Annotated in this window: 59 protein-coding genes and 1 tRNA gene (2 of these 60 only partly in view); 35 read left to right on the top strand and 25 right to left on the bottom strand. The window is 34.5% G+C overall.

Annotation, left to right across the window (positions count from 1 at the left end):
- Nucleotides 1-35, bottom strand: partial view of an XRE family transcriptional regulator gene (locus OF897_RS11865; protein WP_267265897.1) — the 5' portion only. 730 nt of this gene lie to the left of the window's left edge; only the first 35 of its 765 coding nucleotides appear in the window; its start codon is at nucleotides 33-35; its stop codon lies off the left edge, out of view.
- 61 nt (nucleotides 36-96) lie between these two features.
- Between OF897_RS11865 and dinB the strand changes: the two genes are divergently transcribed.
- From dinB to OF897_RS11845, 4 genes are all read left to right on the top strand, one after another.
- Complete coding sequence (gene dinB / locus OF897_RS11860) at nucleotides 97-1239, top strand: DNA polymerase IV (RefSeq protein WP_267265896.1); 1143 nt, start codon at nucleotides 97-99, stop codon at nucleotides 1237-1239.
- A gap of 10 nt (nucleotides 1240-1249) precedes the next feature.
- Nucleotides 1250-4318 (top strand): DNA polymerase III subunit alpha, encoded by a 3069-nt coding sequence (locus tag OF897_RS11855; RefSeq protein WP_267265895.1) that lies wholly within the window; start codon nucleotides 1250-1252, stop codon nucleotides 4316-4318.
- Between the two features lie 161 nt (nucleotides 4319-4479).
- Complete coding sequence (locus OF897_RS11850) at nucleotides 4480-4626, top strand: hypothetical protein (protein ID WP_267265894.1); 147 nt, start codon at nucleotides 4480-4482, stop codon at nucleotides 4624-4626.
- A gap of 147 nt (nucleotides 4627-4773) precedes the next feature.
- Nucleotides 4774-5268, top strand: a complete 495-nt coding sequence (locus tag OF897_RS11845) for an RNA polymerase sigma factor (RefSeq protein ID WP_267265893.1) — start codon at nucleotides 4774-4776, stop codon at nucleotides 5266-5268.
- 38 nt (nucleotides 5269-5306) lie between these two features.
- Here the strand turns inward: OF897_RS11845 and OF897_RS11840 are convergent, their stop codons facing one another.
- The gene (locus OF897_RS11840; protein ID WP_267265892.1) at nucleotides 5307-5438 is read right to left on the bottom strand and encodes a hypothetical protein; all 132 of its coding nucleotides are present in this window, start codon (nucleotides 5436-5438) and stop codon (nucleotides 5307-5309) included.
- Nucleotides 5439-5725: 287 nt separating this feature from the next.
- Between OF897_RS11840 and OF897_RS11835 the strand changes: the two genes are divergently transcribed.
- From OF897_RS11835 to OF897_RS11805, 7 genes are all read left to right on the top strand, one after another.
- Nucleotides 5726-6535, top strand: a complete 810-nt coding sequence (locus tag OF897_RS11835; RefSeq protein ID WP_267265891.1) for a FecR family protein — start codon at nucleotides 5726-5728, stop codon at nucleotides 6533-6535.
- Nucleotides 6536-6606: 71 nt separating this feature from the next.
- On the top strand, nucleotides 6607-9831 hold the full coding sequence (locus tag OF897_RS11830) for a SusC/RagA family TonB-linked outer membrane protein (RefSeq protein ID WP_267265890.1): 3225 nt from the start codon (nucleotides 6607-6609) through the stop codon (nucleotides 9829-9831).
- A 3-nt stretch (nucleotides 9832-9834) separates the two neighbouring features.
- Nucleotides 9835-11238 (top strand): RagB/SusD family nutrient uptake outer membrane protein, encoded by a 1404-nt coding sequence (locus tag OF897_RS11825; RefSeq protein WP_267265889.1) that lies wholly within the window; start codon nucleotides 9835-9837, stop codon nucleotides 11236-11238.
- Nucleotides 11239-11346: 108 nt separating this feature from the next.
- Nucleotides 11347-12228: a glycerophosphodiester phosphodiesterase family protein gene (locus OF897_RS11820; RefSeq protein ID WP_267265888.1), complete on the top strand. Its 882-nt coding sequence runs from the start codon at nucleotides 11347-11349 to the stop codon at nucleotides 12226-12228.
- Between the two features lie 287 nt (nucleotides 12229-12515).
- On the top strand, nucleotides 12516-13928 hold the full coding sequence (locus OF897_RS11815; RefSeq protein WP_267265887.1) for a DUF3945 domain-containing protein: 1413 nt from the start codon (nucleotides 12516-12518) through the stop codon (nucleotides 13926-13928).
- A gap of 56 nt (nucleotides 13929-13984) precedes the next feature.
- Nucleotides 13985-16063, top strand: coding sequence for a type IA DNA topoisomerase (locus OF897_RS11810; RefSeq protein ID WP_267265886.1), 2079 nt, complete (start codon nucleotides 13985-13987; stop codon nucleotides 16061-16063).
- A 140-nt stretch (nucleotides 16064-16203) separates the two neighbouring features.
- On the top strand, nucleotides 16204-17385 hold the full coding sequence (locus tag OF897_RS11805; RefSeq protein ID WP_267265885.1) for a GAF domain-containing sensor histidine kinase: 1182 nt from the start codon (nucleotides 16204-16206) through the stop codon (nucleotides 17383-17385).
- A gap of 83 nt (nucleotides 17386-17468) precedes the next feature.
- On the opposite strand, the gene mobC is transcribed toward OF897_RS11805, so the two are convergent.
- Together mobC and OF897_RS11795 are read right to left on the bottom strand one after the other, a co-directional pair.
- Nucleotides 17469-19463, bottom strand: a complete 1995-nt coding sequence (mobC, locus tag OF897_RS11800) for a conjugal transfer protein MobC (RefSeq protein WP_267265884.1) — start codon at nucleotides 19461-19463, stop codon at nucleotides 17469-17471.
- Nucleotides 19464-19568: 105 nt separating this feature from the next.
- Nucleotides 19569-20525 (bottom strand): helix-turn-helix transcriptional regulator, encoded by a 957-nt coding sequence (locus OF897_RS11795; protein WP_267265883.1) that lies wholly within the window; start codon nucleotides 20523-20525, stop codon nucleotides 19569-19571.
- Between the two features lie 87 nt (nucleotides 20526-20612).
- Between OF897_RS11795 and OF897_RS11790 the strand changes: the two genes are divergently transcribed.
- Nucleotides 20613-21797, top strand: coding sequence for an FAD-dependent oxidoreductase (locus OF897_RS11790; RefSeq protein ID WP_267265882.1), 1185 nt, complete (start codon nucleotides 20613-20615; stop codon nucleotides 21795-21797).
- Between the two features lie 187 nt (nucleotides 21798-21984).
- Here the strand turns inward: OF897_RS11790 and OF897_RS11785 are convergent, their stop codons facing one another.
- Nucleotides 21985-22344: a VOC family protein gene (locus OF897_RS11785; protein WP_267265881.1), complete on the bottom strand. Its 360-nt coding sequence runs from the start codon at nucleotides 22342-22344 to the stop codon at nucleotides 21985-21987.
- A gap of 80 nt (nucleotides 22345-22424) precedes the next feature.
- Between OF897_RS11785 and OF897_RS11780 the strand changes: the two genes are divergently transcribed.
- A complete protein-coding gene (locus OF897_RS11780; RefSeq protein WP_267265880.1) occupies nucleotides 22425-22781 on the top strand; it encodes a winged helix-turn-helix transcriptional regulator in 357 nt (118 codons plus the stop codon).
- Nucleotides 22782-22848: 67 nt separating this feature from the next.
- On the opposite strand, the gene mobB is transcribed toward OF897_RS11780, so the two are convergent.
- Together mobB and mobA are read right to left on the bottom strand one after the other, a co-directional pair.
- Nucleotides 22849-24120 carry a conjugal transfer protein MobB gene (gene mobB, locus OF897_RS11775; RefSeq protein ID WP_267265879.1) on the bottom strand — a complete coding sequence of 424 codons (1272 nt, stop codon included), beginning with the start codon at nucleotides 24118-24120 and terminating at the stop codon, nucleotides 22849-22851.
- Between the two features lies 1 nt (nucleotide 24121).
- Complete coding sequence (mobA, locus tag OF897_RS11770; protein WP_267265878.1) at nucleotides 24122-24559, bottom strand: conjugal transfer protein MobA; 438 nt, start codon at nucleotides 24557-24559, stop codon at nucleotides 24122-24124.
- A 689-nt stretch (nucleotides 24560-25248) separates the two neighbouring features.
- On the opposite strand from mobA, the gene OF897_RS11765 reads away from it, so the two are divergent.
- The 14 genes from OF897_RS11765 (at nucleotide 25249) to OF897_RS11700 (ending at nucleotide 36373) form a co-directional block, all read left to right on the top strand.
- Entirely contained in the window at nucleotides 25249-26034 is a 786-nt protein-coding gene (locus OF897_RS11765; RefSeq protein ID WP_267265877.1) for a ParA family protein, read from the top strand.
- Nucleotides 26021-26449 carry a DUF3408 domain-containing protein gene (locus OF897_RS11760; RefSeq protein WP_267265876.1) on the top strand — a complete coding sequence of 143 codons (429 nt, stop codon included), beginning with the start codon at nucleotides 26021-26023 and terminating at the stop codon, nucleotides 26447-26449. Before OF897_RS11765 ends, OF897_RS11760 begins: the two co-directional genes overlap by 14 nt.
- Nucleotides 26450-26452: 3 nt before the next feature.
- Nucleotides 26453-27091 (top strand): conjugal transfer protein TraD, encoded by a 639-nt coding sequence (locus OF897_RS11755; RefSeq protein WP_267265875.1) that lies wholly within the window; start codon nucleotides 26453-26455, stop codon nucleotides 27089-27091.
- Nucleotides 27092-27422: 331 nt separating this feature from the next.
- Nucleotides 27423-27728: a DUF4134 domain-containing protein gene (locus OF897_RS11750; protein ID WP_267265874.1), complete on the top strand. Its 306-nt coding sequence runs from the start codon at nucleotides 27423-27425 to the stop codon at nucleotides 27726-27728.
- Between the two features lie 11 nt (nucleotides 27729-27739).
- A complete protein-coding gene (locus OF897_RS11745) occupies nucleotides 27740-28072 on the top strand; it encodes a DUF4133 domain-containing protein (RefSeq protein ID WP_267265873.1) in 333 nt (110 codons plus the stop codon).
- Entirely contained in the window at nucleotides 28069-30576 is a 2508-nt protein-coding gene (locus tag OF897_RS11740; protein WP_267265872.1) for a TraG family conjugative transposon ATPase, read from the top strand. Before OF897_RS11745 ends, OF897_RS11740 begins: the two co-directional genes overlap by 4 nt.
- Before the next feature lie 20 nt (nucleotides 30577-30596).
- Entirely contained in the window at nucleotides 30597-31229 is a 633-nt protein-coding gene (locus OF897_RS11735; RefSeq protein WP_456064444.1) for a DUF4141 domain-containing protein, read from the top strand.
- A gap of 1 nt (nucleotide 31230) precedes the next feature.
- A complete protein-coding gene (gene traJ / locus OF897_RS11730; protein ID WP_267265870.1) occupies nucleotides 31231-32223 on the top strand; it encodes a conjugative transposon protein TraJ in 993 nt (330 codons plus the stop codon).
- A 13-nt stretch (nucleotides 32224-32236) separates the two neighbouring features.
- A complete protein-coding gene (gene traK, locus OF897_RS11725) occupies nucleotides 32237-32860 on the top strand; it encodes a conjugative transposon protein TraK (RefSeq protein ID WP_267265869.1) in 624 nt (207 codons plus the stop codon).
- 10 nt (nucleotides 32861-32870) lie between these two features.
- Nucleotides 32871-33113 carry a hypothetical protein gene (locus OF897_RS11720; protein ID WP_267265868.1) on the top strand — a complete coding sequence of 81 codons (243 nt, stop codon included), beginning with the start codon at nucleotides 32871-32873 and terminating at the stop codon, nucleotides 33111-33113.
- Nucleotides 33106-34437, top strand: a complete 1332-nt coding sequence (gene traM, locus OF897_RS11715; protein WP_267265867.1) for a conjugative transposon protein TraM — start codon at nucleotides 33106-33108, stop codon at nucleotides 34435-34437. Before OF897_RS11720 ends, traM begins: the two co-directional genes overlap by 8 nt.
- A 21-nt stretch (nucleotides 34438-34458) precedes the next feature.
- Nucleotides 34459-35355, top strand: a complete 897-nt coding sequence (gene traN, locus OF897_RS11710) for a conjugative transposon protein TraN (RefSeq protein WP_267265866.1) — start codon at nucleotides 34459-34461, stop codon at nucleotides 35353-35355.
- 1 nt (nucleotide 35356) lies between these two features.
- Nucleotides 35357-35917 (top strand): conjugal transfer protein TraO, encoded by a 561-nt coding sequence (locus tag OF897_RS11705; protein ID WP_267265865.1) that lies wholly within the window; start codon nucleotides 35357-35359, stop codon nucleotides 35915-35917.
- A 9-nt stretch (nucleotides 35918-35926) separates the two neighbouring features.
- The gene (locus OF897_RS11700; RefSeq protein WP_267265864.1) at nucleotides 35927-36373 is read left to right on the top strand and encodes a DUF3872 domain-containing protein; all 447 of its coding nucleotides are present in this window, start codon (nucleotides 35927-35929) and stop codon (nucleotides 36371-36373) included.
- 390 nt (nucleotides 36374-36763) lie between these two features.
- Here the strand turns inward: OF897_RS11700 and OF897_RS11695 are convergent, their stop codons facing one another.
- The 3 genes from OF897_RS11695 to OF897_RS11685 form a co-directional block, all read right to left on the bottom strand.
- Complete coding sequence (locus tag OF897_RS11695; protein WP_267265863.1) at nucleotides 36764-37084, bottom strand: JAB domain-containing protein; 321 nt, start codon at nucleotides 37082-37084, stop codon at nucleotides 36764-36766.
- Nucleotides 37085-37258: 174 nt separating this feature from the next.
- Nucleotides 37259-38332 (bottom strand): DUF932 domain-containing protein, encoded by a 1074-nt coding sequence (locus OF897_RS11690; protein WP_267265862.1) that lies wholly within the window; start codon nucleotides 38330-38332, stop codon nucleotides 37259-37261.
- Between the two features lie 40 nt (nucleotides 38333-38372).
- Nucleotides 38373-38783 (bottom strand): single-stranded DNA-binding protein, encoded by a 411-nt coding sequence (locus OF897_RS11685; RefSeq protein WP_267265861.1) that lies wholly within the window; start codon nucleotides 38781-38783, stop codon nucleotides 38373-38375.
- 417 nt (nucleotides 38784-39200) lie between these two features.
- Here OF897_RS11685 and OF897_RS11680 point away from each other — a divergent pair, with 417 nt between their 5' ends.
- Nucleotides 39201-39470 carry a helix-turn-helix domain-containing protein gene (locus tag OF897_RS11680; protein WP_267265860.1) on the top strand — a complete coding sequence of 90 codons (270 nt, stop codon included), beginning with the start codon at nucleotides 39201-39203 and terminating at the stop codon, nucleotides 39468-39470.
- 315 nt (nucleotides 39471-39785) lie between these two features.
- Here OF897_RS11680 and OF897_RS11675 read toward each other — a convergent pair whose 3' ends face one another.
- The 6 genes from OF897_RS11675 to holA all read right to left on the bottom strand — a co-directional run bounded on the left by OF897_RS11675 (nucleotide 39786) and on the right by holA (nucleotide 44985).
- Nucleotides 39786-41123 (bottom strand): site-specific integrase, encoded by a 1338-nt coding sequence (locus OF897_RS11675; RefSeq protein ID WP_267265859.1) that lies wholly within the window; start codon nucleotides 41121-41123, stop codon nucleotides 39786-39788.
- A 270-nt stretch (nucleotides 41124-41393) separates the two neighbouring features.
- Nucleotides 41394-41478: transfer RNA gene (locus tag OF897_RS11670), tRNA-Ser, on the bottom strand.
- 218 nt (nucleotides 41479-41696) lie between these two features.
- Nucleotides 41697-42638, bottom strand: a complete 942-nt coding sequence (gene trxB / locus OF897_RS11665; RefSeq protein ID WP_267265858.1) for a thioredoxin-disulfide reductase — start codon at nucleotides 42636-42638, stop codon at nucleotides 41697-41699.
- Between the two features lie 119 nt (nucleotides 42639-42757).
- Nucleotides 42758-43246: a hypothetical protein gene (locus OF897_RS11660; protein WP_267265857.1), complete on the bottom strand. Its 489-nt coding sequence runs from the start codon at nucleotides 43244-43246 to the stop codon at nucleotides 42758-42760.
- Nucleotides 43247-43548: 302 nt separating this feature from the next.
- Nucleotides 43549-43857, bottom strand: coding sequence for a hypothetical protein (locus tag OF897_RS11655; RefSeq protein ID WP_267265856.1), 309 nt, complete (start codon nucleotides 43855-43857; stop codon nucleotides 43549-43551).
- Between the two features lie 90 nt (nucleotides 43858-43947).
- Nucleotides 43948-44985: a DNA polymerase III subunit delta gene (gene holA, locus OF897_RS11650; RefSeq protein WP_267265855.1), complete on the bottom strand. Its 1038-nt coding sequence runs from the start codon at nucleotides 44983-44985 to the stop codon at nucleotides 43948-43950.
- A 7-nt stretch (nucleotides 44986-44992) separates the two neighbouring features.
- Between holA and OF897_RS11645 the strand changes: the two genes are divergently transcribed.
- From OF897_RS11645 to OF897_RS11625, 5 genes are all read left to right on the top strand, one after another.
- The gene (locus tag OF897_RS11645) at nucleotides 44993-45421 is read left to right on the top strand and encodes a type I restriction enzyme HsdR N-terminal domain-containing protein (RefSeq protein ID WP_267265854.1); all 429 of its coding nucleotides are present in this window, start codon (nucleotides 44993-44995) and stop codon (nucleotides 45419-45421) included.
- A gap of 116 nt (nucleotides 45422-45537) precedes the next feature.
- Nucleotides 45538-45846, top strand: coding sequence for a hypothetical protein (locus tag OF897_RS11640; RefSeq protein WP_267265853.1), 309 nt, complete (start codon nucleotides 45538-45540; stop codon nucleotides 45844-45846).
- Nucleotides 45847-45876: 30 nt separating this feature from the next.
- Nucleotides 45877-46488 carry an HAD family hydrolase gene (locus OF897_RS11635; RefSeq protein WP_267265852.1) on the top strand — a complete coding sequence of 204 codons (612 nt, stop codon included), beginning with the start codon at nucleotides 45877-45879 and terminating at the stop codon, nucleotides 46486-46488.
- A 126-nt stretch (nucleotides 46489-46614) separates the two neighbouring features.
- Nucleotides 46615-48162, top strand: coding sequence for a T9SS type A sorting domain-containing protein (locus OF897_RS11630; RefSeq protein WP_267265851.1), 1548 nt, complete (start codon nucleotides 46615-46617; stop codon nucleotides 48160-48162).
- Nucleotides 48163-48268: 106 nt separating this feature from the next.
- Complete coding sequence (locus OF897_RS11625; protein WP_267265850.1) at nucleotides 48269-49012, top strand: dienelactone hydrolase family protein; 744 nt, start codon at nucleotides 48269-48271, stop codon at nucleotides 49010-49012.
- A 48-nt stretch (nucleotides 49013-49060) separates the two neighbouring features.
- On the opposite strand, the gene OF897_RS11620 is transcribed toward OF897_RS11625, so the two are convergent.
- The 8 genes from OF897_RS11620 to OF897_RS11585 all read right to left on the bottom strand — a co-directional run bounded on the left by OF897_RS11620 (nucleotide 49061) and on the right by OF897_RS11585 (nucleotide 55483).
- Nucleotides 49061-49291 carry a hypothetical protein gene (locus OF897_RS11620; protein ID WP_267265849.1) on the bottom strand — a complete coding sequence of 77 codons (231 nt, stop codon included), beginning with the start codon at nucleotides 49289-49291 and terminating at the stop codon, nucleotides 49061-49063.
- Nucleotides 49292-49293: 2 nt separating this feature from the next.
- Nucleotides 49294-49662, bottom strand: coding sequence for a cupin domain-containing protein (locus OF897_RS11615; protein WP_267265848.1), 369 nt, complete (start codon nucleotides 49660-49662; stop codon nucleotides 49294-49296).
- 225 nt (nucleotides 49663-49887) lie between these two features.
- Complete coding sequence (locus tag OF897_RS11610) at nucleotides 49888-50424, bottom strand: GNAT family N-acetyltransferase (RefSeq protein WP_267265847.1); 537 nt, start codon at nucleotides 50422-50424, stop codon at nucleotides 49888-49890.
- 12 nt (nucleotides 50425-50436) lie between these two features.
- Nucleotides 50437-51042 (bottom strand): DUF2911 domain-containing protein, encoded by a 606-nt coding sequence (locus tag OF897_RS11605; protein WP_267265846.1) that lies wholly within the window; start codon nucleotides 51040-51042, stop codon nucleotides 50437-50439.
- A gap of 190 nt (nucleotides 51043-51232) precedes the next feature.
- Nucleotides 51233-51793, bottom strand: coding sequence for a DinB family protein (locus OF897_RS11600; protein ID WP_267265845.1), 561 nt, complete (start codon nucleotides 51791-51793; stop codon nucleotides 51233-51235).
- Nucleotides 51794-51847: 54 nt separating this feature from the next.
- Nucleotides 51848-52372 carry a Crp/Fnr family transcriptional regulator gene (locus OF897_RS11595; RefSeq protein WP_267265844.1) on the bottom strand — a complete coding sequence of 175 codons (525 nt, stop codon included), beginning with the start codon at nucleotides 52370-52372 and terminating at the stop codon, nucleotides 51848-51850.
- 69 nt (nucleotides 52373-52441) lie between these two features.
- The gene (locus OF897_RS11590) at nucleotides 52442-54310 is read right to left on the bottom strand and encodes a hypothetical protein (protein WP_267265843.1); all 1869 of its coding nucleotides are present in this window, start codon (nucleotides 54308-54310) and stop codon (nucleotides 52442-52444) included.
- Between the two features lie 21 nt (nucleotides 54311-54331).
- The gene (locus tag OF897_RS11585) at nucleotides 54332-55483 is read right to left on the bottom strand and encodes an ABC transporter ATP-binding protein (RefSeq protein WP_267265842.1); all 1152 of its coding nucleotides are present in this window, start codon (nucleotides 55481-55483) and stop codon (nucleotides 54332-54334) included.
- A 104-nt stretch (nucleotides 55484-55587) separates the two neighbouring features.
- On the opposite strand from OF897_RS11585, the gene OF897_RS11580 reads away from it, so the two are divergent.
- Entirely contained in the window at nucleotides 55588-56436 is an 849-nt protein-coding gene (locus tag OF897_RS11580) for a hypothetical protein (RefSeq protein WP_267265841.1), read from the top strand.
- Here OF897_RS11580 and OF897_RS11575 read toward each other — a convergent pair.
- Entirely contained in the window at nucleotides 56433-56774 is a 342-nt protein-coding gene (locus tag OF897_RS11575) for a hypothetical protein (RefSeq protein WP_267265840.1), read from the bottom strand. The two genes, OF897_RS11580 and OF897_RS11575, sit on opposite strands and share 4 nt — an antisense overlap.
- A gap of 470 nt (nucleotides 56775-57244) precedes the next feature.
- On the opposite strand from OF897_RS11575, the gene fucP reads away from it, so the two are divergent.
- Nucleotides 57245-57671, top strand: partial view of an L-fucose:H+ symporter permease gene (fucP, locus tag OF897_RS11570; protein WP_267265839.1) — the 5' portion only. It continues 854 nt past the right edge of the window; the window shows 427 of its 1281 coding nt (coding positions 1-427); it begins with the start codon at nucleotides 57245-57247; its stop codon lies beyond the right edge, outside the window.

Raw genomic sequence — 57671 nt, 5'->3', positions numbered from 1 at the left:
CTTAGAAATCTGATGTTTTCTGAAAAAATTGACATTGCTATAAATTATAGCAACAAATATACAATATTTTGCAATAAAACGTAATAATTTTACAGCATGGAAAGAGCAATTGCACATATGGATCTGGACACATTCTTTGTCTCCTGTGAACGGCTGAAAAACTCCGAACTGGAGAAACAGCCTGTAATCATAGGAGGTGGAGACCGTGGAGTCGTTGCATCTTGCTCTTATGAAGCTAGGAAATTCGGAGTTCGTTCTGCCATGCCTCTGCGAATGGCTACTCGCTTATGTCCTGAAGCTAAGGTCATCAAAGGAGACATGGAATACTATTCCAATATGTCGCATCTGGTTACTGAAATCATTCAGGAGAAAGTTCCTATAATGGAGAAAGCCAGTGTGGATGAATTTTATCTTGACCTTTCAGGAATGGACAAATTTTTTGGTTGTTATCAGTGGACGTCTGAAATTGCTGAAGCCATAGTTAAAAATACAGGTTTGCCGATAAGTTTTGCACTCTCTTCGAACAAAACTGTTTCAAAAATAGGAACAGGAGAAGCGAAGCCAACAGGAAAATTAGAATTAATAACACAGAATATCCAGCCATTTCTAAATCCTCTTTCTATCAAAAAAATCCCAATGGTGGGTGACGTGACCTTCGAGTTGCTTTCTAGATTAGGGGTTAGAAAAATAGAAACCTTGTCTAAAATGCCTGTTGATGTATTGCAGCAGCTTATTGGAAAAAATGGACTTACCCTTTGGAAAAAAGCGAATGGTATTGATGAAACTCCTGTGGTTACTTATTCGGAACAAAAATCAATATCTACCGAAACTACTTTTCCTGAAGATACTATCGATATGCAGAAACTCGAAAGCACTCTATCAGGAATGGTAGAACAGCTATGCTATCAACTGAGACATGAAAAATGGCTGACCTCAACAGTCTCTGTAAGAATCAGGTATGCTAATTTCTATACAGAAGTGAAACAATGCAAAGTTCCTTACACTTCAGCAGATCACACCCTACTTAGGTATGTATTGGAACTGTTTAAAAAAGTATTCACCAAAAGAATGAGAATCCGTTTGGTTGGAGTCAAGTTTACAGGTCTTGTTCCCGGAAAACATCAGATGAATCTTTTTGAAGATACGGAAGAAATGATCTCATTATATCAGACCATGGACAAAATCAAAGACAGATTCGGTGTCAAGAGTATAGGAAGAGCTTCAGGTTTTTTAAATTAATAAATCGCGTATGTTTCTCAACTGCCATACCTACCACAGCTTGCGTTATGGAACTATATCTCTTGAAGATTTGGTTCAGCTGGCTGTTGGCCATCAATTAAAAGTTCTGGCATTGACTGACATTAACACGGTAACGGGAATCTATCATTTTTACAAGCTTTGTCAGGAAAATAATATTAAACCAATTCTGGGAGTTGATGTGCGGGTTGAAAATGAGCAATATTACATTTGCTTAGCTAAAAATCCCAGAGGTATTGCTGAAGTGAACAGACTGTTGACGCATTATAATTGTGAAGGAATTGAAATTCCAAAAGCGAATCCTCCGCTGGAAAATTGTTTTGTTATCTATCCTTTACAAAACATTCCTGAAAAATTGTTGGAGCACGAATTTATAGGAATCAAACAGGATGAGTTAAATCTTCTAATCAATCCTAAACTGAAATCTTTAATTCATAAAATGGTCATTCTGCATCCGGTAACCTTTAAAACTGAGGAAGAATTTGAGCTTCACAAGATACTAAGAGCAATAGATGGTAATATTTTACTGAGTAGACTTACGGAGAAAGATTACTGTAAGAAAAATGAAAGTTTTATTCCTAAAAAATTACTTTTAAATCAATTTGAACCATATCCGAAGATTATTGAAAACACCAAATATATAGTCAATGAATGCAGTTTTGATTTTGATTTCAAGACGCCAAAAAATAAAAAACACTTTACTGAAAGTAAAGAAAATGATTTTAAATTGTTGGTAAAATTGGCATATGAAGGTTTAACCAAAAGATACCCTGACCATAATCAGCAAGCTAAAGACAGAGTTGAAAAAGAACTTACCGTTATTAATCAGCTTAATTTCTGTGGCTATTTTTTAATTACGTGGGATATTATTCAATATAGCAACCGAATGGGGTTTATGCATGTCGGGAGAGGAAGTGGTGCCAACAGTATTATTGCTTATTGCCTGGGAATTTCTGATATATGCCCTTTAGAACTGGACTTATATTTTGAACGTTTTCTCAATCTTAATCGTAAATCACCACCCGACTTCGACATCGACTGGAGCTGGAAGAACCGTAATACCATTTTGGAATATATTTTTGAAAAGTACGGAAAAGACCATGTAGCCTTTTGTGGAACCAATGTAGAGTTTAAAAGAAAATCGAGATTCCGAGAGCTGGGAAAAGTATTTGGACTTCCAAAAGACGAACTGGATCAGCTTTCGAAAAAATCAAAAGATCTGCATGATCAAAATTCAGTTGTGCAGGAGATTTATAAATATGAACAACTGTTAGTAGGATTTCCTAACCAGAGAAGTATGCATTCCTGTGGAATCCTGATTTCGGAGGAACCCATCACCAATTATTCTGCTTTAGAATTTCCGCCAAAAGAATTTCCTATCGTACAGTTCGATATGTATACCGCAGAAGATATTGGATTGGAAAAATTTGATATTCTTTCACAAAGAGGATTGGGAACTATCAAAGATACCGTTCAGTTGATTGAAGAAAAAAGAGGAATAACGGTAGACATCGAAGACACAAGGATTTCGAAGAATGAAATCTTGTGTAATGAATTTCTAAGTATCGGAAAGACGATAGGATGTTTTTATATTGAATCTCCAGCTATGCGTGGGTTATTAAGAAGGCTCAAATGCGATAATTATAAAGTTTTGGTTGCAGCATCCTCTATCATCCGACCCGGTGTTGCCCAAAGTGGCATGATGAAAGAATACATCTTTCGTCATAACCATCCAGGTCAATTTGAATACTTCCATGAAGTTTTTGAAAAAGAATTAGGTGAAACCTATGGCATTATGGTGTATCAGGAAGACGTTATAAAAATTGCCATGCACTTTGGTGGTGTTTCCGCTACCAATGGTGATGTTCTACGCAGAGCCATGAGTGGAAAGGGACGTTCTCTCTCTGCTTTACAGAAATTAAAAGATGAATTCTTTGAATCCTGTAAAACAAAAGGACATCCCGAACAATTGTCTCATGAAGTCTATCGGCAGATTGAATCTTTTGCAGGTTATTCATTTTGTAAAGCACATTCTGCTTCTTACGCTGTTGAAAGTTATCAGAGTTTGTACCTAAAAGCCTACTACCCTATTGAATTTATGGTCTCAGCAATTAACAATGGCGGAGGGTTTTACAGAACTGAAGTCTATGTTCATGAAACCAAAATGTCAGGTGCAACTATTCACAATCCATGTATCAACCTCAGCGAATTTCATACGACAGTATATGGAACAGATGTTTACTTAGGGTTAATGCATATTGAAAAACTGGAGTCAGCTGTTAAACTTTTTATTCCTGAAGAAAGAAAAGAACATGGTGATTACAAATCCTTGGAAGATTTTGTCAAAAGAGTCAGTATCGGCATTGAGACTTTGCAGATATTGATTTTTGTAGGTGCTTTCAGATTCACAGGAAAACAGAAACATGAATTATTAATAGAAGCAAGATTTCTTTTATCAAAGAATCAATACAAAACAAAAATTATATCGTTGTTTGATGAACCTCAGAAAGATTACCACTTACCAGTTATCGAAAGAAATCCTTTTGAAGATGCTTTTGATGAAATGGAAATATTAGGTTTTCCAGTTTCTTATTCAATTTTTGATTTATTGCAAACAAAATACAGAGGACATATTTTAGTAAAAGATCTTTTGAAATATCACAAGAAGCCAGTTAAGATGCTGGCTTATCTGATTTCAAGGAAACACGTCCCTATTAAAAACAAATATGGAAATAGAGATGATATGTATTTCGGAACCTGGATTGATGCTGAAGGACAGTATTTTGATACCGCCCATTTTCCAGATAGTCTTCGACAGTTTCCCTTTAAAGAGGGAGGTATTTATATTCTGTTGGGAACTGTAGAGGTAGACTATCATTTCCCAACGATTACAATCACAAAAATGTCTAAGATGCCGCTCATTGCCGATCCTAGATATTCTATGGATGAAGATAAAGCAAAGGAAGTGGAAAACACTCTTCGTGAAGATGTAAGTATGACACAGAGAAAACCTTATCCGCAGGAACATGAGATAGGCTTACCGAGACAAAAAATGATTTAGAATAAATACTTACTCAAAACAACAATCTCTAACATGAACTCAAAGCGACCATCGTTGATGAAACAAGTCCCGATCACAATTCTGTCATCGTTACTTTCGAGGGTGACAAAAACAAAAAGCATTTTGAGATCAAATGCTCTTTTAATCCCTATGTTCAAAAAATGAGAAAGTGGGACATCTGGGAGATGGTCATTAAGTGTGACAGTGAAATCTACACAGATGAAAAGACCGAGAAAAAATCTTATTTTACACATCTTCTCTGCGATAATGCAATAGAAATACATTCTCCCTATGGACAGAAGGATTGATAAAATGATTTTCAAGGATATTTATTATTTTACTTCCTACTGTCCATTATGAAACTTAAAAGTTAATGTATTATTAATATGCCTTCACTCTCTTTTGGGTATTTTTGCAATAGTAAGTTTTCAACTCTTGTAAAGAGAAAGATGGCAATGGACAGTTTTAAAAAAATATATTCAGAATATAAACACAGAGTGTATTTTTTTGTAGCTAAATATATATCTGACGAAGAAGATATTGAGGAGCTTGTGCAGGATATTTTTATGCACCTTTGGAAATATAGTTCTGAAAGCGATTCCCTATCTCAGACCGAGGCTATCATCTTTAAATCAGCCAAACAGGAAATCTCCAATTTTTACCGTAAAAAGAAGATGATCTATATTCCTTTGGAAGATTCTCAACAAGTGAGCGATGAAGAAAATTTTGATATTGAAAAAAAACTCCTTGAGGAAGATCAGCTGAAAAAAATTGAAGGTCTTCTTGAGCAAGTGCCTGAAAGAAGCCGTGAATTCTTTATCAAAAATAAAATTCAGAATCTCAGCCTATTTACGATTGCTAAGGAAAATGACATATCCAAAACTGCCGTTGAAAAGCACGTTAACAAGGTTCTTAAATTTTTGAAGACGAATTTGAATTTTTTCTTTTAGTTCTTCTCAATCAACGATTCAAAAAAATCTATTTTATCCTAATCAGTTCGGTTGTAGCCATTTTCATATTGGGTAAGGATGTCATCTTTATATTCAATTGTTGAAAATTCTTCTTCTTGCGTTTCTTTCTTTATTTCAAGCTGATCATAATACCAATTTTCTTTGTGCATTCTCTAAAATTATAAACGTTACAGCTTGAATGCTTTATATTATACCTATAACAATCAATTTTCGTACTAAGCCCTCATTTCAGTAAACATACTAAAAGTTAAAGTTAATGATTGAATCTTTTAATATTTGATTATTATCTTACATTCTTACATGTAAAAAAACATAAAATACTAACGCTCAATTTTAACCCAATATCAATCAATGTGAACAAATCATTAAATGAAAAAAATAAGGGTTGACGATTTTCTTCTTTAGACGTATTTACTATTAAAGAACAAAGAATACTATGGATTTTGAAAATCAGTGGAAATCGTTAGAGGACGATCACCGTAAAATAAAAGATACGTCAGACGAAAGGATTTGGAATGGTCTTGAAAGGAAAATACAATTTAGGAAGAATACCAGAAAGTTCTTATCGGTTGCAGCGGTTCTCGTACCACTATTTACAATATTGAGTTTGTATTTTATAAATAATGGAAAGTCGTCTTCCTCTCAGACAGAATTGGTTTTTAAAACTTCGGAAATAAAAAAAGAATTCGTTTTATCAGACGGGAGTAAAATTATTTTGGAACCACAAAGTGAACTGACACTTGCCACAGATTTCGGATCAAAAACCAGAACGGTATCATTTACAGGAAAAGCTTTTTTCAATATAGCTAAAAAGGAAAGTTTACCATTTATAGTTGATGCCAAAAGTTTCAAAGTTCAAGTTTTGGGAACCCAATTTACTTTAGATCAAAAAGAAAATAATAAAGTTTATCTGAAAGAAGGAAAAGTAAAAGTAGATTACAAAGGTCACACTACTTATCTTTTGCCCAAAGAAACATGGCTCGCAGACAAAAAAGGTATTGAAAAACACTTTTATGATTACGATGTTAAAAGAAAATTTGATTTCAATAATATGAAATTCAATGAAGCTGTTTCAAAACTGGAAGAAACATACAATGTTGCAATTGAATATCCACAGGAATATAAAAACAATATCATTGATGGTGACATCACAGGAAATCTTGAAAAAGTACTTCAGACCATCAGTTTTCCTTTTAATCTGAATATTGAGAAAAAATCACAAGATCAAATTATCCTAAAAAAATAATGCAGCGGTAATGGGGGTTACCGATGCATTGAATATAAATCAGTCAAATAACAACTAATTTCAGCAAAGCTATGAAAAAAACAACAATTAGCATGATGTTGTTAGGGCTTTTGTGTGCACCACAATTTTCCTATGCAACTGCTAACAAGTGTTTTCAACAATCCGTCAGTCAGCGGAAAATTCCTTTAAACAAAGTTTTTGAGAAACTTTCAAAAGCTCATGGAGTCAAATTCTTTTATTCTGTTTCAGATTTAAAAAACATCGAGGTTAATGAATCCCGGATCAACTATCAATCCTTATCAGAATCTTTGGATTATCTGAAAAAGAGTATAGGTCTTGATTTTAATATAGATCAAAAAACAGTCACGGTTCGTCTCAATCCTAAAACGATTGCCAAATTGCAAAAAGCCAATGAAGCTCAGACTGCGGATGATGTTAATCCTGTAAAAGACACTGCAAGATCAAGGGAAAGAGCAATCGACGAAGTTGTTTTGGTAGGTTACGGAAAGCAGAGCAAGAAAAATAATTCGGGTTCTATTTCTTCAATTGATGAGAAACAGATGAAAGGGATTGCTTCCAGCAATTTTGGAGATATAATTGCAGGAAAAGCAACAGGAGTTCAGATTACCCAAGCCAATGCAAGCCCCGGAGGATCACCATCCATCAGAGTAAGAGGAATCGGAACTTTAACGGCAGGCTCCAATCCTTTGATCGTAGTAGACGGGCTTCCTTTGACAGAAGGTTCAAATTTAAATGCAATCGATCCTAATTCTATTGCAAAAATAGATATTCTTAAAGACGCTGCTTCAGCCGCAATCTACGGTTCCAGAGGTGCCAACGGAGTCATCATTATCGAAACTAAGCAAGGAAAAAAGGGAAAAATGAATGTCTCTTTTGATAGCTATTATGGAATGCAGATGCGGAGTGATAACGTAAAGCTGGTGAACGCTTACGATATGGCCACTTTCCTGAAAGAAGCAAGAGACAACAATTATCTTTCTAAAGGCAGTAACAGAAGTATTTTCGATGACAACGCAACGAGAGTAAGCAAGGGAGCTTCTTTAAGGGAATTAATTCCTGATTATCTTAAACCTTATTTGGCTAAACAGCCTGGATTAACCGATACAGATTGGTTAAATACCGTTATGAAGTCTGCACCCATCAGCCAGACTTCATTGAATATTACAGGCGGAAGTGAGAAAAGCAGATACGCTTTTACCACAAGTTATTTTAATCAGAAAGGTTTGGTCATCGGAACTGACTATGAAAAATTTTCTACGAGTATCAATCTGTCAACTGATCTGACCGACCGATGGAAAGTAGGTGTTACGATGACTCCGTCATATGCAACAGGTACCATAAATGCATCACAAAACTCCAGAAGCTATAATCCGCTGCAAATGGCAACAGCAATGTATCCGTTCTTCAAAGTGTATAATGATGACGGAAGTTTAGCCATTTCTCAGCAGATCTTAGGAAATACTTCAACAGACGGAGCTTTGGTAGAAAACCCGGTTGCGGTGCAGGAAATGACGAACAGAAAATACACTTTATTCAAAACTTTCGGAAACATTTTTACTGAACTTGAATTGTTGAAAGGGTTAAAATACAGGTTTTCCGTCGGTGGAGATTACTCCAATTATGAATATAACTTTTTTGATCCCTCCACAGTTGGAGCTTATAGAGCTGCTGCGCCGGATGTAACTTTTGCCAACAGAACAGAATACATCAGGAAAAATTATTTAATTGAAAACGTAATTTCTTTTGACAGAAGATGGGGTTCTCACAGAGTTGATGCGATTGGTGGACAGTCTTTTCAGCAGGAAGACAACACCCAGCTTTTGACCGAGGCAACCGCTTTTCCGGATAATAGTATCAGAAATATAGCAGGCGGAACGGCTTTTAAAAGTACATTGACACAATACAAATGGAGATTACTTTCTTATTTTACGAGAGTCAATTATACGTTTGACAATAAATATAATCTAATGGCTTCATACCGAAGAGACGGTTCTTCTCGATTCGGGAAAAATTCTAAATGGGGAGATTTCTATGCATTTTCTGCTGGATGGACGGTAAGTAATGAAAACTTTTTCCCTGAAAATAATGTCATTACCGACTTAAAATTAAGATACAGTTTAGGAAGCAACGGAAACAATCAGATTCCAAATTTTGGTGCTCTGTCGCTGATGAATCCAGAGAATTATACTTTCGGAAATACTTTAGCACCCGGATATACGACCGAAACTGCTCCAAACCCGAATATTTCTTGGGAGAAATCAAAATCCAACAACTTCGGAATTGATTTTTCATTATTTAAAAATGTCTTAAATATTTCTGCAGATTATTACATTCTCAACAGAGACGGATTGTTATTGGATGTTCCCGTTCCGCAGCAATCTGGTTTTAGTACTTCTCTTCAGAATATCGGAAGAATAAAAAACTCAGGTTTTGAATTACAGATTGCATCTAAAACCTTTAACATCGCACAAAACATTACCTATTCAGGAAGCTTGAATTTTTCAACCAATAAAAATGAAGTCCTGGCTTTGGCAAACGGTCAAAATCAGATTATCACAGGAGAAAATAATTTCTCAATAACAAAAGTCGGAGGCTCTATTGGAGAAATGTACGGGTACAACATTATCGGGATTTACAAAAATCAGGTGGAGATTAATAATTCACCTCACATCACCGGAACAATGGTGGGAGATTACATTATGGAAGATTTGAATGGTGACGGAAAAATTGATGTGAATGATAAAAGAAGTTTCGGAAGCGGAGTTCCAAAGTATATTCTAGGGTTTAACAACAATTTCAGATACGGACTTTTTGAACTGAGCTTTACTTTGTACAGCGAAATCGGGAAGAAAATCTACAATGCAGATGCGGTAACTACTTTAGAATCCGGTGAAGGATTCGGAATGGCTTCACAATATTATTTTGACAACCGATACAATGCAGTGAGTAATCCTGAAGGGTTTTTCGGAATGCCGAATATGAATTTTTCAAACAACAGAAAAGAAGCAAGAACATCCAATCTTTACTTTAAAAATGCAGATTATGTGAGATTGAGATCGCTTCGTCTGGCATTCAATTTACCAAAAAATATGCTTGAAAATATAGGGATCGAAAACGCACAGATCTATCTGGTAGGAAACAATATTTTCACGCTTTCAAAATACAAAGGGATGAATATCGATGCGACTTCAGATAATGTTCTTACGCAAGGTTTTGATCAGGCATATTATCCGGTCGCTAAAATTTATTCTATGGGCTTTAACCTTAAATTTTAAATCATGAAAAAAATATTTATAACAATATTCAGTCTTTCAGTTATTACTTCTTGCTCATCAGACCTTCTGGATGTAAATCCTGAGGCACAAAAGGTTTCTTCACAGTTTTATACTAATTCTTCAGAAATAGAACAGGGAATTATTTCGGTGTATGGAGCGCTTCAGTATACCGGACAATATCAATTGGGAATGCCGGCTTTGGGAGAATTACCATCAGACAATACTTACGATGAGGTTCCTGCCAACGATGCTTTTACGTATGGCGAACTTGATTTTTTTACCATTCAGCCAAATAACAACTTAATTGCAAGTGCCTGGAAAGATAACTATGTCGGAATTCAGCAGGCGAATATTATCCTCACAAGAATAGATAAAATTCCGGATATGACAGATGCTCTGAAATCTTCCAGAATAGGAGAAATGAAATTCCTGAGAGCATTGATGTATTTTAATTTGGTAAGAATTTTCGGTGATGTTCCTTTGGTTTTAAAAGAAACTACGAATGTTAATGATTATTTTGGGCAGCCAAGAACGCCTGTTGCAGAAGTCTATTCCGCAATAGAAACTGATTTGAAAGAAGCCATTAATCTTCTGCCTGCAACTACTTCACAAAAAGGAAGAGTAACGAAAGGTGCTGCATTGGGAATTTTGGGTAAAGTTCTTTTAACACAGAAAAAATATGCAGAATCTTTAACGTATTTAAATCAAATCGAATCTTTAGGATATCAATTATTGACCGATGTCACCAAGATTTTTGATGTTGCCAATAAAAATAATGCAGAAATTATTTTTGATGTACAGTTTGCTTCAGGATTGAACGGGAATTCGGAGGGAAGCACAGCATTTCAGATGTTCAGTCCATCTGGATCAGTTTCTGGAGCGAAGGGTCACAATCTTCCGACAAAAGAGGTTTATAATCTTTATTCAGCGGGAGATACAAGACGTTCTGCATATATTGGTCTTACTTCAAGCGGAATTCCGTTCAGTAAAAAATTAGTAAAAACTTCCAATACGATTGCCGATGGCGGAAGTAATTTTGTCGTGCTGAGGCTAGCAGATGTTTTTCTGATGAAAGCCGAATCTTATGCAGAACAGAATGATTTTATAAATGCTAACATCTATTTAAATAAGGTTAAAACAAGAGCCGGAATTCCAACTGTAAATTTTTCAACTAAAGATCAATTACTCACAGAAATCGACCGTGAAAGGAGACTTGAATTTGTGGGAGAAGGTCACCGTTGGTTTGATCTTATCAGAACAGGTAAGGCTATTTCAGTGATGGCCAGTCATTTTACCAATAATCCTGGATACAGCACTGCACAAATCAATGCACATCATCTTTTGATGCCGGTTCCGCAAGGACAGATTAATACAGATCCGGCTATTAAACAAAATCCAGGTTACTAAAATACAACTTAAAAACATCTCACCCCGATCCCTTTAGAATTAAATTTTTTACACTTACTTTCTTGGGGTGAGACTTTTTAAAACAATCAATACTAAAATTTTAAAATCATGTTCAAAAATAAATTAACAACCCTATTGTTCTTTGCAGGTCAATTACTATTGACAGCGCAGAATAAGCATATTTCATTATCAGAATTCCCAGATGATAAAATAATGGTCGTTGCGCACCGTGGTGACTGGAGAGAAGCTCCCGAAAATTCTGTCTGGGCAATAAAAAAGGCTATCGAAAAAGGTGTCGATATGGCTGAGATAGATCTTGCGATGACCAAAGACAGTATTCTCATTTTAATGCATGATAATACAATCGACAGAACGACTACCGGAAAAGGAAAACCATCAGACTTCACTTTGGAAGAAATAAAAAAACTAAATCTCAGAGACGGCTTAGGGGTGGAAACACAAATGAAAGTTCCTACTTTAGAAGAAATTCTGATTCTTAGTAATGGAAAAATTCTTTTGAATCTAGACAAAGGTTTTGACTATATCAAACAGGTCTATCCTATGGTAAAAAAACGAAATATGCTTGATCAAATTTTGTTTAAAGGCCATGAATCTTATGCTGAGTTCAACAGAAAATACGGAGACATTAAAAAAGATATTCATTACATGCCCATCATAAAATTGGGGAATAAAGAAGATCTTAAGAATATTTCGGAATATCTGAAAAACTATAAGGTTTACGGTTTTGAATTTACTATCGGAATTACAGAGGATAATTTGATTGATTTTAAAAAATTAAAAGAAAACAAAGTAAAAATTTGGGTAAACTCACTATGGCCTCATCACAATGCCGGAAATAATGATGACAAAGTTTTAGATAATTCGAATGTGTATGACTGGTATTTACAAAAGGGAGTGAACATTATTCAGACAGATCGTCCTAAGGAACTGATCAATTTTTTAAAAATGAAAAAGTTGTATAAATCATAATTTAAAAAAGATAAAACCATCCACTACGGATGGTTTTATCTTTTACATTTAAAAAACGAGAATTGTTTATCTGGTTCTCATGGACTTCGTTAACCCCAACACTTTAAATCTAAATTATTAATTATTCAGATAAAACTGTCACTGTAAATTATCTACCTTCTAAAAACACTCATATTGTTTAGTTTCAAAATAAAAGCCAATTCCGTCCAAATACTTCCGCAAAATACCATTTCTTTTTTCCCTCACTCAATCCTGCTACATTCGATGTCAAATACATATTTAACATCATGGAAGATATTACAAACGCACAAAATCCTAATTCCTCTTTAATCAATATTCTATTGGTTTTAAATCCGAAAACCAACAAAATCGAAGCAGTAAAAACTATTGATGACAAGGGAGATTTGAAAACAGTTCCCAATACCGAAAGAAATCAAAATCAATTCTTAAAAATTGATAAGCAGGGCGATCTGTTCTCTAACTTTTTTTCCAACTTTTTAAGTCAACTTAAAAATCCTTCTGTATTCAACTTTTTCAAAATCCCTCTCAACGAGTCGAAAGAAATCGGAAAACAGATTCAACACCATCTTCAAAATCCAAGTACGGAAGGCGAAGAATTTCTAAATACCTACAAAGTTCTAAAACAAAATACCAACATTATGAGTACTACCCCATTATCAGAAAAAGAATATCAATATTCTGCTGATCAGATTGACTGGAATATCATGTCCAAATTTGGCTTGACCCAAGAAAAGCTGGAAAAAGCAAATGCATTAGATCCTTTATTAAAAGGATTTAAAACCAATGGTCTCGTTCCGGTGACCATCAAGCTAGGAAATACCGTTGCCAGAATCGATGCCCGCCTCTCTCTGCAGACCAATGACACCGGTGAAGTTCTTGTCAATCTTCACGGAATTAGAAAAGAGCCTAATTTCAACTTTAAATTCTTAGGTCATGAATTTACCGCAGAAGACAAGAAAAACTTGATGGATACCGGAAACATGGGAAGGATTGTTGATTTGGTAAATCCTAAAACAGATGAGATTATCCCCTCCATCATCAGCCGTGACAAATTAACCAATGAACTCATCGCTTACCGTGCAGAATACATTAAGATTCCTGACGAAATTAAAGGAATAAAACTGGATGATGCTCAAAAGCAAACCTTACAGGAAGGCAAACCGCTTTATCTGGAAGGAATGATTTCTACAAAAGGAGAACCATTTGATGCAACTGTACAGTTTAATGCGGATAAAAAATATGTCGAGTTTCTATTCGATAACAGCACTCATCATCAACAGTCACAAAACACTCAGCAAAATCAATCTGCTGAATTTCCCAGAACATTCAGAGGGAAAGAACTGACTGATCAGCAATATGATCAATTTAAGGCAGGACAAACCGTTTACATCGATGGACTTCTCGACAAAAAAGATCAAAAATATCAGGGTTATATCACTTTAAATAAAGAATCAGGCAAAATTGATTTTTCATTTCATAATCCTAATAAAGTTAAAGAACAGGCACAGCCGACAGATGCTCACAAAACACAGGTTGCAATCAATTCAGAAGGGAAAACGAATGAGGTGACAAAGAAAATCAAGGAGCCTTTACAGTCAAGACAGCAAGCACCCAAAAATAAAAAGCAACAGCAGGAAAAACCGAAAGCACCTACTAAAACCAGAGGACGAAAAATATAAGACTTCAATTTAAAGTGCATTCTAACCAAGTTAAAAATAATCAATAAAATCTATTTATGAAACTGGTACTGGCAGAAAAACCAAGCGTTGCAAGAGAAATTGCCCATCTATTAGGCGCTTTAGAAAAAAGAGAAGGTTATTTTGAAGGCAGTGAGTATATGGTAACATGGTCTTTCGGACATTTAGTTGGATTAGGGATGCCTGAAGATTATGGAATTTCGGGATTTCAAAAAGAAGTTCTTCCGATAATGCCTAAACCCCATATGCTCACTGTTTGTAAGCTCAAAAAAGAAAAAGGATACGTTAGTGATCCCGCAGCATTAAAACAACTGAAAGTCATCAAGAAACTTTTCGCTATTTGTGGCAGCATCATTGTTGCTACAGACGCAGGACGAGAGGGTGAACTGATCTTCCGATACATTTATGTTTATCTTAAATGCACCAAACCATTTGAACGGTTATGGATCAGTTCACTCACTGAAAATGCGATCAAAAAAGGATTTGAAAACTTAAAACAGGGGAATCAGTTTGATAATTTATTTCAGGCAGCTCAGAGCAGAAGCCGTGCGGACTGGTTGGTGGGGATTAATGCGACGCAGGCTTTAACTTTAGTTGCCGGTAATGGAATGTATTCTTTAGGCAGAGTTCAAACGCCGACATTAGCTATGATCTGTAGAAGATACCTGGATAACAAAGCTTTTAAAATCGATAAATACTGGCAGATCGAACTATTACACACCAAGGATTTTGTTGAATTTACCAGTATTTCAAAAATCAAGGTGAACAGTCAAAAACAGGCCGAGGATATCTTAAAAGCTATAGAAAGAAATACCAATACAGCATCAATTACAAAGATTGATAGTAAGAACATCACGGAGCAAGCTCCTCTGCTCTTTGATCTTACCGGCCTGCAAAAGGAAGCCAATAAAAAACTGAACTTTTCTGCGGAAGAAACATTAAACATTGCCCAAAGTTTATATGAAAAGAAATTCATCACCTATCCACGAACAGGCAGCAAGTACATCCCTGAAGATGTTTGGTCTGATATCCCGGATCTTATCAGAACTTTACAGAAAAAAGAATCCATGAAACAAAAAGTTAGTCAGATAAATAGGGGAAATTTTAACAAGCGTATTGTCAATAATCTTGGAGTTACCGATCATCATGGGTTGCTTACCACTGAGAAACTTCCTTCCGCATTATCTGTAGGGGAAAACGCTGTTTATGACATGATCGCTTTTCGATTACTGGAAGCTGTTTCGCAACCTTGTTTAAAGGAAATCACCGATATTACCCTTCAGGTTTTACACTACGATTTTGAAATAAAAGGATGTAAGATCGTAGAAATAGGCTGGCGTTCCATTCAGGGAAATTATTCTGACACTATAGAACACCTTCAGGAACTTCCTGAATTAAAAGAAGGTACTGAACTGAAATTAAAATCTTCTAAAATAGTGGAGAAGCAGACCCAACCTCCGCTTCTTTACACAGAGGCTGGATTACTTTCAGCCATGGAAAATGCCGGAAAACAACTAGAAAATAAGAAAGAACAACAAGTCTTAAAAAGCATTGGAATCGGTACACCGGCGACACGGGTTTCTATCATTGAGACCTTATTCAGCAGAAATTACATTAAGCGAGAAAAGAAATCATTGATTCCGACTGAAAAGGGACTACAGGTTTATCATCTCATTAAGGATAAAAAAATCGCCAATGTGGAAATGACTGCTGACTGGGAATTGTCCATGCAAAAGATAGAAAGAAATGAGCTTAATGCCTTAGATTTCCAAAAACAAATAGAGATCTATACCGCTTCGATTACCCATGAATTATTACAGACAAGGATTGAAAGAGAAAACCTTCCAAAACTTCAATGTCCAAAATGCAAAAATAATCAGCTGACCATCCTTGACAAAATCGTCAAATGTCCTGATCAAGTCTGCAACTGGATTCAATTCAGAAATATTTGCGGAATTCAATTAAAGATAAATGATATTGAAAGCCTTGTTACCAAAGGCAAAACCTCATTAATCAAAGGTATGAAAAGTAAAAACGGAAAAAAATTTGATGCTTTTATTGCCTTGAACAATCAAGCTGAAAGTCACTTTGAATTTGACGGTAAAAACCATCTTTAGTTAAGAGATAATATACTTTTAAAAGTCCATAATTCACCTCAACCGCAATTCTTTATTTTACATTATTTTACGGAAATTATTTCTTATCTTTATCATTTAAAACTTCTGTAAGCAGTTATTTTACATTAGTTTCAATGCCTATGAATCAAGAAACAAAAGCACCAGATTTTCAAACTGATATCGAGCAAATCAATCAAATTCCTGCTGTGGCAAAGATTCTTGAAGTGATATGCAACACTACGGGAATGGGATTTGCAGCTGTTGCAAGAGTTACTCAAGATCGTTGGATAGCTTGTGCAGTCAATGATAAAATCAATTTTGGTTTAGAAGTTGGGGGCGAACTACAAGTAAAAACCACTTTGTGTGATCAGGTAATGAATGACAGGAAAACTGTGGCAATCGATCATGTTGATAAGGACCCACTGTACGCTAATCACCACACTCCGGAATTTTATGGGCTTCAAAGTTATATTTCTATACCTCTTATTTTAACAAATGGAGAGTTCTTTGGAACTTTATGTGCAATCGATCCAAAACCGGCACTGGTTAATAATGAGAAAACCATTACTATGTTCAAGCTTTTTGCTGAATTAATTGCATTTCATCTGGACTCTATTCAAAATCTCAGTCTTTCTCAAGCACAATTGATGGAAGAAAAGAGTAATGCGGAAATTCGTGAACAATTCATAGCCATATTGGGACATGATTTACGTAATCCGATTGGAGCCATTTCCAGTGCATCTCAGCTTATGTTCAGGACAAATTTAGACGAGCGTAATTTAAAGCTGGCAAAAATTATTCAGGATTCTACCATACGAGTCCGAGGCTTAATTGATAATATGCTGGATTTTGCAAGTGGACGTCTTGGAGGTGGTATTGTATTGAATTTCGATAATGAAATAAGCCTCACAGAAACTCTTAATCAAATTATTCTTGAACTGAGAACAATTTATCCTGAACGAGAAATTCTAGCCAACTTAAATCTGCAGAATCCTGTCAAAGGAGATTATAAACGTATAGCACAATTGTTTTCAAACCTTTTAGGAAATGCGATCACCCACGGAGCAAAACAGTCCCCCATCACTATTACTGCAAAGACTGAAGGATCCAATTTTGAATTATGCGTTATCAATCAAGGAGCTGAAATATCACCGGAAACAAAAAAACATCTCTTCAAACCGTTTTCCAGAGGAAAAATAACCAAGGGTCAAGAGGGTTTAGGATTAGGTCTTTACATTGCCAGTGAGATTGCCTCTGCCCATAATGGGAGCATTGAAGTCACGTCTACGGACGAAGTAACCTGTTTTACTTTTAAATTTTAGTATTAAATATTTGTCTAAAATTATCAATAACTACACGGATCAGCCCATACTTTTAGGGATGTTGTAGTGGATGTATATACAATTTAGCTCTGTATCAAATGTTTTAAGTCAGGGTCATTTTGTATTCTTTCTAGTTCAACAGCGATAATTTGAATAATATCACTTTTAATTTTCTTGTAATTGGTTTCAATCTCCTCTTTCATATTGTCACTGCCCATACTATCAAAAAAAGATCGGATCTCGGGTATTTTCTGATAGGCTTTTGTTTCAGAAGCCACTTTCTCATTATCCACGACAATCTCAGCATGAAACATTTTCTGTTCAATCCTCTCATCAAAATTATCCGACACTGCACCTACAAATATTCCCTGTGTCAAAGTTGAAATCTTAGAAGCCGGAATCAAACTATCCAGTTGAGTTGATATGGAAGTCGATGTGTCATTTTTATTAATCGTCATACTCTGGCGTTTCTGCAGGACTTTTCCAAATCGTTCCGAAAGACTTTTTGCAGTCTCACCAACAACCTGCCCACTAAAAATATTACCCACTGTATTTTGGATCACCTTACTTTCCTTGTCTCCATAATCCCTAGCCAACTGTGAAAAATCCTGAAATCCCAGACATACCGCTACCTTGTTACTCCTTGCGGTTGCAATCAGATTATCCAATCCTCTGAAATAAATGGTGGGTAACTCATCAATGATCACTGAACTCTTTAATTGCCCTTTCTTATTGATCAGTTTTACAATCCTAGAATTGTATAATCCTAACGCTGCAGAATAAATATTCTGCCTGTCCGGATTGTTGCCTACACACAGTATTTTGGGTTCTTTAGGATTGTTAATATCCAAAGAAAAATCATCACCAGTCATCACCCAATATAGCTGCGGAGAAATCATTCGCGATAAAGGAATTTTCGCAGAAGCAATCTGTCCCTGTAACTGATCCTGTGCTCCTCCCTGCCATGCATCCATAAATGGAGAAAGATAATTTTCCAAATCAGGATACGAAGTCAATATGGTAAATACATCAGAATACTTCTTGTTCAGCAGTTCGATGGCGTGTGGGAATGTACAGTATTTCCCATTTTCATAAATTTTTAAAAACCAGATAATCGCTGCCAAGAGAATAATGGGTGATTCGACAAAGAAATCACCTTGCTTTTGTATCCAACTCCGATTCAGATTTAACATTATAGTATATGCTGCTTCATACGCATCAGATATATCCGTCATAAAATCAGGATTGAGCGGATTACAGCGATGACTTTTTCTTGGGTCATCAAAATTAATCACATAGAATTGAGGTTTTACTTTGTATTGATCTGTATTTTTCAATAAATGATTGTACGCAATTGTAGATAGATCATCGAACTTAAAATCATAGATGTACATCGAAAAGCCTTTTTCAATATGCTGCTTAATATAATTATTGACAATTGCATAAGACTTCCCTGATCCAGGCGTTCCTAAAACAATGGTTGCTCTAAATGGATTCACGACATTGATGTATCCATTATTCCATTTTCCTTTGTAGTAAAACTTTGTCGGCAGATTGACCGAATATTCATTCTCCATCAATTTTGTTTCCTGCATGAAGCTTTCATTCTCGTTATTAAAAACATCATCCATCAGGTTATTGCTCAAAAGTCTGCTCATCCATAGACCCGCCATGAGTAAGATAATATATCCTACTGAAAGAGAAAAAATATAAAAGAGATGACCGAGAATAGGTGCGTATAACAGAGGGTAATTTAGAAAATATAAGATGAAACCTGTACCCATAGCCAGATTGATTTTAGACCATGTAATTTTTTCATTTTTCACACCTTTAGTACCCAGACAGCTTAAAGCCAGCAAGACCAATGCAAATATCTTCGTATAAATGGGAAGAGAAAAAAAACCAGCAGTTTTTTGAAAGTTGTATAGAATCTTATTGATGATTTCCAGTGTCCAGCCCCGCTCTCTAAAGAAACCATAGCAGAACCAATATAGATGAATCAGTAACAAAAGGATACTTACTGCCCGCATAAAAGCCATTATTTTGGCTAAACCTCTTAAGTCGTCTTCTCCCTGCATTGTTTTAAGTCTTAATGTTCGGGTGTGAATTTAAAGACTCTATATAATAGTGTCTATTTATATAGTAGTCATTGGCTTTGAAAGGTAATGTTTGACTGATTGCTATTATTTATTCTGGCTCCACTTCTTTGGTTTCATATTGAAATGTCTTTCAAATAATCTGCCGAAATAACTTAAATTACTAAAACCCAAATGGTAACCGACTTCAGAAACCGATAAATGTTCTTCACGTAAAAGTCTTGCAGCCTCTTGCATACGTAAATGCTGATAATAGGGGTACATACCTTTACCAAATACCTGTGTAAAAAGTTTTCTAAGTTTAATGACATTCATACCGCTTAACTTCACTAACTCTTCCTGGATAAATGGTTTGTCAATCGAAACTGCGATTTTATCTCGTACGTTGTAAACCGATTCTAGCTCATATTTTGACAGATGCTGATGCGTAACACTTGCTCTTCTTGATAGGTTTTTAAACAAATAAAATAATAGTTCAAGCGATTTTAGCCTATAAAAAGCATCTGATAGTGCATCCGGCATTTTTGTAATCGAAATCTCATTGGCCACTTCTGCTATTTCCGGAGACATGAACTCCTCAATCCAAAGTGTTTTCTCATTATTAAAAAGATAATCAAATTTTTTATGGTCTTTTCCGATAAAGCTTTTCAAATAATCAAGACTTATAATTATGGTTACCTGCTGAATATTTATATCTTTTGGAAAGCTCACGTCACTTTCAACGTGCAGCGGGATAATGCGTACGTGTGGCTGTGTTTGTTGTAATTCTTGTATGTATTTGACAGATGTGTCTGATCGAGAATGAATAATATTTTGAAATGAAATAGATATTCCGTTTTTAAAAGCCGTTATAGGTTTTCTCCGAATGCAGAATGCTTGCTTTGCCACTACAGATCGAACCATAACTAACATATCGGGCAATAAATCTACGATTTTCAGCTCATTGAGATGAAGCATATCCAATTCAGATCTGGATGGTGTGAGCGAAACGCCTAATCGCTCCACCCAATAGTACATCTCTTGTTTCTTTGTCTTGTCACTCATTTTATCGGACTATTTTTATTTTTTACTGGGGTATTTTAGCATTAAAAGTATAAATAAATTTGCAATATCAATTTAAAAATAGAAGAAATGAAAAAACACATTTTAATATCCGGAGCAGGGATTGCAGGTTTAACAGCTGCTAACTTTTTGGCAAAACAGGGTCATAACGTTACTGTAATTGACAGATCGCCTTCATTCAGTAAAGGAGGATTTCTTATTTCCCTCAAGAGTTTCGGTGTAAAAATCATGGACGAATTGGGGCTAACTCAAAATCTACAAGCAGAATCATCACCATCTGAAACGGTTCATTTTGTAGAAACTAATGAGCAAATCATTCAAAGTATTGAATATGATAAAATGCATGAGAATATTGAACGTTCCGTTCTTATAACTCGTGGTGGATTACATTACGTTTTGTATGAGGCAATCAAAAACGATGTAAATATATTTCTTGACACAACGATTTCACAACAGGAAGAAAAATCAGACAAGACAAAAGTTACACTTTCAAACGGAAGTTCGATAGATGTTGATTTAGTCATTATTTCCGAAGGATTGCGTTCCCCAACAAGAGAACGGTATTTCACCAATTACCAATTAGAAGATTTCAATACGCTTTATGTAGGAGGAAAATTAAAACAAAACCATAAAAAGCAAGTTGGTGTATTTAAGGTCTATATAGATGTCAACAAAATGCTGTCCATATACCCCATAGCAGAGGAAGAAATAGCCATTCAGTGTTACATCCGTAGCTCCGAAGACATTGGCTATATTAAAAATAATGCTTCATCTATTCTTAAGGGTACTTTTGCTGATTATAATCCAGAAGTAAAGCAATTATTAGAAAACCTTTTGGACGATGGCTTGTTTTTCATGGACAAAATGGGCATGGTAAATGCTCCAAACCTGCGTAATGGCCGTATGGTTTTGTTGGGAGACGCAGGTTATTGCCCCACAGCTTTATCAGGAATGGGAGCCTCTCTGTCTATTTATGGTGCAAAGGCATTGTCGCACTTTATTGAAAAATACCCTGATGATATCTTAAATGCCTGTGATTGCTACAATAGTTTGATGCAGCCAATTATAGAAAAATTTCAGACCAATGCAAAGAATAACGCGGCATCTTTCCTGCCTAAGAGCGAAGCAGATTTAGAGAAATTTGTTGACGGATTCCGGACTGCTGATGATAAAGCCGTTCAAAAAATAATGACAGAGCCCATTGTTTTAACCAAAGATCAGGAAAATTTTATATTGAATTGTAAATTAAACTAATGCTCTATTATTAATGCTTGTTTAAAGTCTTCTTCCATAATTTTTGTTTACATAAATATATTAAGAATGATTTAAGGAAGCTTATTATTTAGCTTTCGAGGTTGTAAAATTTTCAAACTCGAAAGCTTTTTATACTTTCATTAAAATACAAATCACAGATAGCATAGCCCAGAGCAATACCTCCGACTTAATTATCATTAAGTTGAAGATATTCAATCACTTTTCCATCTTTTTGTTCTACTATAAATCGGAGACCTGTACTAACTCTGTTAACGGGAATAATTATTCTTTTTGACTCTTTTTCAAGTATTTTCCAAAAAGCTTCCAAATCGTCAACTACAAATATTGCATTAACCAAGCTAGGTATCTCGAGTGCTTCAGGTCCGTCTACAGCACCCAAAATAACAAAATGATCCACTAAACTTAATTGATACCCGTCGTGGGCAGCTGAAAGAGATACATCTTTACCCGTAATTTTTCTATAAAAAGCTACTGTATCTTCAAAATCATTAGTAACAATTGGTAACAATACTATTTTAATTTCCATAAACTTAATTTTTAACTTTGCAACAAAGCTATGCGGATCGTCAGTAGTACGCAATAACTCACTTTTTTATTAGTAATGTAATGGGAGATAAAATTAAAGAAAGCTCTACCAACCAAGCCAACAGAAGATTATTATCAGATAGATGCAAAGTAAATGACACACTTAGTTTGGTAGGTAAACGATGGCTAATGACAATATTGTATGAAATTTCATTAGGGAATAATCAATTTTCTACACTAAATAAAAGCATTCCTGAAATTTCGGAACATGTTCTTGCAACTCGTGTAAAAAATTTGGTCGAAAACAACTTAATCGAGAAGAATGAAAGAATGAATACGACTCCTTTACAAATAATTTACTCTATTACTGATAAAGGGAAACAACTTTTATTACTAGTTGATAGTTTATGCAAATGGGATGGATATTGGAATAGTTAATATTTTGTTTTTGAATATAATTGATTTAAAAGAAGATCTAGCCGTATAAATTTAGTTGAATCTATTTTTAGCCTCTTTTTACTTTCTTCTTCATCCGATTAGCAAAATCCAATTCCTCATAATCTTCTCCTTGTATTTCTGGAATAAATAAACCACCTAAACCTTCAATCAAACCATCTTCATTTTTAGTTGAGTTGAGGAAATCGAATAACTGATGAGGTTCTTCTTTTGGAATATCAGAATAGTTTGATGTTTTTGGTTGTAATTCAGTAAGTCTTTTAATTTCTGGTTTGATGTTATTACGCCAGTAATCATTAAAAGTATTTGCAGAAAGTTCCTTACTTAAATGAGAGCCATTCCAAACCGTTTTAGAATTGTGGTCAATAAAAGTTATTCCGTAGATACGTCCTGTATCGTTCTGGCGCACAACAACATTAATACCTTGTCCGCCTAGTTGCTTTTTAAAATCACACTCATTATTGGTAGATTCCAAAGCAATACTAATCGCAGATAGCAAGGTCTTTTTAATTGGGTGATTTTTGAGATCTGATTTGCACTTTTCAAAATGAAACTCTAAAGCGACAAGTCCGGAATTCTTTCCAAAGAGTGAAGCCTTAAAAGGATTTCCAGCTCGTTCGCCTTGTTTATTTAATGGAAAGTACAACAAACCTTGCTGTGGTTTTCCATATAATTCGCCTTCAATTTTTTCCGTGGTGATATTGAACAAGGAAAGTAAAGCGTTATATTCTCCTAACGTTTGGTATTTGTAGTACGAAGGTAGATGACGGACAACTGATGCAATTTGGCTTTTTACATCACCCGATTTGTAATCAACTGAACGGAAAATCTTGTCATCCTGGTTGCGTTCTTTATCCGTTGCAGGTATCAATCTGTGTTGAATTTCCAATTCACGGCAGACTTTCATAGAGCGCATTTTCTCAAATTTATCTGAAATCTTTTTGCCCTCTTCATCCACGCAAACTGATACAATATGGATATGGCTACGGTCAATATCAGTATGTTTGAAAACCACAAAGGGCTGTTGACCGTAACCCATTTCACGCATATATTGTTCTGCTATCTCCCTAAATTTGTCATCACTAACTTCATCTTTTGGATCGGGATTGAGCGAAATATGTAATGTATGTTTTTCCGTATTACGGTTCGCTATCAGATATGGAGCAAAAGATTGAGCTAATTGTGCAACAGAATATTGTCCGTTTGCTGTTTCAATCATCTTATTAGTAAACAAAATCTGCCCGTTTTCATGTTTTACTTTGAGTTGGTTGTAGGCTAATGCACCATATAAATTTCCGCTTCTTCCGATTTTTGCTATCATTTTAAGACTGTTTTTTTAGATGTTTTTCTTCAAATTCTTCACTGATTTTTATAATCTTTTGGCATAAAATGACCATTTCCAAGGTCTGTTTTTCTAGTTTGTAAAGGAAACCGGCAGCCTTTTTCTCAGAGAAATTCTTGTATAACAGCTTTACAATCTGGTTGTAGTTGACACCCACGGAACGAAATTGACTGTGAAATGAAGTCAGTCGCATATAGAAATCAACCGTTCCTTTATCAATTTGAATTGTTTTTACGGTCTTTTCAAAGATGCAGGAAGTTATAAAATGTGCCTTCACCTGCATACCAGACTGGTCAAAAAGAGCCAAAAAGCGAGCATGTTCCTCTTCATTGAAGGAGATGGTGTATCTGTTTTTAGCAGGATCTTTTTTAGGTCTCCGACCTGTTTTTCTTATTTGCTTTTTGTTATTGTCTTCCATAACTAATCCATTTTAAAATTCATATAAAACCCTGACTTCGGAAGGTGTTTTTCAGCCCCTGCAAGGGCAAGTTGTTTTGAGCATCGGAAATCGTTTCGAGATGCTCAAAACACAACTTGCCGTGTTCCGATGAACACAAAATCCTCCCTTGGGTCGGATTGGATGCGCAGGATTCAATCTGCATATAAAAGTCTGATTCATTACAAACCAATAACAAAGACCAACAAAACAACCTTTTCTAAACATCCATTACAAAGTAAGGGAATGAACATTCAATGATAAAACAATATCAAAAGCCAATGGCAACCTCTAAATGACAATATCAACCTCAATTTCAAAAGCACTTAGATATCTGCATTACTTTGTCTACACAAAATGATGCACAAATGACATCAGGCACTTAGGTAACAACGTGAGTACACCAATGTGTAGAAATGGACGGATATCATAATGTGCATACATTAATATTTGATTTAGTGTATAGAAGCGGATCTGAAAAAGTATTAATGTATTTCACTAGGGATCAACAGATTTATTCTTGTGAAATCATAAGTATATAACAAGCTAAGTAAAGAGTTTGTTAAGTAGCTGAATGAATGCAGTGTTCTTTAGTTACCTGCAGATAAAAGTGCATAATGAGTTATCTATAAAACAAGAAACAGCAATACCAATTAAAATACATACCTATTATGGAATCAAAAATCAAAACAAAATTCATTGCCTTCTCATCCCAAAAAGGAGGTGTCGGAAAAAGCACGTTTACCACTTTAACTGCCAGCATTCTACATTATCGTCTTGGGTATAATGTAGCGGTATTTGATGCGGATTTTCCCCAGCACAGTCTTATGAAAATGAAATCCAGAGACCTCACGATGATTATGGAAAATAATTCATTAAAAAAATTAGCCTACAAACAATTTAGCACGATTAATAAAAAAGCGTATCCTATTGTTCAGATGAGAGCCGACGGCATTTTAGAAGCAGCAGAAGAATTTACTTCAAGCTCCGAAATACCTCTTGATGTTATCTTCTTTGATCTTCCGGGAACTGTCAACACTCCAGGCATCTTGAAAGCACTGGCCGGAATGCATCATATTTTCACTCCCATTACCGCAGACCGTGTTGTAATGGAAAGCACACTCATTTTTACACAACTATTACAGGATGTGATCATGCAAAAAGGAGAAACTTCAATTGAAACGATCCACTTATTTTGGAATCAGGTCGATGGACGGGAAAGCACACCTTTATATGAAATTTACAATCAACTTATCAATCAATTAGGATTAAGCTTAATGCAGAGCCAGATTAAGAGCAGTACCCGTTTCAGAAAAGATAGTGAAGCCGAAAGTAAAATCGTCTTCCGTTCTACACTGCTTCCAGCTGACGAAAAATTAATGAAAATCAGTCAGCTTGATTTATTTATCGATGAGTTTCTAAACATTATAAACTTACCTACAAATGGAAAAAAATAACAGAAAAACAACCCCTGATATTGATGAAGAATTTATGATGAATCTGATGGTTGATGGTTTGAAAAAGGAGGGTCTAAGCCTTTCTTCTTCTCAGCAAGACCAAAATGAGGGTATCATCAATAAAGAAGCTTCAAAAGAAAAACCAGTCGTTAAAGATAAAGCAAGAATAAAAAAAATATCGGAATTGGATTATGAAGATATCTTTCTAAAAAAAAGTGATACCAATGCACGTGACGGAAAAACCGTTTACATCAGACCCGATTTCCACGAAAGGCTTTCCCGTATTGTACAGGTGATCGGGGAAGATAAAATTTCCATCTATGCCTACGTTGATAATCTGTTACAATACCATTTTCAGGAATTTGGTGAGCAGATTATCAAGAGTTATAACAATAAATACAAACCTATATTTTAAACTATGGAAACCGCAATATTAATATGTCTATTGATTTTAATCTGTGTTCTTTTACATGATAAAACAGGCGAACAAAAGAAACCTACTAAGGTATTGACAGAAAATCAACAGAACCATCCTCTCTCGACGATTATCGGAAAAACTAAACCTGTTGAAAGAAAATCGGTTCCAATGACTTCCACCGAAAGCCAGAGTGATGAACTACCAGTCAATCCTACTACTTTAGATATAGAATTTGATGAAAATGAAAACATTGATCAGCAAATTCTGCAGGAAGAACCGGATAAAGGTTTCAGCAATCAGCCTGATTTTGAAGAAGAGGAAGAAGAATGGAAAAAGTATAGATCACCGGGAGAGAATAACGGTTTAGCCTACGGCGTAAACTTTGAAGAACTAAATTCTGTGGAGTATTTCTTGAAAAACGAAGATGATTCTGAGTTATCTCAAAAGAAAACAGTTACAGATATAGTTCACAAATTACATGGAACCGAATTATTCAATCTACTCGAAAATTCTTTTGATGGTGCTTCTCAAAAAATAGCAGAGCTTTTGGACAACAGTTTTAATACTGAAACTCAAGACGGTTCTTCCAATTTGCAAAAAAGTACTTTTGAGGAATTTGATATTGGGAAATATATCTAAAAATTTTAACATAAAAATAACTTTATTTAAGAATAGATTGTATGTTTTTGGTTTGCTTATTGCTTCAAAAAGAAACGATTCTCATGTTTAATTGAGTTTTCATGGTTATTAGTTTTTACCCAGCATTCAGCTGGGTTTTTTTATGCCTTTAATTCAATATTATGAAGCGACTAACTTAAGTTTAAAATTAACCTAAAAAATTCAGTAGAAGAAACGTAAAGCCAATGTCTATCAGATCATTCCATTTTTAGATAAGACTCTTTGACTGCCGATACATTTGTTTCTGAAAGTTGCAAAGCGCAGTTTTCTTTAACTCAAAAATGTATCAATCATGCAAAAACTAAAAAACAAATTTCTTACAGTTTGTTTATTTGTAGGAAGTTTTACGCCAGTCTTTTCTCAGGGAAACGGTACCGCCGGAATCAATGAGGCCACCCAAATGGTCACGTCTTATTTCGAACCTGCCACCCAACTTATCTACGCCATAGGAGCAGTCGTCGGACTCATTGGAGGAGTCAAGGTCTACAACAAATTCAGCAGTGGCGACCCTGACACCAGTAAAACCGCTGCAAGCTGGTTCGGAGCCTGTATTTTCCTGATCGTTGCAGCCACTATTCTCCGTTCATTCTTCCTTTAAAATTGATGATTATGAATACCTATAACATCAATAAAGGAATCGGAAGAACCGTAGAGTTCAAAGGATTAAAAGCGCAGTACCTCTTCATTTTCGCAGGCGGTCTGCTAGGTCTTTTGATTGTGGTCATGATCATGTACATGGCAGGAGTCAGTACCTATTTCTGTTTGGGATTAGGAGGTATCAGTGCCAGCTTGCTAATAGGGCAGACTTTCACACTCAACAGAAAATATGGAGAACACGGATTGATGAAACTGGGTGCCAACAAAAAGCATCCTAAATACATTATCAGCCGAAAGTCAATCTTCAGGTATCTAAAATCCAACTCCAAAAAAGCTGCAGCATGAGAAATCAATCAAAAGCAGCTACGTTGGAAAGTAAATTTCCGCTGCTGGCAGTAGAAGAAAGCTGTATTATATCAAAAGATGCCGATGTTACGGTTTGTTTTAAAGTAAGCCTTCCTGAATTGTTTACCGTTGCTTCCGCTGAATATGAAGCCATTCATTCAGCTTGGTTTAAAGCCATTAAGACTTTACCTGATTTTACGATTGTACACAAGCAGGATTGGTTTATCAAAGAAAACTACAATGCCAATCTGTCAAAAGAGGATCAGAGTTTTCTGTCTAAATCATTTGAAAGACATTTCAATGAAAGACCTTTTCTGAATCATTACTGCTATCTCTTTCTTACCAAAACAAGCAAAGAGAGGATGAGAATGCAGAGTAATTTCTCATCGCTCTGCAAAGGAAAGCTTATTCCAAAGGAAATCAGGGATAAGGAGCTGATGAGCAGATTTATGGAGACCGTCGATCAATTTGAACGAATCATGAATGACATTGGTTATGTTCATTTGGAACGGATGACGGAGAATGAGATTACCGGAACAGAAAAACAATCGGGATTACTTGAGCAATATCTGACATTATCCCGAGATGTTAACCCTTCCCTTCAGGATTTAAATTTAGGAGCGGAAGAAATGAGAGTCGGCAATAATCGTATCAGTCTGCACACGCTTTCTGATACAGACGATTTACCGGGAACAGTCTCTTCTCACAGTCGTTATGAAAAACTAAGCACAGACCGCAGCGACTGCCTGCTATCCTTTGCCTCTCCAGTTGGACTTTTACTCAATTGCAATCACATTTATAATCAGTATCTGTTTATCGAAAACAGTGCAGAAAACCTTACAAAATTTGAAAAGTCTGCAAGGAATATGCATTCGCTGGCACGTTACAGCAGAGCAAATCAGATCAATAAAGAATGGATCGAAAAATATCTGAATGAAGCCCATTCGTTTGGACTGCAATCCATTCGTGCTCATTTCAATGTCATGTCATGGTCAGATAATCCTGCGGAATTAAAGCAGTTAAAAAATGATACAGGAAGTGCTTTGTCGTTAATGGAATGTAAGCCCCGCCATAACACAACAGATACAGCGACTTTATATTGGGCAGGTATTCCCGGCAATGCAGCAGATTTTCCTGCTGAAGAAAGTTTCTATACGTTCATAGAACCCGCATTATGCTTTTTTACACAGGAAACCAATTACCAGAATTCACCTTCACCGTTTGGAATCAAGATGGGGGATCGATTGACAGGAAAACCTATTCATTTGGATATCTCAGACCTTCCGATGAAACAGGGAATTATTACGAACCGAAATAAATTTATTCTCGGTCCTTCCGGAAGTGGAAAATCATTCTTTACCAACCACATGGTCAGGCAGTATTATGAACAGGGAGCTCATGTACTCTTAGTGGATACCGGAAATTCATATCAGGGGCTCTGCGAATTAATTAAAGGTAAATCCAAAGGAGAAGACGGTGTTTACTTTACGTACACGGAAGACAATCCCATTGCCTTTAATCCCTTTTATACCGATGATGGCATCTTCGATATCGAAAAAAGAGAAAGCATCAAAACGTTGATTCTTACTCTCTGGAAAAGAGATGACGAACCGCCCACAAGGTCAGAGGAAGTTGCGCTTTCCAATGCAGTAAGCGGATATATTGAAAAGATCAAAAATAACAATGACTATCCTTCATTTAACGGTTTTTACGAATTTGTAAAAGAAGATTATCCATCTGTCCTTGAAAAAAAGAAAGTGAGAGAAAAGGATTTTGACATTGCGAACTTTCTTAATGTTTTAGAGCCTTATTACAAAGGAGGCGAATATGATTATCTGCTCAATTCTGATAAACAACTTGATCTTTTATCCAAAAGGTTTATTGTATTTGAGATCGATGCGATCAAAGACCATAAAATCCTGTTTCCGATTGTGACCATCATTATTATGGAAGTCTTCATTAACAAAATGAGAAGACTCAAGGGAATCAGAAAACTGATCCTCATTGAAGAAGCATGGAAAGCCATTGCCAAAGAAGGCATGGCAGAATATATCAAATATCTGTTCAAGACTGTCAGGAAATTCTTTGGTGAAGCCATCGTCGTAACGCAGGAGGTGGATGACATTATTCAGTCACCCATTGTAAAAGAAAGCATCATCAACAATTCGGACTGCAAAATCCTGCTGGATCAGCGAAAATACATGAACAAGTTTAATGATATCCAGGCGATGCTGGGTTTAACGGATAAAGAAAAAGCACAGGTACTTTCTATTAACATGAACAATGATCCCAAAAGACTTTACAAAGAAGTCTGGATTGGATTGGGAGGAACACATTCAGCAGTCTACGCTACGGAAGTTTCTACCGAAGAATACTTAGCATACACGACCGAAGAAACCGAAAAAATGGAAGTCATGAATCTGGCCTCCGAACTTGATGGCAATGTTGAGAATTCCATCAAGAGGATTTCGCTAAAGCGAATCAAATCGACAAAAGAAAATTAACCAATTAAAATTTTAGAATAATGAAAAATTTAATCCTAACCACAATGATGGTTACAGCGGTGGCGTTGACCTCCACAGCAAAAGCACAGTTTGTAGTGACAGACCCAGCCAATTTAGCCTCGGGAATTCTAAACTCAGCGAACGAAATTGTTCAGACCTCAAATACCGTTTCGAACGTCGTCAAGAATTTCAATGAAGTCAAGAAAGTTTACGAACAGGGTAAGGAATATTATGATAAACTCAAAGCTGTGAACAATCTGGTCAAGGATGCAAGAAAGGTTCAGCAAACTGTATTACTGGTTGGCGATGTTTCGGAAATATATGTGAACAATTTCGGGAAGATGTTGAATGATCCCAACTTTAATGCTCAGGAACTGACTGCTATTGCGAACGGCTACTCAACTTTACTAAATGAGAGTACGGAATTATTAAAAGAACTTAAACAGATTGTCAGTACCAGCAGTCTTTCATTAAATGATAAAGAAAGAATGGATATCATTGATAGAGTGCATAAGGCTGTAAAAGACTATCACAATTTGGTTCGCTATTACACGAACAAGAATATTTCTGTCAGTTACCTGAGAGCCAAGAAGCAGAACAACACCCAACGGGTGCTTAATCTGTATGGAACGTCGAACCAAAAATACTGGTAAGATGGAACCTACAAACTTACACGAAGTTTTAAGTGCGGTCTATGATGAGATGATGCCGATGTGTGCAGACATGGCTGCAGTCGCAAAAGGCGTTGCTGGATTGGGAGCGCTGTTTTACGTAGCAATTAAAGTTTGGCAGGCATTAAGCCGCGCTGAACCTATAGATCTGTTTCCTATGTCGAGACCATTTGCTATCGGAATCTGCATTATGTTTTTTTCAACATTGGTTTTAGGAAGTATCAACGGGGTTTTAAGCCCCGTTGTTCAAGGCAGTCATTCCATGCTGGAGGATCAGGTTTTGGATATGAATGAACTTCAGCAGAAAAAAGACTTACTGGAAAGAGAAGCCATGCTCAGAAATCCTGAAATGGCCTATCTGATCTCAGATGATGAATTTGATAAAAAACTGGAAGAACTGGGATGGTCTCCATCAGACCTCGTGACGATGTCAGGAATGTACATGGAAAGGCAAATGTTTGAAGTTAAAAAACAAATCAGAGATGGTTTTAGGGAATTTCTCGAAATTCTGTTTCAGGCAGCAGCACTGGTTATTGATACTATCAGAACCTTTTTCCTAATCGTACTGTCCATACTCGGCCCAATTGCCTTTGCCATATCAGTTTGGGATGGTTTTCAATCAACACTCACGCAGTGGTTAACCAGATACATCAGCGTGTATTTATGGCTACCTGTTGCTGATATTTTTAGTGCTATCCTGGCAAAGATACAGACTTTGATCTTGGAACGGGATATAGAGATGCTAGCTGATCCTGATTTTATTCCCGATACGTCCAACACGGTTTACATCATCTACATGATTATCGGAATCATTGGTTACTTCACCGTACCAACCGTAACAGGCTGGGTTATTCAGGCGGGAGGTGCAGGAAACTTTATGCGCAATGTCAATCAGACCGCATCGAAGTCCGGAAACATCGCAGGAGCAGCTGCCGGTTCAGCAACAGGAAATATCTCAGGTAGGTTATTAAAATAATTAAAACAGAAAAATGGAATTTAAAATCTTAAAAAATATCGAAAACAGTTTCAGGCAGATCAGATTATTCACTTTTATTTTTGCCCTGTTATGTTTCGGAGTTGCAGGGATTGCTGTATACAAATCATACGAGTTTGCCGAAGAACAGCGTCAGAAAATTTATGTATTGGATAATGGAAAATCATTGATGCTTGCCTTATCTCAGGATATGTCGTTGAATCGTCCTGTAGAAGCACGAGAGCATGTCAGACGTTTTCATGAACTTTTCTTCACGATTGCACCGGATAAAAATGCGATAGAAAGTAATGTAAAAAGAGCATTCAACTTAGCTGACCAGTCTGCATTTAATTATTACAAAGACCTTTCAGAAAAAGGATATTACAACAGAATTATTTCAGGGAATATCCAACAGAGAATTGAGATCGACAGTGTTGCTGCCAGCTTTGACAGTTACCCGTATCAGGTTCAGACCTTCGCAAAGCAGTTTATCTACAGATCGAGCAATCTGACCAAGAGAAGTTTAATTACCAGCTGTATTCTTGTCAACTCTGTAAGGTCTGACAATAATCCTCAAGGATTTACGATGGAAAAATTCAATGTTATTGAAAATAAAGATATCGAAACTGTTGACCGCTAAAATGTACAGTATGAAAAAATTCAGAATAGCAGTTGACCGATATGTCAATTCGATTGAAAACCATTGGAAATCTTTAAGCAGAAGCAGGCAGAGAACATTGACAAAGTTTTTTTTGGGAATTTATGTGATGCTGACCGTTTTAACCATCACCTACATTTGGTACGAAACGTCTAACGGAAACAATATCCTCTCTATTAGTCATATTCAGGGTATTCCTCAAAGTATAATTACTAAAACCCATCAGGATGAATAACGAGAACAGAAACCAGATTCGACTTACCGAAGGCAATTCCGATAGAATGGCTAACGAGGAACAGTCATTTAGCAATCTGCAGAGATTTGAAAAATTCAAAAAACCACTTATCTATTTCTTAATGGCCGTTGTCTGTGCGGGTTGTCTCTATCTCATTTTTAAACCCAAAGAGAAGAATCTTCTCATTGAGGATGTCGGTTTTAATTCAGTAGTTCCACAGGCCACTGATGACAAACTTCAGTCTGATAAGCAGAAAGCTTACGAACAGCAACTGCTGGAACAGAAAAATGAAGAAAAGACGAACACTTTGAATTCATTATCTGATTACTGGAATGATGGTCAGGCAACAAATCTTTCACCAGATCAATCCACCCAATTCAACTCGACCGACAAGCCAGGAATGCTGACGCATGGCGACCAAAATGCTATGAACAGTTACCGTAATGCGCAACAGACTTTGGGAAACTTTTACAGTCGGGATGATCAGGAAGTAAGTAACTTGAAAAAAGAGATTTCGAGATTAAAAAATGAATCTATGCAGAATAATTCTATACCGAAAGGTAGCGGAATTGATGAGCAGTTGGAATTGATGGAAAAATCTTATCAGTTGGCAGCAAAATATCTTCCGTCATCTTCTCATCAAAATGGAAATATTACAGACACAAAACCATCTGATACCTCTGTAAAATCTGAGCCAACAGAACCAAAGGTTAAGATTAATTCAGTAAAGCTCCCCAATAAAAATGTAGTATCTGCCTTGTACCGTGAGCCTGGTGACAGTGCGTTTCTAGCGAACTTGAGCAAAAACAATTTCATCGGTATCCAAGGTAATCAGGACAACGATCAAATTACCCAAAACAGTATACGGGCGGTAATTCATCAAACCCAGCTGGTCACTGCTGAGAGTTTCATTTCATTACGACTTTCTGAACCAATGCTATTAGGTAGAACATTAATTCCAGAGGGAACTTTATTGAAAGCATCATGCAAATTTCAGGGTGGAAGATTGCAATTAAAAATATCCAGTATCGAATATCGAGGCTCTATTCAAAATGTCGACATCAGTATTCACAATAATGATGGTCAACTGGGTTTACATATTCCTTACACACCGGAACAAAATGCTGTGAATGATATCGTTGCCAATATGAGCCAGTCATCAGGAACAAACATTATGATGACTCAATCTGCAGGTCAGCAAATCGCTTCTGATTTAACCCACGGAGTTGTTCAGGGAGTTTCGGGATATTTTCAAAGAAAGGTCAGAATGCCTAAAGTAACTGTAAAAGCCGGTCATCAAATTCTTTTGGTAGCTAAAAATTAACCCTTAATAAATTAAAATTCAATGAAAAACACTTTAAATAAATGGATCACTCTGCTGTTATTGATCATCAACCATTCAGTCAATGCACAGGATCAAGATGGTTTGATGTCACTGAATCAGGGAAGACTTGAACCCTACAAAATGGAAGTTACCTACAATAAAACAACACACTTATTATTTCCTTCACCTATTAAATATGTTGATTTAGGAAGTGAAAACCTGATTGCCAGCAAGGCTGATGATGTTGCGAATGTTTTAAGGGTAAAAGCATCAACAAGAGATTTTGAAGAAGAAACCAATTTCTCAGTGGTCACTGAAGATGGGAAGTTTTACAGCTTCGATGTTTTTTACAGCTCTTACCCAGACACTTTAAACTATAATCTGCTTAAACTCCAGCGTAATAATGAAAAGGAATATGCTTCAGATGTGATTTTTGATGTGATGGATGGAAGTTCATCTTTGCTGACAGAGCTGATCATGCAGACCCTGTACAAAAATCCGAAAAGAACCATTAAGCACATCGGAAACAAAAGCTTTGGAATTCAGTTTTTGCTTCGGGGTTTGTATGTTCATGAAGGTAAATACTATTTTATTATACACCTAAAAAACTCCGGAAATATTCCATATCCCGTCGATTTCATCACTTTCAAAATTGTAGATGAGAAAAAAATAAAAAGAACAGTAGTACAGGACAGGATATTGTCTCCGCTTAGAAATTATTCTACAATCTTTAAGGTAGAAGAACATAACGAAACATTTGATATTTTCCTGCTGGATCAGTTTACGTTGATGGAGGGTCAAATCTTAGAAATAGAAATTTTAGAAAAAAACGGCGGTCGGAATTTAAAAATGCAGGTTACCAACAACGACCTGATTGCCGCATCTGTTTTTAAAGATATTAACCTAAAACTGAAATAACATGAAAAGGCTACATTTTTATGTCATAAGCTTATTTCTGATGAGCGTAACAGCAAAGGCTCAGCGGTTAAATCCTAAACAGAAAGCGATTGAATTGAATGCCGGATTTCTATTCAATGATTCTAAAAGCGAGAATTATTTTATCAACACAGCAATAACGAATCAGTCAGGAAAAGGAAATTACAGTTTTTTCAGTTTTGAATACCAGAATGAGAAGCATAACTATAAAACCGTCTTAATACCGATTGAAACTTTCCTTGCCGAAGCAGGTTACAGCTTTAATCTTATATCAGATCGCAAAAAAAACCTATTATTTAATTTCTCATTATCTGCCACAGCAGGGTTTGAGAGCATTAATAAAGGAAATAATCTGCTTTTTGACGGAGCTGAGATTTTAAGTGAATCCAATTTTGTTTATGGAGCCGGCGGGAAAGTTTCTGTAGAAATTTATCTTTCAGACCGAATTGTTTTGCTCCCTCATCTAAAAGCAAAGGCTCTGTGGAATTCCTCCCGTCAACTGATCAGGCCTTCTGCAGGTCTGGGAATAAGAATTAATTTATAAAATTTACCCATGAAAAATATTAAAATCATCATAAAAAAAGGGCTTGCCTTACTGCTGATTATTCCGGTCATGATACTTTTTGAATTGAGTCTGTCATCCTGCTCGACAAATGATTTGGAAATACAGCAAAATTTCCCATTTGAACTGAATATTATGCCAATTCCAAAAGATATTGCTACTGGAGAAACTGTTGAAATCACATTGAAAATCATTCCAAAAGGTCATTATGCCGAAACTAAGTATTATCTCAGGTATTTTCAGTTTGATGGAAATGGAACGCTGCGTTATAATAATCACCCCCCCTACAAACCCAATGATTCATACGAGCTTAGCGAAAAAGAATTTAGACTGTATTACACCTCAACCTCGACTGTTTCGCAAAGTTTTGATGTTTGGATTTACGATAGTTTTGGAAATGTAAGACAAATTAGTTTTCAATTTAATGCTAAAAATTAGCTTTAGAACATCCCACTGATTGTGGGATTTTTCATTAAATGAAGAGAGTACAATTTGCTTATAAAAGTAAAGATTAAAGACGTAACTTAATAAAGCTGCAGGTTTGTGCTGATGGCGTATTGGGTTATTTTTGCATACAAAAAAGAAGTTTTCGATAGTATAGAGAAATTTTCTTTTTTCCGCACTTAAAAAATTATCGGACTATCTTAAATAGACCACATCATATCCTGCAATATCTTTGATGAAATTTTGAATTACTGATTACAAATTCATCAAAGTTATTGCTCCATGAAAAATGCGAAAAGACGTTTCCGACCACAGGAAGGAATTGTCTTTTCGCCCGAGGTGAAAAACGGCAACCTAAAGATTGCCGTTTTCTTTTTTTAATATTTACAAATGACCGTCATCAGCAAATGATATATACGCACTAGAAGTTAATATACAATGGTCGAGCAATTGAAAATTCAAAAACTGCGAAGCTTCTTTAATCTTCTGTGTAATATTTAGGTCTTCCTGCGATGGCTTTAGATTACCCGATGGATAGTTATGTGCTAAAATTATTCCTGATGCATTACACAAAAGTGCAGCCTGCATAATGATTCTGACATCAACTATGGTTGACGAAATTCCAGATTCTGAAATCTTCTTTATTCCTAAAACTCTGTTTGCCTGATTTAAGCAAAGGGCAAAAAAAGATTCTCTGTAATCCATTCATCACTATCAAAATGCTCTTTAAATATTTTGACAGCATCTGGTGAAGTTGTAATCAAGCTTTCAAAGTTTCCGTTTCTTGAATAGCTTAGTTTTATTTCGTTTACAATATTGAAATTCATATTTTGTACTCTGAATACGGCAGAGATTTGTTTTTTCCGTAATTATAAAAAGTTAGTTCATCAAAATTGAATCAGCTCCGAAACCTGCAAACTTCTCGCACAGCTCAAAAGCTTTTTGAGATTTCATTTGAGCAGTTCCACCCATGACAATAGACTGTAATTTGGCTTCTTCGTTTTTATATGTTTTGACATTCTGATAAAAACCTGTCACCGCATTGTAAGCACCAAATAAAGTTCCTTTAGTCGTTTCCATTTGTTGGGTGTCACTCATCATCGCATAGGCAAAAGCATCTTCAACGGTATTTTTGAAAACAGTTGATACTTCATCAAAATTTCCTTTTTGCAGATGGTTTAAAGTTTCTTTATTGGGACAAAGTGCCAATTGAATTAGCTTTTTCATTTCATCATCACCGACTGTAATTTTAGACCAGTGATTAAAAGTTTTTTCTAATTCTTTACTTAATGTGTTCGCTAATCCCATAACTTTGTGAGCATCTTCCAAACGTTGTTTTGCTCCTGCCGTGTGTCGGATTCTTACCACATTACTCATATTTCTCAGAGAGGCATTTAAAGTATTTTGGCAAACGATACGAATTGGAGTTAAAGCTGCGGTAATACTTCCGCTTCCATCGTGTGAGGTGGTCAGAAAAATGTATTTTTCTGTAATATCGTCGCCATTTCCTACACGGATATAATCTGGAAGTTTAGCCGTGATAAAAATTCTTTCCCCATTACCCAAAACTCCTGCTGTCTCGTACAAAATACCATCTCCCCCGCCTACGATAGCATCAAAGAAAGAAAAGGCTTCACGGTTTTGTACAATTTGGTAGTCTTTTCCGACAACCCCTAAAACCGTATTGTTATCGGTACGGATGTTGGCGAAATAGTTTGGAACTTCCAATGCTGAATCGCTCATTATTATATCATCTCCCTTTTCTATAACCGCATTACTTTTTGTAAATAATGGAGACTTTTCCACCTCATAATCAAGTCCTGCGAATCTGATAGCTTCTTCACTTGTTGGATAATCTTCTACGATTTGTCCTAAGTTGTGCCATGCCTTTTCCTTTACACTGAAAAATGAATATTTTCCTGTTCTGTTGTTGAAATTTAAATTATGTGCCATGATGTTAGTGTTAAAATATTAGAAAATTGTTTTGATTGATTTAAAATGGGAGATCATCATCCTTATCATTTTTATTGGATTTGGGTTTTTCATTCTTTTTCTGAGTTGCTTTATTGGAAACATTAGAATTACTTTCATTTCTTTTGCCACTGCTGTGGACCTTGATTTGTGAGGTGTGGAAATTCAAACCTGCGTGAGGCTCTCCGTCTTTACCAATCCATGCAGAGGTATAGGCTCTTCCGCTTAGTTCCACCAAAGTACCTTTGGTTAAAAAATTTGCAACTTTTGGAGAAATCCAATAAGCGCATTGAAAGTAAGTAGTCTGTTCAACCCGTTCACCTTGTTTGTTACGATAGCTGTCGTTTGTAGCAATTGAAAAATTGACCACATGTTTTTCATTTGACAATTTGCAAACCTGCGCATCTCTTGTCAGTCTTCCGATAATGTTCATAATCGTTGTTTTTAAGATTGTACATTTTGAATTGTTCTCAATCTCTTCTCCGTCCTTTCTCTGAAAGCCTTTCAGGCTTCGCTGAATATTTTTCAAAAGAAAAACCGGAAAAAAGAAAGCAGATAATCTTAGCGGACAAAGGGGAAAGACAAAAGGAAACGGAATAATTGGAGGGCACCTTTAGGGAGGAAACCGTTTATGCCGTAGTCTTTTGGCTGGCAAAAGAATGGGCTGGCCGCTATACCTTAGCTGCCTTTTTACCGGTTTATTGGCGAAAATTTTAAAAAATTACAAAGCTCTAATAGACATATAAAAATGAAAAAAACATTGACAGATAACGCCAAGGTAAGCTAACAGATCCATTCAATAGTATATATTAAATCATGTTTATTAATTTTTCAGTCTAAATTGAATTACATGGAAAATATAACAAAACAAGACCTAGACAACATAAAGAACGAGATCATTTCAGAAATAAAACTTTTTCTAATAAATGATTTTAATCAAAATGGAAAAAGAAATATGGATACTGAATGGTTAAGAAGTAAGGCTGTTAGGAAAATTTTAGAGATTTCTCCTGCCACTCTTCAAAATTTAAGAATAAGTGGAAAAATCAGATCAAAGAAAATACTGGGATCTTACTACTATAACAGTAAAGATTTAAAAAGTTTATTTGAAAACAACTAACTATGAATGACTATTGGTACAGTTTCATGGAGAGATTTTCTTCCGACGAAAGACTAAGTGTTATTCATATTGCACTTCTAACAGCAATTACTTATATGGGTATAAAACAACGTCGAAAGAAGAAAATAATCGTAAGCAGAAGCAGGCTTATGAAGAATTCTCATGTCAAAACTATCCCCACTTATCACAAATATTTTAAAGAATTACAAGAATTTGGCTATTTCATCTATATACCATCTTACCACCCTGCTGTTAGAAGTTTTGTAATCATAAACAAATGAAGAGGAGTTTAGTAAAAACTCCTCTTCATTCGCTTTACAAATCAGAAACTCCCAAGATTTTATTTTTAAGCTTTTCATAATCTTGAAGCAATTGAATTTCACTTTCGTTTAAAATCTTTTTTATTTGAATATGTTGTACTATGTTTTCTTGATTATTTTGTAGTTTTATTTTAAGGTTATTCATTTCATTATTAATTACCTCTTGAGTTGTTAAAGCATATTCTTCAGTTTGAGTTACAGAATGATGTCCTAGTAATTCTTTAACAACATTGATTGGAACACCATTTTTAAGGGTAACAGTACTTGCAAAAGTTCTTCTGGCTTTATGTGTATTAAGCTCTGAATCAATTCCACATAAAGTAGCGATTTCCTTTAAATACTCATTCATTTTTTGATTTGAACGAACTGGTAATACAAGATTTGAATCTTGACAAAGTAGATGCCCCCTATATTTTTTCATAATTATAATAGCGTTTTCCAACAAAGGAATATCAGTAGGTGACTTTGATTTTTGCCTGTTTGACATAATCCACAAACTTCCATCGGACTCCTCTTTTATTTTAGTGTATTTTAATTGTTTAACATCAATATAGGACAATCCTGTATAACATTGAAATACAAAGATGTCTCGTACAATTGAAAGACGTTCCGTATTAAACTTTTTATTTTCCAATAGTAAAAGTTCTTTAGTGGTTAAAGGTCTTTTGTCAAGTTTAGTTTTTTTTGACTTAAAGAGTATGAATGGATCTTTTTGAATTATATCCTTTGCAACAGCTCTTAAGACAATCTTTTTAAAATTAGCTATATATTTAAGTGTTGTATTATTTGAACATCTGCGAACGGTCTTTAAATAAAATTCGTAATCGGTCACGAAACTATAATTAAGCTCTCTAAACTCAAAATCATCACGATTGTATTTGAATTTCATAAATTCCTTGACATGTGATCTTGCAGTCACGTATCTCTCATAAGTACCTTTCGAGAACCCACCTCTAGAGATTAAAGCGAAAATTTCATCATTATGATTTTGGAATTCCTCAAGAACTTTAGCTTTTTGATAAGATTTTCCGTGAATATAATCAATAAGTTTAGCAGCAGATATTGGCTCCGAACTGTTACTTAACTTTGTTTTAAAATTGTGAAGTCCAGTAATTATTGAGTCTAAAAAATGATTTAAAGATTTAGCATCTTCTTTAGTTCCAACTGCTCTTTCGGTTTTCTGGTTCCATCGGTCAATTCTCCATTTCCTTTTAGTTGAAATCTCTTTAGAAATACCGTCTACTGTGATTCTCAGGTATACAAATCTAAGATGATCATCTTTCTTCCATGGCGTTTTTAAGAAGAAATTTACGCCAAAACTTTTTTCTAACATAATTCGATTTTTAAGGTTAATAAAATTCGAATTAAATCACTCAAAAATCAAGATGTTAATTATCTTTACATGTTAACTAACAGATAGTTAGATGCGTTTTTATGGCAGTTATTTTGCACAATTAAAACTGCCATGATTCTGCCATAAAAATTATGAGCACTATTGAAAATTTTGCAACTCCGTAAAATAAAAAAAGACCTGTAATTAATTAAATTACAGCTCTTTTAATGAATTTTAAGGGTTTTTGAAAATTTTAGTTTTCATACTCTGCGGAGAAAGAGGGATTCGAACCCCCGGACCTGTTACAGTCAATAGTTTTCAAGACTATCGCAATCGACCACTCTGCCATTTCTCCAAAAACTTCGATTATATCGTTGTTTTCAGTGGTGCAAATATAGAATGTTTTTAAATTCCAGCAAAATTTTTATTAAATAAATTTTAACAAAAATTAATAATCAACTATAAATCAGTAGAATTATTTTTAAAATTATTCTTGATAAAACGACAAATAACTTTTATAAAACAAAAAAGCACCTCTTACGAGATGCTTTAATATGTAAAATCTGGAATTTATTAATGTAATTCTGCCAAGTATTTTTCAGCATCCATTGCAGCCATACATCCGCTTCCTGCAGCTGTAATTGCTTGTCTGTAGATGTGATCCTGAACATCTCCTGCAGCAAAAACACCTGGAAGATTTGTTCTTGAAGAACCTTTTTCAGTGGCGATATATCCGTTTTCGTCTAAATCGATTTGTCCAACGAAAATATCTGTATTCGGTTTATGACCGATGGCGATGAAAATTCCGTGAACGTCTACGGTAGATTTTTCCTGAGTCTGATTGTTGATGACAACAGCTCTTTCTACCAAATTGTTTTCGCCTTCAATTCCGATCAGTTCGTGATGAAATTTCACTTCGATATTCGGTGTGTTTTCAACTCTATGGATCATTGCTTTTGAAGCTCTGAACTCGTCTTTTCTTACCAACATAGTTACTTTATTAACCAACTTAGCCAGATAGGTCGCTTCTTCAGCAGCTGTATCTCCTGCACCAACTACTACAACATCTTTTCCTCTGTAGAAGAATCCGTCACATGTTGCACAAGCGGAAACTCCTCCCCCATTATATTTTTTCTCGTCATCTAAACCAAGATATTTTGCCGTAGCTCCAGTTGAAATAATCACAGATTTAGCAAAAATCTCTTTGTTTCCGGCATATAATTTATGAACACCGCCAACTTCTTTTGAGAATTCTGCTTTAGTAATCAATTCATAATGAACTTTTGTGTCGAATCTTTCAGCTTGTTTTTGCAAATCCATCATCATTTCAGGACCTGTAATTCCTGCAGGATAACCCGGAAAATTATCAACTTCGGTAGTTGTTGTTAATTGTCCGCCTGGCTCTAAACCTGTATATAATTCAGGTTTAAGATCTGCTCTTGCTGCATAAATTGCCGCTGTAAAACCAGAAGGACCAGATCCAACGATTACACAATCTAAAATATTTTGTTCCATAATTTATTTATCAATTTCAAGAGTGCTAATTTCGGAATTTTTAATGTTTTATTAAAGGAAAATTAATGATACTTGTCAATATTTAATATGTTAAAAGTCGATGAACAGATTATGGAATTTTAAACTTTTAAAAATTTTCTCAATTCTGAATTAATATTATTTTTATTTAAATTAAAGGTTTTAAAGCTCTCTTCTACCGAAGTTTCGGTTTTAAAAACAGAAAAAAGTTTTTCTTTACCGAATTTAGAAATTATCATTTCGCAAATAACTGCTGAAACAACATACGGAATTGGTGTTTCCTTTTCGAAATATAATCTTTCGTAAATATTTAAATGTTTAAAAGCATCAAAATCGGGATTTTCTGTCAGAAATTTCTTCAATTTTTCTTTTTGCCATTGATAGTCAAACTTTCCGCTACCTCCAAAATAAGAGGCAATTCCTTCATCAAAGAATGGGTTTATCTTAGGGAAAAGTTTTGATGTATATAAATGAACGATTTCGTGAGTGTAATATTCTGAATTATTTCCCGAGATGACAATATTGTAAGCTTCCGCAAATCCACCAGATTTATCCGTAAACATCATCGGATGATAATCGAAACCCTTCAACTTGAAAACTTCTTAGGGTGAAATTGCTGAGCAATATGTTATAGGAAATTTTTCAGTTCCGAAAAAGTCTGAAAGCATATTGATGTCTTTCTTTTGCGCTTCAGCCTCTTTAGAATTATAATTCTTATTTGGTGAAATATAATAGGTTACATTATCTTCGTTCTTGATTTCCCAATTTCTTGTGGCGTAATCAATATATTTACTAAAGAAAATTTTGTCCTCTTTTTTTACAGCGATTACATTATAAATCGCTTTTATAAGATTGGATTTTGTTTCTGAATTATATCCGATGAAAGCTATTTTTACAATTTTTTACCGTCTTCGTCTGTTGGAATTATCTCCATTAATGACGGTTGATAAAATTTGTCTCCTAATTTTTCGCTTTCAATGCCAATAATTTCGTAATAGGGAGATTTAAATTTTTTAAAATCAGATTCAAGCCAGAATTTTGGATCCTGGTTCTCTAAAAATTCGCAGAGAGTTTTAATGATTTGAATATTAAAAGAATCCTGCTGGTCGACAGTTGGTGAAATTGATTTTAATTTGAATTGAGCATGCGACAACTGAAAAAACACAATCAAAACAAAACACAGAAAATTTACTTTTAACATTGAGATTAAAATTATTTAATAGATCTTAACTTTAAAAAGCTAAATTAAAAATTCACTTGCAAAGCAAAATTGAATATTCACAATTCACTTCTACACTTTCATCTTAATTTTATCTACATTGATAATCTTGTACACCAATTCTTTAATCAGTTCGGCATCATTCATATTAACGGCTCCCAAACCTTTTCCTTTCATGTCGAATTCCCTTAAAATAGAAATGACACGGGTTGAATGTTTTAAAGGATACAATCTCGCAGCTTCTGCATAATCTTTAATAAAATAAGGATTAACTCCCATTTGAGAAGCAATTACTTGAGGCGGTTGACCAATCATCGTGTTGTAAATAATCACATTCGAAAAATAGCTGTATAAACTCGCCATCATCATCACAAACGGATTGTTTTTAGGATTTTTGCCCATAAAATGAGCAATTTTAAAGGCTGCATTTGCATTTTTTGTTCCTAAAGCTTTCTGAAACTCAAAGACATTATATTCTTTACTGATTCCGATGTGATTTTCAACGACGGTTCCGTCTAAGATTTGTCCTTCTTTAAGAATAATTTTCAGTTTCCCGAGCTCGTTGGCAATTCTTGAAAGGTCGTTTCCAAGATATTCTGCGAGAAGATGAGAAATATTCGGAGCGGTTTTTATACCTAATTTGATACATTCATCGGCAATCCATTTCGGTAGATTATTTTCCCTTACCGACTCACTCAGAAAAAGTGCATTGGCTTTATCTAAAGATTTCGTAACTTTTTTGCGGCTGTCTAATTTCTTGTGTTTGTGCGCAAAAACCAAAACGGTGGACGGAACAGGATTTTCAACATACGCTTCCAAAGCTTTGCTTTCTTCCTCATTCAGCTTCAAATCCTGTGCTTCTTTTACAATAATCACCTGTTTGTCGCCCATCATTGGAAACTGTCGTGCCAAAGAGAGAATTTCCTGATAAGTTGTGTCTTTTCCGTAAGTTACGGTTTGATTGAAAGCTTTTTCGTCTTCTTCGAGAAAATCGTGTTCAAGAGCTTTTAGAGCAACATCAATAAAGTAAGGTTCTTCTCCGTGGAAAAAATAAATAGGTAAAACTTCTTTATTTTTAATATTTTTGAGGATTAAATCTAATTCTTTCATCGTATAAATGGAACTTCCAAAACTGAACTTTCAGGAAACTTTTGATTTTAAATTCAAGAAAGACAAAGATAAGTTTTTTATTTATGACTTGGTTCGTAAAACTTACCTTTTGCTCACGCCTGAAGAATGGGTAAGACAGCATTGGATTCATTATTATCTTACCGTAAAGTCCTACTCCACATCAGCTTTAATTACAGAAAAAAAGATTGTTTTAAATGGTTTAACGAAACGTATCGACCTTTTAATTACTGAAAAAGCGCAACCAAAGATTCTTATAGAATGTAAAGCTCCGCAAATTAAATTGACTGAAAAAACATTTGAGCAAACAGCGAGATATAATTCTATAGTAGGAGCTTCTGAAATTATTTTAACGAATGGTTTGCAGCATATTAATGCGTTTTATGAGAATGGAGAATATCAGTTTTATAGACCTTAATAATTTTACTAATAAGAGTTATTATTACAGACCATTAAATTTAAAACTTTAGAGATTATCACATTTAAATACTTCACAATTTGAACGATATACTACTGCAAAAATATGGTTTGACCATGCAAAAATCATCCAAGAAATTTCATGGAATTATTTCAGGAAATCCCATTGCTAATTACATTTATAATTATAGACATCCGGATGATGTGGATGACTTCGTAGCCGACTTGGATTTAGCAATTTCTGGTAATTTTTCGCTAATTGAAGATCCAGATCATGGAGGTGGTTTGGGAAACTATTGGTTTGCGCAAATAACTCCAACTCATTTTGAATTGTGGCAGGATGGACATGAAAAAACAATATTTCCTTTAAAAGATTGGAAAGAAATATTGCTTGCTTGGAAAAAGTGTTTGGAATATAATGAATAATAAACTACAGTTAACAGCATTTTATCAATTATGGAAATCAAAAATATAGTATTCGATTTTGGAGGTGTTTTAATGGATTGGAACCCAAGATATTTTTTCAAAACTTATTTTAATGATGATGAAAAAATGGAATATTTCCTTGAAAATATAGCACAGGATGAATGGAATATAGAACAAGACAGAGGAAGAACTTTAGCAGAAGGAACAGAAATTCAAATTAAAAAATTTCCGGATTGGGAAAAAGAACTCCGAGCTTATTATGATAACTGGACAGTGATGTTGAAAAGTGATATTCCGCAAAATGTGGAAATTCTCAGAAAATTAAGAAATACTCCTTATCAACTATTTGGATTGACAAATTGGTCTGAAGAAACTTTTCCCTATGCTTTAGAAAACTACGATTTCTTTCAGTTGTTTGACGGAAAAATTGTGGTTTCGGGAACTGAAAAATTAATTAAACCTGATCCTAAAATCTGGCATGTTTTGTTGGAAAGATATCAATTGGAAGCCAAAGAATCGGTTTTTATTGATGATAATCTCAAAAATATTGAAATGGCACAAACTTTAGGTTTTAAAACTATTCATATTCAACCTGAAACAGATTTGGAAGCTGAATTAAATAATTTGGGAATACAACTTTAATAATTTATTATTTTTTAAAAACAAAATTAACCCACAAGCCTTTATGATCTAGACTGTTATAAAAAATAATCTGTATATTTATATTTGTAAAGTTTAATTAAAATAAAACATCAAATACAAAATACTATGAAATTTAAATTATTCTTTTTTCTCATATTAATTATTAATTTCAATAAAACTTGGAGTCAATCACCATCGATACAATGGCAAAAATCTTTTGGTGGAAGTTTTAGAGATTACGCAAAATCTATCCGGCAAACCCAAGATGGAGGGTACATAATTGCCGGATCATCTGAATCTAACAACGGAGATGTTACCGGGAATCATGGATCGTTTGACTGTTGGATTGTAAAACTAGATATATCAGGAAACATTCAGTGGCAAAAAACATACGGAGGAAGCGGTAGTGACAGAGCAAATTCTATTGAACAGACTCAAGATGGAGGATATATTTTTGCCGGTGTCACTTCTTCTATCAATGGAGATGTTACTGGAAATCATAGTTCTGCGGATTATTGGATTGTAAAATTAGATCCATCAGGAAATATACAATGGCAAAAATCTTTAGGAGGATACGGTCACGAGGAAGCGACCTCAGTACAACAGACTTCAGATGGAGGTTACATTGTAGCAGGTAACTCTACGTCTACAGATACGATGGGAGATGTTACGGGAAATCATGGATTCTACGATTATTGGGTTGTAAAATTAAATTCATTAGGAAATATACAGTGGCAGAAAAATTTTGGAGGAAGCAGCTATGAATATGCAGGATCAATAAAACAAACATTGGATAATGGATACATTATGGCAGGTAGCACAATTTCAAATAATGGAGATGTTTCACAAAATTTTGGATTCAGAGATTATTGGGTCATAAAATTAGACGCTTTTGGAAACTTACAATGGGAAAAATCATTAGGAGGAATTGGTGGAGATGAAGCTTTTGATGTTATACAAAATCAAGATGGAGATTATATTGTTGCGGGCTATGCTCAGTCAGACGGCCCGGTTCCAGATTCTATCGGATCTCGTGATTTTTGGATTGTAAAGCTTAATCCTATAGGTAATGTAATATGGCAGAAAAATTTTGGAGGAACAGCTCCAGATGGAGCGAGCTCTATCTATCAGGCTTCTGATGGCGGATATATCGTAGGTGGATATACTCAGTCTACTAACGGAGATATTAGCCAAAATTTTGGGAATACTGACTATTGGGTTATAAAGTTAGATTCAACGGGAAATTTACAGTGGCAAAAATCTTTAGGAGGAAGCAATGTGGATGAATTATATGCTGTGCAGCAAACTTCAGATAATGGATACATTATGATAGGAAATACCATGTCTTCTAACGGAAATATTACATTAAATCATGGGTCGTATGATATTTGGGTTGTAAAATTAGGTTCAACTTTAGGAGTTGATGATAATAAACATATTTTAAAACCCTCTATTTACCCAAATCCTGCAAAAGATTTTGTGAATATTGACAACCTTCCAAAAGAATCAACCGTTAGTATCATAGATTTATCTGGAAGAAAACTTTTCTCTAATAAATATAATGATGAAAAAGTGACCATCAATTTATCCAATCTTATAAATGGAGTTTATTTAATTAAAGCTGAAAATAAAGGAACTACCATTTTATCGGAGAAATTAATTATAAAAAAATAAATGGCGGTTATAATGTTTAAACAAATTTCTATTATTAAATTTAAATAACAAGTTTACTCAAGCGATTTTTTTTCATTAACTTTTCCATTCAATTAAATTACAAAATATGATACGTTCACTATTATTATCAGCATTTTTATTTTCATCAGGAACAGTCTTTAGTCAAAAATTAAAATCTGTGTCTTACCAAGATGGCTCACAAAAACTCAATGGTTTAGTCACTTCAAATGCAGGGAAAAAACTTCCCGGAGTTCTCATTCTTCCGGCTTGGAAAGGAATAGATGATGAAGCAAAAACTGCGGCTGCAGATTTGGAAAAACAAGGTTACATTGCATTTATTGCAGATATTTATGGAGAAGGAAATATTCCAACCGATAATGCTTCTGCTGCAAAAACTGCCGGATTTTACAAAAAAGATTATGCAGCTTATCAGAAAAGGATTTCTCTGGCTTTAGAACAATTGAAGAAAAATGGAGCGATCTCTGACAAAATTGCGGTAATCGGATATTGTTTTGGCGGAACAGGCGCTTTAGAATCAGCAAGAGGAAAACTTCCTGTTGTAGGTGTAGTTTCAATCCACGGAAGTATCGGAAAAGACCAATCGAGACCAAATGAAGTTATTTCAACTAAAATCTTAGTAGAAAATCCAGCGGAGGACAAAAGTGTAACTCCGGAAGACTATAATAATTTGGTAAAAGAAATGAATGATGGCAAAGCTGACTGGCAAATCATCACATACGCCAACTCAAAACATACATTTACTGATCCAAAATCTCCTGATTACAATGAAGTAATGGCAAAAAGAGCCTGGAACCATACTCTCCTATTTTTGAAAGAAATTTTAAAATAATAGAATTTTAAAAATAAAACTCAACCTCAATAATTTGAGGTTGAGTTTTTATATATCATTGGTTTTATTACAATTAGAACACCACGAATACTCTTTTTCTTTATCCTTTAATTTGATTTTGCTAGTTTCACCACAGTTTTCACATGAAGATTTATCGCTTTCAGCTTCTTTTGCTTCATAATCGCAATCGAAACAGCTCCAGGTTGTTACAGGGAATTTTCCGCCAATAAACCAAGTGAATGACTGTTCTTTACATTTTGGACATATTTGTAATCCCATAACTATCTTTTTTCTTGTTCTCTATTCACCAGTTCCATCGAAAATGCAGGAAGACAAATTGCAATATACTCGCAAGGTTCTGAAAACGGATTGCTGTAAAGAATTCTCGCCCCCTTTTCAATTAAAATACTTTGTCCTTTTTCTAAAACAACATCTTCTCCATCAATTTCAAATTGCTTTTTTCCTGAAATTATCAATGTAAATTCATCAAATTCAGGCGTTTGATGAGGTTCGCTCCAATTTGGTGGCGCAACCATGTGTGCAATTGAAATATTCTTATTTTGGGTTGAATTTCCCCAATGTTCTTCTATCAGTTTTCCGTCGGTTGTAGGAACTACAAAAGGTGATTTCTGAATTTTATATTTTTTCATTTTATTACTAATTATTTTTTAACGCAAAGGCCGCAAAGATTTTTAACTACTAAATGTTTTTAAGTTACACAAAGCCATTTCACTTATAAAAGCTCACAAAGTTTTTTATATAAAAACAAATTGTTGACAAGCTATAATTTAAATCTCTCGCAGATTTTGCTGATATATTTTCAGCATTCAAAATCTGCTCAATCAGCAAAATCTGCTTGAAAAATTTATTTAAGTTTAACTAACTTTAAAATGATTTTCCTTTCTGATTTCGTAAACAAAATTAGTTCTTGTCGGTTCGCCAAAATAAGCTACTTCCTCTTCCTTAATTTTCTTTCCGCCCAATCTTTCTAAAGCAGTCTGTGATCTGAGATTTTCTTTACCAATGTGGAAATGAACCGTATCAACATACTGAAAAATATAATCAAGCATCAATTTTTTAATTTGCGGATTGATTCCTTTTCCCCAACATTTTGTTCCGTAAAAAGTATAACCAATAAAAATACTGTTTTTAGATTCATCATAATCGTAGAAACGAGTACTTCCTAAAACATCTCCGCTTGATTTTTCGAAAATTTTGAAAGCGCCTTTGCTCTCCATCGCACCTTTAAAAAAGTTTTTAAAAACTTCTCTTTTGTAACGATCTTTATTAGGATGCTGTTCCCAAACTTTTGAATCGGAGGCAACTTCATATAAAGCCTCAAAATCCCCTTGAGACAGGGGGATTAATTGATATTTATCGTTTTCTAATTCTGGTTGAATTGAAAAATTCATTGATAATAAATTTTAACCTTTTGCTTTTGCAGCGTCAGATTCTATTTTTTTAATTTCCTTCAGTTTCTCTGCAATTTTTGTTACAGCTTCTGGTTTTGCAGGTTTCAAAGCAATTTCTGCTTGAGCAGTATCCCATTTAATGACCAGATTTCCAGAATTTTCGTCTGTAGGATTTAAAGTAATTTCAAACCACTCTTGTTTATCAGCTAATTTATTTACAGGAACCATTACATCTACAACATCCTGTTTTGGATCATAAGTGTAAGCGCCCCATTGCTGGAAATCTTTATTTAAAATCACTTTCCATTCTTTTTCTGTCGGTACGATGAACAAACCGTAAGTTCCTGCAGCAACTACTTTTCCACCAAAATTCACAGACTGTCCGAAAGTAATTTTTGTAGAAGAGTTTGCTCCAGCCCTCCAAACCTGTCCGTAAGGAACCAATTCTCCGAAGATTTTACGGCCTTTTACTCCCGGTCTTCCGTAATCAACAGAAACTTTAGACATTGAAAACTGCTGCTCAACTTTCTGACGTGGACTTGCTGCCGGTACAGAATAATCTTGTGCAAAACTTAAAGCCGAAGCCGAAATACAAACTGCAAATAATAACTTTTTCACTTATTTTAAATTTTGTCTAAAATTACAAAATCGAGTTCATAAATCACTTTTTGACTTTGATAAATTTTGTTAAAATAAAATTCTTAAATTGTTATGATTATATTTCTTTAAACGAAAAAAGCGCAAATATTTTTAACTACTAAATGTCTTTAAGTTCGCAAAGGCGTTTGACTATGTCGAATCTTCGATTTCACTCAGCAAAATTCATTAGATTTAAGTTTCTTTTTGCTTGTTCAATGTGTCGCAAATTGTGATAAATTACAAAACGGAAAGTATCACCAAGTTTTAGTTTAATTAAATTTGAAATACTTATGCTGGTTTTCACTTTGTTTAAATCTATATTTTTAGCTTCATTTAAAAGTTGAATCATTTGCTTTTGTTGGGAAATAAATTCATTTAAAACGCTTTTATCAAGTTTACTGTGAATAGGATTCATAGCTTTGAAAGTTTTCATTTTATTTAAATTCTCCTTTGGAATCATCGATTGAGCAAAATAATTTCCCAAAACTCCTAAACTGAAAATTTCTGTTGTTTTTGTATCTGAATTTTTTATTCTTTTATTGATTTCAGGAATGTAAAATTTCCCGTAACGATTCAAATGTTCAATGCATTCCAGAATACTCCAGCTTTTTTCTGAAAGTCTATAATTGAGTTTTTCTTCTGATTGATTCAAAAGAGTTTCAGCAAAGTGTATATTTTCTTCAGTAATTTTTTTCAATTCATGAATCAGTTGAAGCGTAGGAATTTTCATAACCATTTTTATAGCAAATTTCCAGTTTTATAAAATCATAAATATTGACTGAAATCAAGATTTTTTGAGTCTTGATAATGTTTCTGGACTCATTCTTAAATAGTTTGCAATATGTTTATTCGGAATTTCCTGAAAAAGTTGCGGACTTCTTTTTAAAACTCTTTCGTAACGCTCTCTTGGAGAATTGATTAATAAATCTTTTTCTCTTTCAATCTGCTGTAAAACTAAATCTTCCAAAATAACAGTCCATAACTTTAAATTTTCATCCGAGGATTTTATAAACTCATAGAAATCTTTCTTAGACGCTACTCGTATTTCGATTTTTTTGATTGCCTGAATATAAAAATCACTTGGCTTTTCCGACAAAAAAGAGTCAAGACAAACAATAATATTTTCTTTATATCCAAACCGGATCACTCTGTCCTGATCTTCATCTCTGATGAAAATTCGAACACTACCCTTCTCAATAAAATAGATATTGCTGTCGACATCGCCTTCCAAAGTCAAAAAATAATGTCTGTTGATGACTTTTTTCTTTTGAAACAAATCTGCATCCAATAGAGTCTGAATAATATTCACAGTCTAAATTTTTAAATTAAATAAACCCTCATAAAAAAATATGAGGGTTGAAAAATATGGGATCTAAATTTATTCCGGCATTGCTTTCCATTTCTGCAAAACTGCAGTATAAAAATACATGAAAATAAAACCAAGAATTAAAATGATATAACTCAGCGTGAAGCTTAAATATTCAATAATGCTATTACAGTCACCATAAGGATAATCGTCATCAATATTCGTAACAATCCCTGCACATTCAGCTTTCTGATGAATAGTGATAATTATAAAAATCAAGAAAATTAAAAGTACAAAACAATTCATCGAAATATTTACCAAAACTGAAGAAACCGTTTTATTAACCATATCCATTTTTAATAAAGGAATCAGCAAAATAATTAGCCCAATAAACAAAACAAAATAGGAAACAAAAAATTCTTCCTGTCCTCTGAATGTCAATCCATAAAACACTGTAATTAATGTCACAAAAAGCATTAAAACTCCTGCACTAATCACGCTGAAAAGCAAAGAGCGAAGTCCCGTAATTCTAAAGCTGAAAATAAATGTGGATAGGAAAAATGCGATCCAGATATAAATATGTATGTTTTCTGAAAAGAAATCATCCTGCTTCATAGAATCTACATTCTTCAAGAGATCTTTCATGCTTTCAGAGACGTAATAATAATCAGTCGTATTATTTTTCACATACTTATCTGGCGCAATCTGTCTGTTTATTTCGGGATTAAATATTCTCAACTTCACACTATCCTGAACGTCACCTCCATTATAAGAAGAAGCTACAGAATCTACAGCAACGGTCGATTCGTAATAAGGTTCATCCTCAAATCTTGAACTTGGCACAAAATCTTTAATAAAATAACGGATTTCAAAATTCGGATTGTCTTTTGAGTAAATTAATGAAGTCCATTTTTTGGCATCGAGATTATTTTTTATCCTATATTTTTTAGAAATAGAAAGAAAATCGCTGAAGAGTTTTTCGAGTTCTGCAGGCTTTTTTCTGTTTAATAATTCTGTTGTTTTTTTATTGATAAACGCTTTCTGATTTTTAAGGGTGTAATCCGGAGCGTTTTTATCATAGTAACTGTTTTCTAAGGCACCATCATTGTAACCAGTAAAATCGTAATCGTAAAAAACTTCTGAAAAATTGTAAAAACTTGGCTGCGTAGTTTTGATGTAAGCCGAAAGATCTACAACATCTTTTTTAAAATAAAAAATAGAATACTTTCTTTCAATATCTGTCTCCGAATAAGCTGGCTCTATTTTCTCTGAATATTCAGGTTCATTTGGTATAAAATCTCCTGCTTTATTTTTTCTAGAAGATTTTTTTGAGTACACAGAATTATACTGGTAAATTCTGTTATAATACACAAAAAACTTTTTGTTTCGGTCTATCTTCTCAATATCATTTTCACAATACAGATCAGAAAAAATTTTTGGAAACAGTCTATTTTCCAAAGTATAAGATTCTATATTTTGAGAAAGAAAAGGTGCGGTTCTGTTGACAATATCAATATTTTTCGCCATTTCAGAATCAGGATATTTATTGTTAATAAACATTCTGAAACCCACCATATAAGAAAAATAAAACGTCGTACACGAGAAAATAATGATAAAATATTGTACAAATTGTCCAAACAATTTTCCTTTAGAAGTAGGATAAAAATTCTTGAACCCATTGTTTTTAAACATCATCAACAACCAGCCAACAACAAGAAGTATTGAAATGATAAGATGAATAAAAATCACTCCATTTCTGAAATAATCATCTTTAACAGAATATTTTTGCAACGATACTGGATCGATATGAGAAAGATATCCAATGATAAAAAAGATGATATGAAAAAATAATGCTGCCAAAAGCATCCATACGATTTTGGTATTCCAGACTGTAGGATATTTCTCGAGCAGATATTGATTTATTTTATTGATTTTCTGCATTTTAATTAAAATTAAAGAAGATTAATTGACGAAAAATCTTCTCGTAGAAGAAGAAATATTTCTAATGTACACTATTTCCGCCTGAGCATTTCCCAAAGCCGATATTACTTGATGAAACTGAGTTTCCGCGCCAAAATAAGCAACGTAAACGCCACCATTGAAATTCAGTTTTTCGAGACTGAAATCTTTGAAAACCTCTAAAAGTTTTTCACGGCTCTCATTGGTATCGATTTCAATAATCAATTGAATTTCTCCATCTTCCTGTTTTTCAGAATTGTCTTTGTATTTTCCATTTTTAAGGAAAATCACCTTATCTGAAATCTTTTCTACTTCATACAATTGTTGCGAACTCAAAATCAAGGCAATCGGATGATTCACCGAATTGGCAATCGATTTTAAATCTTCTAAAATAACCTGTTGCGCCAAAACATCAAGGTTCGCCAAAGGTTCGTCGAGTAAAAGAATTTCTGGTTTTCTTAAAAGAATTCTAGCCAATTCAAAGCGCATTTTGTAACCTGACGAAAGTTCGCTCCATTTCAGATGTTTGTAATTCCACAATCCGAGACGGGCAATCATCATTAACGTTCTGGTTTCGTTTTCTTCAGAAGCAACACCATGATTTGAAAGCACGAATTTCAGGTTATCTTTCAGACTTCCGTACCATTTTTCGGTTCGTTGCGGAATGTAAACCAACTTCGTTCTCAGGTCATATTCATTTTTTGATTTTTCATTGAAAGAATAATCTAAACTTCCCTCATTAAATGAAATTTCATTCGCCAAAATCCTCAATAAAGTCGTTTTACCATTGCCGTTCTCTCCTACCAAACCGTAAACCTGCCCTTTATTAATCTCCACAGAAACCGGCCCGAGCGAAAAACGGTTGCTTCCGTAAGATTTTACAATATCTTTTGCTTTTAAAACAGATTGTTCAGAAATATGCTCTTTTACCTGCACTTTTTCAATTTTGGCGAGAAGATTTTTTGATTTTTCAATTAATTCGTCGATAGCGTGATTTTGAGTTTCTTTCCAGTCTGTCAAATCAATCGCTTCTTTATAAATCGACATATCCTGAGTATCAATAGCGCAGTCTAACAATTTTCTGAATCCTAAAACGGTATCTTTATTATCAAAAAAATGGTAGACTTCGGCAACTCTTTGCTGATGTTTGGTCATTTGGTTTATTTAATTGAACCGAAGATAAATATTTTTAAGACAACTTATATCTTAATGGTGAGAAAAAATTAATCTATATTTGGGGATATTTTAAGAATCGGAAAATGTTTAAAAAGTTTAGCTGTTTAGCCATCGTTTTGTTGAGTTTAAATCCTTTTAAAGCTCAGGAAAAGATTCCGTTCAGAATCACAAAGCACAATAACATTATTGTAAAGACTTTAGTTAATGATAAAGATTCGCTTCATCTGATGTTCCAGATTGCGATGGAAGATGCTTCAATTTCACCCGAAAGAATCAGAAAAGCAGACCACATCAAATTTAAAGATGAAATAAGTGATGGAAATACTGTGAAAATCGGCAACAAAAAATACGAGAATATTAGGTTTTTTGATAATGAATTTACAGGTCACGAAGCCGACGGAAAGATAGGAACCGGAATTTTTAAAGACAAATATTTTAAAATTGATTACGACAACAGTCTGTTGGTTTCTTATGATAAAGAGCCAGATTTAAAGGATTATCAACCGATGAATCTGTATGTACAAAACGGACAATTCTACATCGTTGCAGACAATATAATTGAAGATAAACAGCAGGAAGCTTATTTTCTACTTCAGTCTGGTTATTCGGGAGGTTTGCTGTATAGCAACGAGTTTGCAGAAGCAAATAATCTGAATGAAAAGCTGAAAATTACAGGTGAAAAATCAATGAAAAACTCTGCCGGACAAATCATGACAACAAAGCAGGGAATTTTACCTTTTCTAAAGCTAGGAAATATTGTTTTAAAAGATCTTACAGCCGGATTTTTCACAGGAGATCTCAAAACACAACACGCCAATTACTTTGCAGCAGACGTTATGAAAAGATTCAACTGGATTTTTGACAAAGACAGGAAAATAGTTTATATAAAACCGAGTAAATATTTTAATGAACCTTATTATAAAATCAATTAAATCCCCATTCCTGCCATCATCGACATATAATTATTGGCGCAGTGTAAAGATATAAGCAGAAGAATATTTTTTTCCTCAAATGTTTCTAAAATCTCCGAAGTTGTTATCTGATATTCGTAAATCAAACTGCGCCACTGAATATTGGGGTTCATTACCAAAAGTTCACTCCCCTTTTCGTCAGTCAATACAAAAGATTCTCTGAAAAATCCTTTGTGGCTGAAAGTGTAGTTTTTCTCAACATCATTCAAGTAAGTATTTAAAACAATGTTTCCATCCCAATTCATTGCAAATTTTAAAATCACATTTTTGCCGTCTTTTACTTCAACAGTTGTTCCCAAAAAACCTTTCGGCTCAATTTGATATTTTGAATTTAAAATTTCAATTTCTGCATTGAATTTAAACCAGTTTTTATAATTTAACTGTCCAATTATTTTATCATTTTTATGAGATTTTGAAAGTGGTAAATTTTTCTGAAGTTGCCGAGTATTCTATAATGTAATTTAGTTTCAAGTGTATTTGAAACTAAATTACATTTTTTCCCAAACTAAAATCAGTTATCTGAAAAATTGATTTTTTCAGAAATCAAAAATTGCATTAAAAAATCATTAACAAATTTCAGAAATTCTTGAACTATCTTGTACTATCCTGCCCTGCCGATTTTTTATTCGAAAAATTATTATACTTTTAAAATATCAGAAAACGTTTAAGTTTTAAAGAAGAATCGATTTTTTATTGGACATAACATATCATGCAATCGATTAGCCTTTTCGTTTTAAAATAGAAAAGAAATAATTATTAAATCCGACTAATGAATAATACCCAATCAGGTAACTCAATTTCTTCCGCATCAAAAAAAAGAAATTATGGTCTTCCATTAATTCTTATTACAAGTTTGTTTTTCTTTTGGGGATTTATTCATAACCTCGATCCAATTTTAATTAAACATCTAAGAAGTGCCTTTCAATTAAATCATTTTCAGGCTTCATTAGTTGATTCATCTGTTTTTGCAGCATACTTTTTACTTGCAATTCCAGCAGGAATGATTATTCAAAAATATGGTTACAAAACAGGAATTCTGGTGGGATTATTTTTCTTTGCAGCAGGATGTTTTCTGTTTGTTCCCGCAGCCAATACCGTGAGTTATCCGTTTTTTCTTGGAGCGTTATTCGTATTGTCCTGTGGATTGGCAATTTTGGAAACCGCAGCCAATCCTTACATCACAGTTTTAGGTCCGC

Source organism: Chryseobacterium formosum, assembly GCF_026460885.1.
GTDB lineage: Bacteria > Bacteroidota > Bacteroidia > Flavobacteriales > Weeksellaceae > Chryseobacterium > Chryseobacterium formosus.
This window is presented reverse-complemented; position numbering and strand designations above follow the sequence as displayed.

What these genes read in the sequence shown, in the direction of transcription:
- OF897_RS11815 (WP_267265887.1), top strand. Translation starts at nt 12,516, where the DNA reads ATGGAAGATATTACAAACGCACAAAATCCTAATTCCTCTTTAATCAAT.
- OF897_RS11600 (WP_267265845.1), bottom strand. Translation starts at nt 51,793, where the DNA reads ATGAAAATTCCTACGCTTCAACTGATTCATGAATTGAAAAAAATTACT.
- traJ (WP_267265870.1), top strand. Translation starts at nt 31,231, where the DNA reads ATGGAACCTACAAACTTACACGAAGTTTTAAGTGCGGTCTATGATGAG.
- OF897_RS11655 (WP_267265856.1), bottom strand. Translation starts at nt 43,857, where the DNA reads ATGTTAAAAGTAAATTTTCTGTGTTTTGTTTTGATTGTGTTTTTTCAG.
- traN (WP_267265866.1), top strand. Translation starts at nt 34,459, where the DNA reads ATGAAAAACACTTTAAATAAATGGATCACTCTGCTGTTATTGATCATC.
- OF897_RS11700 (WP_267265864.1), top strand. Translation starts at nt 35,927, where the DNA reads ATGAAAAATATTAAAATCATCATAAAAAAAGGGCTTGCCTTACTGCTG.
- OF897_RS11785 (WP_267265881.1), bottom strand. Translation starts at nt 22,344, where the DNA reads ATGGAAATTAAAATAGTATTGTTACCAATTGTTACTAATGATTTTGAA.
- OF897_RS11610 (WP_267265847.1), bottom strand. Translation starts at nt 50,424, where the DNA reads ATGAATTTTTCAATTCAACCAGAATTAGAAAACGATAAATATCAATTA.
- OF897_RS11690 (WP_267265862.1), bottom strand. Translation starts at nt 38,332, where the DNA reads ATGGCACATAATTTAAATTTCAACAACAGAACAGGAAAATATTCATTT.
- OF897_RS11645 (WP_267265854.1), top strand. Translation starts at nt 44,993, where the DNA reads ATGGAACTTCCAAAACTGAACTTTCAGGAAACTTTTGATTTTAAATTC.
- OF897_RS11825 (WP_267265889.1), top strand. Translation starts at nt 9,835, where the DNA reads ATGAAAAAAATATTTATAACAATATTCAGTCTTTCAGTTATTACTTCT.
- OF897_RS11855 (WP_267265895.1), top strand. Translation starts at nt 1,250, where the DNA reads ATGTTTCTCAACTGCCATACCTACCACAGCTTGCGTTATGGAACTATA.
- OF897_RS11780 (WP_267265880.1), top strand. Translation starts at nt 22,425, where the DNA reads ATGGGAGATAAAATTAAAGAAAGCTCTACCAACCAAGCCAACAGAAGA.
- holA (WP_267265855.1), bottom strand. Translation starts at nt 44,985, where the DNA reads ATGAAAGAATTAGATTTAATCCTCAAAAATATTAAAAATAAAGAAGTT.
- OF897_RS11760 (WP_267265876.1), top strand. Translation starts at nt 26,021, where the DNA reads ATGGAAAAAAATAACAGAAAAACAACCCCTGATATTGATGAAGAATTT.
- OF897_RS11735 (WP_456064444.1), top strand. Translation starts at nt 30,597, where the DNA reads ATGAAAAATTTAATCCTAACCACAATGATGGTTACAGCGGTGGCGTTG.
- traM (WP_267265867.1), top strand. Translation starts at nt 33,106, where the DNA reads ATGAATAACGAGAACAGAAACCAGATTCGACTTACCGAAGGCAATTCC.
- OF897_RS11745 (WP_267265873.1), top strand. Translation starts at nt 27,740, where the DNA reads ATGAATACCTATAACATCAATAAAGGAATCGGAAGAACCGTAGAGTTC.
- OF897_RS11685 (WP_267265861.1), bottom strand. Translation starts at nt 38,783, where the DNA reads ATGAACATTATCGGAAGACTGACAAGAGATGCGCAGGTTTGCAAATTG.
- OF897_RS11755 (WP_267265875.1), top strand. Translation starts at nt 26,453, where the DNA reads ATGGAAACCGCAATATTAATATGTCTATTGATTTTAATCTGTGTTCTT.
- mobA (WP_267265878.1), bottom strand. Translation starts at nt 24,559, where the DNA reads ATGGAAGACAATAACAAAAAGCAAATAAGAAAAACAGGTCGGAGACCT.
- dinB (WP_267265896.1), top strand. Translation starts at nt 97, where the DNA reads ATGGAAAGAGCAATTGCACATATGGATCTGGACACATTCTTTGTCTCC.
- OF897_RS11740 (WP_267265872.1), top strand. Translation starts at nt 28,069, where the DNA reads ATGAGAAATCAATCAAAAGCAGCTACGTTGGAAAGTAAATTTCCGCTG.
- OF897_RS11620 (WP_267265849.1), bottom strand. Translation starts at nt 49,291, where the DNA reads ATGGGATTACAAATATGTCCAAAATGTAAAGAACAGTCATTCACTTGG.
- OF897_RS11750 (WP_267265874.1), top strand. Translation starts at nt 27,423, where the DNA reads ATGCAAAAACTAAAAAACAAATTTCTTACAGTTTGTTTATTTGTAGGA.
- OF897_RS11720 (WP_267265868.1), top strand. Translation starts at nt 32,871, where the DNA reads ATGAAAAAATTCAGAATAGCAGTTGACCGATATGTCAATTCGATTGAA.
- OF897_RS11820 (WP_267265888.1), top strand. Translation starts at nt 11,347, where the DNA reads ATGTTCAAAAATAAATTAACAACCCTATTGTTCTTTGCAGGTCAATTA.
- mobC (WP_267265884.1), bottom strand. Translation starts at nt 19,463, where the DNA reads ATGCAGGGAGAAGACGACTTAAGAGGTTTAGCCAAAATAATGGCTTTT.
- OF897_RS11805 (WP_267265885.1), top strand. Translation starts at nt 16,204, where the DNA reads ATGAATCAAGAAACAAAAGCACCAGATTTTCAAACTGATATCGAGCAA.
- OF897_RS11705 (WP_267265865.1), top strand. Translation starts at nt 35,357, where the DNA reads ATGAAAAGGCTACATTTTTATGTCATAAGCTTATTTCTGATGAGCGTA.
- mobB (WP_267265879.1), bottom strand. Translation starts at nt 24,120, where the DNA reads ATGATAGCAAAAATCGGAAGAAGCGGAAATTTATATGGTGCATTAGCC.
- OF897_RS11795 (WP_267265883.1), bottom strand. Translation starts at nt 20,525, where the DNA reads ATGAGTGACAAGACAAAGAAACAAGAGATGTACTATTGGGTGGAGCGA.
- OF897_RS11680 (WP_267265860.1), top strand. Translation starts at nt 39,201, where the DNA reads ATGGAAAATATAACAAAACAAGACCTAGACAACATAAAGAACGAGATC.
- OF897_RS11830 (WP_267265890.1), top strand. Translation starts at nt 6,607, where the DNA reads ATGAAAAAAACAACAATTAGCATGATGTTGTTAGGGCTTTTGTGTGCA.
- OF897_RS11835 (WP_267265891.1), top strand. Translation starts at nt 5,726, where the DNA reads ATGGATTTTGAAAATCAGTGGAAATCGTTAGAGGACGATCACCGTAAA.
- trxB (WP_267265858.1), bottom strand. Translation starts at nt 42,638, where the DNA reads ATGGAACAAAATATTTTAGATTGTGTAATCGTTGGATCTGGTCCTTCT.
- OF897_RS11790 (WP_267265882.1), top strand. Translation starts at nt 20,613, where the DNA reads ATGAAAAAACACATTTTAATATCCGGAGCAGGGATTGCAGGTTTAACA.
- OF897_RS11625 (WP_267265850.1), top strand. Translation starts at nt 48,269, where the DNA reads ATGATACGTTCACTATTATTATCAGCATTTTTATTTTCATCAGGAACA.
- OF897_RS11675 (WP_267265859.1), bottom strand. Translation starts at nt 41,123, where the DNA reads ATGTTAGAAAAAAGTTTTGGCGTAAATTTCTTCTTAAAAACGCCATGG.
- OF897_RS11590 (WP_267265843.1), bottom strand. Translation starts at nt 54,310, where the DNA reads ATGCAGAAAATCAATAAAATAAATCAATATCTGCTCGAGAAATATCCT.
- OF897_RS11580 (WP_267265841.1), top strand. Translation starts at nt 55,588, where the DNA reads ATGTTTAAAAAGTTTAGCTGTTTAGCCATCGTTTTGTTGAGTTTAAAT.
- OF897_RS11630 (WP_267265851.1), top strand. Translation starts at nt 46,615, where the DNA reads ATGAAATTTAAATTATTCTTTTTTCTCATATTAATTATTAATTTCAAT.
- OF897_RS11585 (WP_267265842.1), bottom strand. Translation starts at nt 55,483, where the DNA reads ATGACCAAACATCAGCAAAGAGTTGCCGAAGTCTACCATTTTTTTGAT.
- OF897_RS11845 (WP_267265893.1), top strand. Translation starts at nt 4,774, where the DNA reads ATGGACAGTTTTAAAAAAATATATTCAGAATATAAACACAGAGTGTAT.
- OF897_RS11635 (WP_267265852.1), top strand. Translation starts at nt 45,877, where the DNA reads ATGGAAATCAAAAATATAGTATTCGATTTTGGAGGTGTTTTAATGGAT.
- OF897_RS11810 (WP_267265886.1), top strand. Translation starts at nt 13,985, where the DNA reads ATGAAACTGGTACTGGCAGAAAAACCAAGCGTTGCAAGAGAAATTGCC.
- OF897_RS11765 (WP_267265877.1), top strand. Translation starts at nt 25,249, where the DNA reads ATGGAATCAAAAATCAAAACAAAATTCATTGCCTTCTCATCCCAAAAA.
- OF897_RS11615 (WP_267265848.1), bottom strand. Translation starts at nt 49,662, where the DNA reads ATGAAAAAATATAAAATTCAGAAATCACCTTTTGTAGTTCCTACAACC.
- OF897_RS11840 (WP_267265892.1), bottom strand. Translation starts at nt 5,438, where the DNA reads ATGCACAAAGAAAATTGGTATTATGATCAGCTTGAAATAAAGAAAGAA.
- traK (WP_267265869.1), top strand. Translation starts at nt 32,237, where the DNA reads ATGGAATTTAAAATCTTAAAAAATATCGAAAACAGTTTCAGGCAGATC.
- OF897_RS11640 (WP_267265853.1), top strand. Translation starts at nt 45,538, where the DNA reads ATGCAAAAATCATCCAAGAAATTTCATGGAATTATTTCAGGAAATCCC.
- OF897_RS11695 (WP_267265863.1), bottom strand. Translation starts at nt 37,084, where the DNA reads ATGGATTACAGAGAATCTTTTTTTGCCCTTTGCTTAAATCAGGCAAAC.
- OF897_RS11850 (WP_267265894.1), top strand. Translation starts at nt 4,480, where the DNA reads ATGAGAAAGTGGGACATCTGGGAGATGGTCATTAAGTGTGACAGTGAA.